The organism is Bacillus sp. JJ1533, from assembly GCF_036965045.1.
GTDB lineage: Bacteria > Bacillota > Bacilli > Bacillales > Bacillaceae_L > Ferdinandcohnia.
In genome coordinates this window covers 1-57,671 of the sequence record NZ_JBALOV010000018.1, presented here as the reverse complement: position 1 = coordinate 57,671, position 57,671 = coordinate 1, and the positions used below count along the sequence as shown (strand labels likewise).

General features: G+C 35.9%; 59 protein-coding genes, 1 tRNA gene, 3 pseudogenes and 1 riboswitch (1 of these 64 running past the window's edge). Of the genes and pseudogenes, 28 read left to right on the top strand and 35 right to left on the bottom strand.

Annotated elements, in window-relative coordinates:
- Positions 1-445, top strand: partial view of an NAD-dependent epimerase/dehydratase family protein gene (locus V7138_RS09130; RefSeq protein WP_335396435.1) — the 3' portion only. It extends 377 nt beyond the left edge of the window; 445 of the gene's 822 nt are visible here — the last part of the coding sequence; its start codon lies off the left edge, out of view; its stop codon occupies positions 443-445.
- 160 nt (positions 446-605) lie between these two features.
- Here V7138_RS09130 and V7138_RS09125 read toward each other — a convergent pair whose 3' ends face one another.
- From V7138_RS09125 to V7138_RS09115, 3 genes are read right to left on the bottom strand one after another with little or no spacing between them, the layout of a single operon-like run.
- Entirely contained in the window at positions 606-1,688 is a 1,083-nt protein-coding gene (locus V7138_RS09125; protein ID WP_335396263.1) for a hypothetical protein, read from the bottom strand.
- Positions 1,685-2,791 carry a glycosyltransferase gene (locus tag V7138_RS09120; RefSeq protein ID WP_335396261.1) on the bottom strand — a complete coding sequence of 369 codons (1,107 nt, stop codon included), beginning with the start codon at positions 2,789-2,791 and terminating at the stop codon, positions 1,685-1,687. Before V7138_RS09120 ends, V7138_RS09125 begins: the two co-directional genes overlap by 4 nt.
- Positions 2,785-3,012 (bottom strand): hypothetical protein, encoded by a 228-nt coding sequence (locus tag V7138_RS09115; protein WP_335396260.1) that lies wholly within the window; start codon positions 3,010-3,012, stop codon positions 2,785-2,787. The genes V7138_RS09120 and V7138_RS09115 overlap by 7 nt, the downstream gene beginning before the upstream one ends.
- Positions 3,013-3,224: 212 nt before the next feature.
- Between V7138_RS09115 and V7138_RS09110 the strand changes: the two genes are divergently transcribed.
- A complete protein-coding gene (locus tag V7138_RS09110) occupies positions 3,225-3,731 on the top strand; it encodes an AAA family ATPase (RefSeq protein WP_335396258.1) in 507 nt (168 codons plus the stop codon).
- A 30-nt stretch (positions 3,732-3,761) separates the two neighbouring features.
- Here V7138_RS09110 and V7138_RS09105 read toward each other — a convergent pair whose 3' ends face one another.
- The 3 genes from V7138_RS09105 to V7138_RS09095 all read right to left on the bottom strand — a co-directional run bounded on the left by V7138_RS09105 (position 3,762) and on the right by V7138_RS09095 (position 7,102).
- Positions 3,762-4,349, bottom strand: coding sequence for an RIO1 family regulatory kinase/ATPase domain-containing protein (locus V7138_RS09105; RefSeq protein WP_335396256.1), 588 nt, complete (start codon positions 4,347-4,349; stop codon positions 3,762-3,764).
- A 35-nt stretch (positions 4,350-4,384) separates the two neighbouring features.
- A complete protein-coding gene (locus V7138_RS09100; protein ID WP_335396255.1) occupies positions 4,385-4,984 on the bottom strand; it encodes a hypothetical protein in 600 nt (199 codons plus the stop codon).
- Positions 4,985-5,890: 906 nt separating this feature from the next.
- Positions 5,891-7,102 carry an AarF/UbiB family protein gene (locus V7138_RS09095; protein WP_335396254.1) on the bottom strand — a complete coding sequence of 404 codons (1,212 nt, stop codon included), beginning with the start codon at positions 7,100-7,102 and terminating at the stop codon, positions 5,891-5,893.
- Between the two features lie 37 nt (positions 7,103-7,139).
- Between V7138_RS09095 and V7138_RS09090 the strand changes: the two genes are divergently transcribed.
- The 3 genes from V7138_RS09090 (at position 7,140) to V7138_RS09080 (ending at position 9,472) form a co-directional block, all read left to right on the top strand.
- On the top strand, positions 7,140-7,817 hold the full coding sequence (locus V7138_RS09090) for a 5' nucleotidase, NT5C type (protein WP_335396253.1): 678 nt from the start codon (positions 7,140-7,142) through the stop codon (positions 7,815-7,817).
- A gap of 386 nt (positions 7,818-8,203) precedes the next feature.
- A complete protein-coding gene (locus V7138_RS09085; RefSeq protein WP_335396251.1) occupies positions 8,204-8,824 on the top strand; it encodes a kinase in 621 nt (206 codons plus the stop codon).
- 180 nt (positions 8,825-9,004) lie between these two features.
- Positions 9,005-9,472 carry an NUDIX hydrolase gene (locus V7138_RS09080; RefSeq protein ID WP_335396250.1) on the top strand — a complete coding sequence of 156 codons (468 nt, stop codon included), beginning with the start codon at positions 9,005-9,007 and terminating at the stop codon, positions 9,470-9,472.
- Between the two features lie 671 nt (positions 9,473-10,143).
- Here the strand turns inward: V7138_RS09080 and V7138_RS09075 are convergent.
- The 3 genes from V7138_RS09075 to proV are packed head-to-tail and all read right to left on the bottom strand — an operon-like array spanning position 10,144 to position 13,126.
- A complete protein-coding gene (locus tag V7138_RS09075; protein ID WP_335396249.1) occupies positions 10,144-11,034 on the bottom strand; it encodes a glycine betaine ABC transporter substrate-binding protein in 891 nt (296 codons plus the stop codon).
- Positions 11,034-11,882, bottom strand: coding sequence for an ABC transporter permease (locus V7138_RS09070; protein WP_335396247.1), 849 nt, complete (start codon positions 11,880-11,882; stop codon positions 11,034-11,036). Before V7138_RS09070 ends, V7138_RS09075 begins: the two co-directional genes overlap by 1 nt.
- Positions 11,882-13,126 (bottom strand): glycine betaine/L-proline ABC transporter ATP-binding protein ProV, encoded by a 1,245-nt coding sequence (gene proV / locus V7138_RS09065; protein WP_335396245.1) that lies wholly within the window; start codon positions 13,124-13,126, stop codon positions 11,882-11,884. Before proV ends, V7138_RS09070 begins: the two co-directional genes overlap by 1 nt.
- Before the next feature lie 322 nt (positions 13,127-13,448).
- Between proV and cudC the strand changes: the two genes are divergently transcribed.
- Together cudC and V7138_RS09055 are read left to right on the top strand one after the other, a co-directional pair.
- Positions 13,449-13,979 carry a choline uptake/conversion transcriptional regulator CudC gene (gene cudC, locus V7138_RS09060; protein ID WP_335396243.1) on the top strand — a complete coding sequence of 177 codons (531 nt, stop codon included), beginning with the start codon at positions 13,449-13,451 and terminating at the stop codon, positions 13,977-13,979.
- Between the two features lie 105 nt (positions 13,980-14,084).
- On the top strand, positions 14,085-14,249 hold the full coding sequence (locus V7138_RS09055; RefSeq protein WP_335396241.1) for a hypothetical protein: 165 nt from the start codon (positions 14,085-14,087) through the stop codon (positions 14,247-14,249).
- A gap of 193 nt (positions 14,250-14,442) precedes the next feature.
- Here the strand turns inward: V7138_RS09055 and V7138_RS09050 are convergent, their stop codons facing one another.
- Both V7138_RS09050 and V7138_RS09045 read right to left on the bottom strand, forming a co-directional pair.
- Positions 14,443-15,699 carry a helix-turn-helix transcriptional regulator gene (locus V7138_RS09050; RefSeq protein WP_335396239.1) on the bottom strand — a complete coding sequence of 419 codons (1,257 nt, stop codon included), beginning with the start codon at positions 15,697-15,699 and terminating at the stop codon, positions 14,443-14,445.
- A 216-nt stretch (positions 15,700-15,915) separates the two neighbouring features.
- Positions 15,916-16,413: a PTS sugar transporter subunit IIA gene (locus V7138_RS09045; RefSeq protein WP_335396238.1), complete on the bottom strand. Its 498-nt coding sequence runs from the start codon at positions 16,411-16,413 to the stop codon at positions 15,916-15,918.
- Positions 16,414-16,617: 204 nt separating this feature from the next.
- Between V7138_RS09045 and V7138_RS09040 the strand changes: the two genes are divergently transcribed.
- Together V7138_RS09040 and V7138_RS09035 are read left to right on the top strand one after the other, a co-directional pair.
- A complete protein-coding gene (locus V7138_RS09040) occupies positions 16,618-17,883 on the top strand; it encodes an ATP-binding protein (RefSeq protein WP_335396237.1) in 1,266 nt (421 codons plus the stop codon).
- 19 nt (positions 17,884-17,902) lie between these two features.
- A complete protein-coding gene (locus V7138_RS09035) occupies positions 17,903-18,580 on the top strand; it encodes an SOS response-associated peptidase (RefSeq protein ID WP_335396236.1) in 678 nt (225 codons plus the stop codon).
- 130 nt (positions 18,581-18,710) lie between these two features.
- On the opposite strand, the gene V7138_RS09030 is transcribed toward V7138_RS09035, so the two are convergent.
- The gene (locus V7138_RS09030; RefSeq protein WP_335396235.1) at positions 18,711-19,079 is read right to left on the bottom strand and encodes a hypothetical protein; all 369 of its coding nucleotides are present in this window, start codon (positions 19,077-19,079) and stop codon (positions 18,711-18,713) included.
- A 135-nt stretch (positions 19,080-19,214) separates the two neighbouring features.
- On the bottom strand, positions 19,215-20,279 hold the full coding sequence (locus V7138_RS09025; RefSeq protein ID WP_335396233.1) for a glycosyltransferase family 4 protein: 1,065 nt from the start codon (positions 20,277-20,279) through the stop codon (positions 19,215-19,217).
- Between the two features lie 183 nt (positions 20,280-20,462).
- Between V7138_RS09025 and V7138_RS09020 the strand changes: the two genes are divergently transcribed.
- Genes V7138_RS09020 through V7138_RS09010 form a run of 3 tightly spaced genes read left to right on the top strand, consistent with a single transcriptional unit; the run spans position 20,463 to position 23,666 of the window.
- The gene (locus V7138_RS09020; protein ID WP_335396232.1) at positions 20,463-21,773 is read left to right on the top strand and encodes a nucleotide sugar dehydrogenase; all 1,311 of its coding nucleotides are present in this window, start codon (positions 20,463-20,465) and stop codon (positions 21,771-21,773) included.
- Positions 21,770-22,750, top strand: coding sequence for an NAD-dependent epimerase/dehydratase family protein (locus V7138_RS09015; RefSeq protein WP_335396230.1), 981 nt, complete (start codon positions 21,770-21,772; stop codon positions 22,748-22,750). The genes V7138_RS09020 and V7138_RS09015 overlap by 4 nt, the downstream gene beginning before the upstream one ends.
- Position 22,751: 1 nt before the next feature.
- Positions 22,752-23,666: an NAD-dependent epimerase/dehydratase family protein gene (locus tag V7138_RS09010; protein WP_335396228.1), complete on the top strand. Its 915-nt coding sequence runs from the start codon at positions 22,752-22,754 to the stop codon at positions 23,664-23,666.
- A gap of 107 nt (positions 23,667-23,773) precedes the next feature.
- Here the strand turns inward: V7138_RS09010 and V7138_RS09005 are convergent, their stop codons facing one another.
- From V7138_RS09005 to V7138_RS08990, 4 genes are read right to left on the bottom strand one after another with little or no spacing between them, the layout of a single operon-like run.
- On the bottom strand, positions 23,774-24,556 hold the full coding sequence (locus V7138_RS09005; RefSeq protein WP_335396227.1) for a sulfotransferase domain-containing protein: 783 nt from the start codon (positions 24,554-24,556) through the stop codon (positions 23,774-23,776).
- Positions 24,549-26,000, bottom strand: coding sequence for a glycosyltransferase family 4 protein (locus V7138_RS09000; RefSeq protein ID WP_335396226.1), 1,452 nt, complete (start codon positions 25,998-26,000; stop codon positions 24,549-24,551). Before V7138_RS09000 ends, V7138_RS09005 begins: the two co-directional genes overlap by 8 nt.
- A 51-nt stretch (positions 26,001-26,051) precedes the next feature.
- A complete protein-coding gene (locus V7138_RS08995; RefSeq protein ID WP_335396224.1) occupies positions 26,052-26,318 on the bottom strand; it encodes a hypothetical protein in 267 nt (88 codons plus the stop codon).
- A complete protein-coding gene (locus tag V7138_RS08990; protein WP_335396223.1) occupies positions 26,302-27,549 on the bottom strand; it encodes a glycosyltransferase family 4 protein in 1,248 nt (415 codons plus the stop codon). The genes V7138_RS08995 and V7138_RS08990 overlap by 17 nt, the downstream gene beginning before the upstream one ends.
- A gap of 262 nt (positions 27,550-27,811) precedes the next feature.
- Here V7138_RS08990 and sstT point away from each other — a divergent pair, with 262 nt between their 5' ends.
- The gene (gene sstT, locus V7138_RS08985) at positions 27,812-29,047 is read left to right on the top strand and encodes a serine/threonine transporter SstT (RefSeq protein WP_335396222.1); all 1,236 of its coding nucleotides are present in this window, start codon (positions 27,812-27,814) and stop codon (positions 29,045-29,047) included.
- A 100-nt stretch (positions 29,048-29,147) separates the two neighbouring features.
- Here sstT and V7138_RS08980 read toward each other — a convergent pair whose 3' ends face one another.
- The 3 genes from V7138_RS08980 to V7138_RS08970 form a co-directional block, all read right to left on the bottom strand.
- Complete coding sequence (locus V7138_RS08980) at positions 29,148-29,420, bottom strand: hypothetical protein (protein WP_335396432.1); 273 nt, start codon at positions 29,418-29,420, stop codon at positions 29,148-29,150.
- 187 nt (positions 29,421-29,607) lie between these two features.
- A complete protein-coding gene (locus tag V7138_RS08975) occupies positions 29,608-31,104 on the bottom strand; it encodes a pyruvate kinase (protein WP_335396220.1) in 1,497 nt (498 codons plus the stop codon).
- 207 nt (positions 31,105-31,311) lie between these two features.
- Positions 31,312-31,384: transfer RNA gene (locus tag V7138_RS08970), tRNA-Val, on the bottom strand.
- 172 nt (positions 31,385-31,556) lie between these two features.
- Positions 31,557-31,710, top strand: a riboswitch (cyclic di-AMP (ydaO/yuaA leader).
- A 135-nt stretch (positions 31,711-31,845) separates the two neighbouring features.
- On the opposite strand from V7138_RS08970, the gene V7138_RS08965 reads away from it, so the two are divergent.
- The 5 genes from V7138_RS08965 to V7138_RS08945 all read left to right on the top strand — a co-directional run bounded on the left by V7138_RS08965 (position 31,846) and on the right by V7138_RS08945 (position 35,717).
- A complete protein-coding gene (locus V7138_RS08965; protein ID WP_335396218.1) occupies positions 31,846-33,075 on the top strand; it encodes a dicarboxylate/amino acid:cation symporter in 1,230 nt (409 codons plus the stop codon).
- Between the two features lie 95 nt (positions 33,076-33,170).
- Positions 33,171-33,893, top strand: coding sequence for an alpha/beta hydrolase (locus tag V7138_RS08960; protein WP_335396217.1), 723 nt, complete (start codon positions 33,171-33,173; stop codon positions 33,891-33,893).
- Between the two features lie 114 nt (positions 33,894-34,007).
- Positions 34,008-34,523: a YjcG family protein gene (locus tag V7138_RS08955; RefSeq protein ID WP_335396215.1), complete on the top strand. Its 516-nt coding sequence runs from the start codon at positions 34,008-34,010 to the stop codon at positions 34,521-34,523.
- 7 nt (positions 34,524-34,530) lie between these two features.
- Positions 34,531-34,953 (top strand): GNAT family N-acetyltransferase, encoded by a 423-nt coding sequence (locus V7138_RS08950; RefSeq protein ID WP_335396213.1) that lies wholly within the window; start codon positions 34,531-34,533, stop codon positions 34,951-34,953.
- 86 nt (positions 34,954-35,039) lie between these two features.
- On the top strand, positions 35,040-35,717 hold the full coding sequence (locus V7138_RS08945; RefSeq protein ID WP_335396211.1) for a DUF421 domain-containing protein: 678 nt from the start codon (positions 35,040-35,042) through the stop codon (positions 35,715-35,717).
- A 12-nt stretch (positions 35,718-35,729) separates the two neighbouring features.
- Here V7138_RS08945 and V7138_RS08940 read toward each other — a convergent pair whose 3' ends face one another.
- The 5 genes from V7138_RS08940 to V7138_RS08920 all read right to left on the bottom strand — a co-directional run bounded on the left by V7138_RS08940 (position 35,730) and on the right by V7138_RS08920 (position 39,133).
- Complete coding sequence (locus tag V7138_RS08940; RefSeq protein ID WP_335396210.1) at positions 35,730-35,972, bottom strand: hypothetical protein; 243 nt, start codon at positions 35,970-35,972, stop codon at positions 35,730-35,732.
- A gap of 142 nt (positions 35,973-36,114) precedes the next feature.
- A complete protein-coding gene (locus V7138_RS08935; RefSeq protein ID WP_335396209.1) occupies positions 36,115-36,369 on the bottom strand; it encodes a stage VI sporulation protein F in 255 nt (84 codons plus the stop codon).
- A 136-nt stretch (positions 36,370-36,505) separates the two neighbouring features.
- Positions 36,506-36,637: a YjcZ family sporulation protein gene (locus tag V7138_RS08930; RefSeq protein WP_335396208.1), complete on the bottom strand. Its 132-nt coding sequence runs from the start codon at positions 36,635-36,637 to the stop codon at positions 36,506-36,508.
- Positions 36,638-37,131: 494 nt separating this feature from the next.
- Positions 37,132-38,463, bottom strand: coding sequence for a S8 family peptidase (locus V7138_RS08925; RefSeq protein ID WP_335396206.1), 1,332 nt, complete (start codon positions 38,461-38,463; stop codon positions 37,132-37,134).
- A 328-nt stretch (positions 38,464-38,791) separates the two neighbouring features.
- The gene (locus V7138_RS08920) at positions 38,792-39,133 is read right to left on the bottom strand and encodes a hypothetical protein (RefSeq protein WP_335396205.1); all 342 of its coding nucleotides are present in this window, start codon (positions 39,131-39,133) and stop codon (positions 38,792-38,794) included.
- 168 nt (positions 39,134-39,301) lie between these two features.
- Between V7138_RS08920 and V7138_RS08915 the strand changes: the two genes are divergently transcribed.
- Together V7138_RS08915 and V7138_RS08910 are read left to right on the top strand one after the other, a co-directional pair.
- The gene (locus tag V7138_RS08915; RefSeq protein ID WP_335396204.1) at positions 39,302-40,009 is read left to right on the top strand and encodes a hypothetical protein; all 708 of its coding nucleotides are present in this window, start codon (positions 39,302-39,304) and stop codon (positions 40,007-40,009) included.
- A gap of 112 nt (positions 40,010-40,121) precedes the next feature.
- Positions 40,122-40,949: a hypothetical protein gene (locus V7138_RS08910; protein ID WP_335396202.1), complete on the top strand. Its 828-nt coding sequence runs from the start codon at positions 40,122-40,124 to the stop codon at positions 40,947-40,949.
- A gap of 53 nt (positions 40,950-41,002) precedes the next feature.
- Here the strand turns inward: V7138_RS08910 and V7138_RS08905 are convergent, their stop codons facing one another.
- On the bottom strand, positions 41,003-41,320 hold the full coding sequence (locus tag V7138_RS08905; RefSeq protein ID WP_335396200.1) for a hypothetical protein: 318 nt from the start codon (positions 41,318-41,320) through the stop codon (positions 41,003-41,005).
- Between the two features lie 317 nt (positions 41,321-41,637).
- Here V7138_RS08905 and V7138_RS08900 point away from each other — a divergent pair, with 317 nt between their 5' ends.
- The 3 genes from V7138_RS08900 (at position 41,638) to V7138_RS08890 (ending at position 44,253) form a co-directional block, all read left to right on the top strand.
- The gene (locus V7138_RS08900; RefSeq protein ID WP_335396198.1) at positions 41,638-41,925 is read left to right on the top strand and encodes a hypothetical protein; all 288 of its coding nucleotides are present in this window, start codon (positions 41,638-41,640) and stop codon (positions 41,923-41,925) included.
- A gap of 223 nt (positions 41,926-42,148) precedes the next feature.
- Complete coding sequence (locus V7138_RS08895) at positions 42,149-43,108, top strand: NAD-dependent epimerase/dehydratase family protein (protein WP_335396197.1); 960 nt, start codon at positions 42,149-42,151, stop codon at positions 43,106-43,108.
- A complete protein-coding gene (locus V7138_RS08890) occupies positions 43,105-44,253 on the top strand; it encodes a glycosyltransferase family 4 protein (RefSeq protein ID WP_335396195.1) in 1,149 nt (382 codons plus the stop codon). Before V7138_RS08895 ends, V7138_RS08890 begins: the two co-directional genes overlap by 4 nt.
- Positions 44,254-44,281: 28 nt before the next feature.
- Here the strand turns inward: V7138_RS08890 and V7138_RS08885 are convergent, their stop codons facing one another.
- Genes V7138_RS08885 through V7138_RS08875 form a run of 3 tightly spaced genes read right to left on the bottom strand, consistent with a single transcriptional unit; the run spans position 44,282 to position 47,034 of the window.
- Positions 44,282-44,812 carry a hypothetical protein gene (locus V7138_RS08885; RefSeq protein ID WP_335396194.1) on the bottom strand — a complete coding sequence of 177 codons (531 nt, stop codon included), beginning with the start codon at positions 44,810-44,812 and terminating at the stop codon, positions 44,282-44,284.
- Positions 44,805-45,872: a CotS family spore coat protein gene (locus tag V7138_RS08880; protein WP_335396192.1), complete on the bottom strand. Its 1,068-nt coding sequence runs from the start codon at positions 45,870-45,872 to the stop codon at positions 44,805-44,807. The genes V7138_RS08885 and V7138_RS08880 overlap by 8 nt, the downstream gene beginning before the upstream one ends.
- Positions 45,873-45,891: 19 nt before the next feature.
- Entirely contained in the window at positions 45,892-47,034 is a 1,143-nt protein-coding gene (locus V7138_RS08875) for a glycosyltransferase family 4 protein (RefSeq protein WP_335396190.1), read from the bottom strand.
- 216 nt (positions 47,035-47,250) lie between these two features.
- Between V7138_RS08875 and V7138_RS08870 the strand changes: the two genes are divergently transcribed.
- The gene (locus V7138_RS08870) at positions 47,251-48,330 is read left to right on the top strand and encodes a CotS family spore coat protein (protein ID WP_335396188.1); all 1,080 of its coding nucleotides are present in this window, start codon (positions 47,251-47,253) and stop codon (positions 48,328-48,330) included.
- Positions 48,331-48,480: 150 nt separating this feature from the next.
- Here the strand turns inward: V7138_RS08870 and V7138_RS08865 are convergent, their stop codons facing one another.
- A complete protein-coding gene (locus V7138_RS08865) occupies positions 48,481-48,828 on the bottom strand; it encodes a DUF1360 domain-containing protein (RefSeq protein WP_335396186.1) in 348 nt (115 codons plus the stop codon).
- Between the two features lie 155 nt (positions 48,829-48,983).
- Positions 48,984-50,261, bottom strand: coding sequence for a UDP-glucose dehydrogenase family protein (locus V7138_RS08860; RefSeq protein ID WP_335396184.1), 1,278 nt, complete (start codon positions 50,259-50,261; stop codon positions 48,984-48,986).
- A gap of 705 nt (positions 50,262-50,966) precedes the next feature.
- Here V7138_RS08860 and sat point away from each other — a divergent pair.
- The 4 genes and pseudogenes from sat to V7138_RS08840 all read left to right on the top strand — a co-directional run bounded on the left by sat (position 50,967) and on the right by V7138_RS08840 (position 54,356).
- A complete protein-coding gene (gene sat / locus V7138_RS08855; protein WP_335396182.1) occupies positions 50,967-52,151 on the top strand; it encodes a sulfate adenylyltransferase in 1,185 nt (394 codons plus the stop codon).
- Positions 52,151-52,375 (top strand): annotated as a pseudogene (locus V7138_RS08850) (PHP domain-containing protein); the annotation flags it as partial. The gene sat and the pseudogene V7138_RS08850, both read left to right, overlap by 1 nt.
- Before the next feature lie 552 nt (positions 52,376-52,927).
- Positions 52,928-53,614, top strand: a complete 687-nt coding sequence (gene cysC / locus V7138_RS08845) for an adenylyl-sulfate kinase (RefSeq protein ID WP_335396430.1) — start codon at positions 52,928-52,930, stop codon at positions 53,612-53,614.
- Complete coding sequence (locus V7138_RS08840) at positions 53,592-54,356, top strand: sulfite exporter TauE/SafE family protein (protein WP_335396181.1); 765 nt, start codon at positions 53,592-53,594, stop codon at positions 54,354-54,356. The genes cysC and V7138_RS08840 overlap by 23 nt, the downstream gene beginning before the upstream one ends.
- Before the next feature lie 126 nt (positions 54,357-54,482).
- Here V7138_RS08840 and V7138_RS08835 read toward each other — a convergent pair.
- The 4 genes and pseudogenes from V7138_RS08835 to V7138_RS08820 form a co-directional block, all read right to left on the bottom strand.
- Positions 54,483-55,267, bottom strand: a pseudogene (locus V7138_RS08835) (UTP--glucose-1-phosphate uridylyltransferase).
- A gap of 179 nt (positions 55,268-55,446) precedes the next feature.
- Entirely contained in the window at positions 55,447-56,172 is a 726-nt protein-coding gene (locus V7138_RS08830) for a sulfotransferase family 2 domain-containing protein (protein WP_335396180.1), read from the bottom strand.
- A 32-nt stretch (positions 56,173-56,204) separates the two neighbouring features.
- Positions 56,205-57,173 carry a phosphotransferase gene (locus V7138_RS08825; protein WP_335396178.1) on the bottom strand — a complete coding sequence of 323 codons (969 nt, stop codon included), beginning with the start codon at positions 57,171-57,173 and terminating at the stop codon, positions 56,205-56,207.
- A gap of 48 nt (positions 57,174-57,221) precedes the next feature.
- A pseudogene (locus V7138_RS08820) lies at positions 57,222-57,671 on the bottom strand (glycosyltransferase family 1 protein); the annotation flags it as partial.

Sequence of the window (57,671 nt, the reverse complement as noted above, 5' to 3'; positions counted from 1 at the left end):
GGTCAATGCGGAAGACCCTTATCGGCCGGACAGCTTTTACGGGCTCAGTAAATGCTATATTGAGCTGCTCGGACGGTATTACGCCGATAAATACGGCATCTCCTCGATTAATATTCGGATAGGTAACTTTTCTGGAGATGACCTCCCTCTTACTGAGCGAGCGTCCCGCATCTGGATTTCCAGCCGGGATATGGTCCAGCTGACAGTTTGCTGCATCGAGGCTGATCCGTCTATCGATTTTCTCTGCCTGTATGGAACCTCGGCGAACACATCCAACTACTACGATATCGGCTATCTGGAGGATCTGATCGGTTATAAACCCGAGGACAACGCAGAAGCTTTGTTGGAAGAAGAGTTACGTCTCGGTACACTGCCTCAAAACAATATACCTTTTCAAGGCGGAACGCATGCAATAACAAGCCGCGCCGAAGATGGAAGGAAGTAAGGGAGAAGTAAGCTTTTTTTTTCTTATGTATGTACAAAAGTTCATAATTTACTTTTCAACAGAAAATTTCATAGAACTATACACAAAAAATGGGTGCCCCTAAAAGTTTTACTTTTGGGACACCCTCTTCTTGCTGGCTTCAAAGAATAAATTCAGCATATCAGCCCTTATTTCCATAGGAGCTAAACGGAGTCAAGTGCAGGAGTTCCTCACGTCTTTTCGGCAATTCCGACAGCGGGATCCGATATGCCGTTTCAATAATTTTACTTGCTACTTCAGCTCCATTGGTAGGAATTTTACTGAATTTTTCTTGAAATACACTTTTCTTTGCTAAAGCTTGTTCAATCTTAGTTACTATTTCTTCAGGTTCTTTAATCGTTCCCATGTCACTATTTAATATTTTTCTAAGCATCCTTATTTTTTGTTCGCGTTCCGCATCATCAGCAGGGAGAAAAAGCAATGGGGTTCCCGTAGATATACAGTCTCCTAAAATACCCATGCCCGGTTTGCTTATGACCAAACTAGCCGCATTTACAAGATTTTTACCGTTCGGAAAAATGGGGGCTTTTATGATCCTTTTATCAAATTGGAAATCTTCTTCCTTTAATTGCCCTGCAACAACAAATCGAAAGCGGCCTGCAAGAGGATTTATTTGTTCATACCACTTCGCTATCTGTCGATAACGGCTCGGACCAGTTCCACCTCCCATTTGAACTAAAATAAACGAATCGTCAGCCTGAAGCTTTAGTTTGTACTTAACTTCCTCAGGTGACATGCTAATATCTCTAGTGATTAATGGAACAGGAATATAGATGCAGTTCAATCTCGGGTTCCGCTTAGGCGGGAAAAGATTCATGTGCAAAAAGATATCGGAATGATTGGCAGTTTTCTGGATCTTTTGTTTATATTCCCGCATCTCAGTTGAATCAAATCTATGCAAGAAAAAGTCACTGTGATAGAGCGTAACAATTTTTGTGTTTAAATCGACTTTTCCCTCATTGCGAAATGTGCTCACTTCGGAGCGCCAATCATGTATTAATAATTCTGTTTGTTTTCCATCCACAAATTTTCGGGGGCGATAGGGGTTCAAAGGGATATGGTTCTGCAGATTGTCAAATAAATAACCATGTGATTCCTGAAAGGCAAACACTTGTATCGGCAGATTCCGTTGATGTAATTTTTCCGAAATACTAATGCATCTGCCTAGATGCCCCATATTTCTTCCAACTACAAAAGAGATCATATTTTATCATCCTTTTGTGGGGTATCGATAAGATTTGTAAATAGCTGTTCCAACTTTTGGATTTGTTTGTGGATGTCATGTTCCTGTTCAACCTTCCTACGTCCATTCTCGGCCAGTTGGCTCCATTCACTCTGATGTTCAATCGCATGGATAAGCATATCGGATAGCGCGACGACATCTTTTTCCGGAACCAAATATCCCGTTTCACCGTGGATAACCAACTCTGGGATTCCCGCGTGTTCGGTGCTTACAACAACCCTGCCCAAAGCCATGGCTTCCATAATCACGTTTGGTATCCCTTCTAAGTCTCCATCCGACCCCGTATGGGAAGCGATACAGAACAAATCGCAGTCCATTAAATGTTTCTTTACTTCAGGATGGCTCCTTTTTCCTAATAACTCTACCCTATCATGTAATTGATTTTTTTTGATTAATGTCTCAAGTTTTTTCCTTTCTTGGCCTTCCCCAACAATCGTCAGCTTTGAATTCGGATATTTTTCCGCAATTTGGGCAAACGCTTTAATGAGGATGTTCATTCCCTTCTTTTCAGTTAAACGGCCGACACTTAAGAGGCGAATCTCATCTTTATTAGCGGATATTTTTGGTTGGAAGGGGAATTTGCCCAGCTCGATTCCCGATTTGAGCACCGTAATTTTATGAGAGGGGCAGCCGAGGGTGATTAACCTGGTTCTCATGTGCTCACTAACTACTGTAAACATATCGCCTTTCTGGAAGAGTTCTGGCAAACTGTCGGCGTAACCTTTCCTTTTTACTAACTGTTTGGACACATCGGCACCGTGGAACGAGGTAACCATTGGGAGATTCGTCTCTTGTTTCAATGGGAGCATTTGTACCCCGCCCCTGCCGAACCTCGCATAAATCAATCTGATGTCATGATTATGGAAATGCTCAATCGTTGTTTTAAGATCCTGATATGGATAAAGATTTGAAAACGGGAACAAAGTAGACTCATCTAAGAGTTTACGATAAAAAACATGCGGGCAATATTGGGCCATATTACGAATTTGCTCATAAATAAACGTTTCACTTATGGGCAAATAACTTTCGCGGTACATAAATATATTTTTAACAGGTGTTAGCATTGAAAATCGTCCTTCCAAATAAGATTGCGATCAATCTTTTTTACCTGTTCCAATAACGACGATAATAAGCCCAACTTTATTAGATTCGCCAAGAGCAACTGAGGTATTTCATACTTTTTTGTAAAATGGCTCACAAGGTCTACCATTTTAAGGTCACCTTGCTTGGTTACTTTATTCCCTTTCCGAAGAGAAGCAACTTTAATAGAATTAAAATTCTCCACTTTTCTTCAACTCCTTGAATGTAAGTTTATTGCCTTTTTGGGAGTGTGTTCATTACTTTATATTATTATATGAAGAAGGATTGAAAATGCTCTAGTCGTATACCCGATTCCCTATCGGTCTCAGAATAATGCGGTAGAGGGGACACATACATATACCTCAAGGGACTTTAATTCATATCATATTAATATCTGATAAATAAAGGAGAATTGCTATGACTAAAGTGCCCTTATATATCGTTACAGGTGCGAAAGGTACGGGAAAAACAACCGTTACTGAGGAACTGCGGAAACTAATGCCGGAATATGTAGTTTTTGATTATGATGATGTTATTACGTTTATAAAAGACGACCTTGGTAAATTCGACAAACACCAATTGCAGAATATTTGGCTTCGCGTCGCACGAAATATCGCTGAAAGCGGCCGAAAAACCATCATTTGCGGAATCATTAGGCCGCAGGATATCGAAAGATGTATCGACTTCAATTATTTTAAGCACGTTTACTACCTAGCTTTACATTGTGATGATAAAACCCGAGAGAGACGATTGCAAAAAAGGAAAAGGATGACAGAAGAAAAGCTTCTAAGGAATAATGACTTTGCAAAATGGCTTATTGAAATTGCTGATAAATATAACCCGCCAATTCCGATTATTGATACTTCTAAAACCGATACAATAAAGGTAGCTCAACAAATATGTGAATGGATACATGGACACTAAAAAAACAAAAACTCCCTGTGAGCAGGGAGTTTATTTTCTTTTCGAATCCCTCCATTCCAGATAGGATTGAGGATCGAATATTTTTACATGTTCCAAAAACTGTGATAATAAACCTAATTTTTTCAAGCATTTCAAGAGCCTCACGGGCCGGCTTGACTGTTTTTCCAATGAAAATGAGTTCACATGATCTATTACTTTAAGTTCACCTTGCTTAGTTACGATGAGGTGGTCAAACCTCACGTCTAACCGAGTAAATTTTAATCGCTTCATTTCTTGTAGTAAGGATAAGATTTTTCGTGTGAAATCTTCTGTTAAATTGCCTTTTGATTCAAGATATTCCTTTATAGAAGAACCCTCAATGTATTCCATAATAATATAGTTTTCCCCAACCTCATAAAGGTTTGGGACAATCCCCGATTCCTGTGCAGCCTTTAAAACTTCGCTCTCTTTCAAGACGTTCACTTGATTTGCGTAAACTTTTACGCATTGATCCGAAGATAGTTTAAAAACGGCGCCTTGCTTCCCCTTTCCAATTAGCGGGAATGATGTTGGATTATGAACTATTTCTACCTCATTATCCCCTTTTCTGAGAACACGAATGGATTTAAAATTCTCCACTTTTTTCAACTCCTTGGTTCAAAGGTTTGGCTACTCTACCAATCTTTCTTTTTTAAAGAATTGAAATCCTTCCATTGCTGATAGGATTGCGGATCGAACTTTTTTACTTGTTCCAAAAACGACGATAATAAGCCCAACTTTTTTAGATTCGCCAAGAGCAACTGAGGTATTTCGTACTTTTTTGTAAAATGGCTCACAAGGTCTACCATTTTAAGGTCACCTTGCTTGGTTACGATAATCTCCTTTAATCTTGAATCCAACCGGGTAAATTTTATCCGCTTCATTTCTTCTATCAAGAATAGTATTTTTTTTGTAACATCTTCTGTAATTTTTCCTTTTGATTTAAGATATTCCTGTAAAGAAGGACCCTCAATATACTCCATAATGATATAGTTGTCTCCTACCTCATAAAGCTTTGCAGCAATGGGCGATCCTTGTGCTGCTTTTAAAGCTTCGCTTTCGCTCTCAGCGTGCATGGGATTAGGGAAAATTTTTACGCATTGATCGGAGGAAATTTTAAAAACTGCGCCTTGATTTCCCCTGCCTATTAACGGATATGAGGTCGGATTATGAATAATTTCAACTTTATCCCCTTTCCGAAGAGAAGCAACTTTAATAGATTTAAAATTCTCCACTTTTCTTCAACTCCTTGAATGTAAGTTTATTTCCTTTTTGGGAGTGTGTTATATATTATATGAAGAAGGGTTGAAAATGCTCTAGTTGTATACCCGATTCCCTATCGGTCCAGAATAATACGGTAGAGGGGACACATACATATACCTTAAGGGCTTTTATTCATATCATATTAATATCTGATAAACAAAGGAGATTTGCTATAACTATAGTTTCCTCATATGTCGTTACAGGTGCGAAAGGTACGGGAAAAACAACCGTTATTGAGGAACTGCGGAAACTAATGCCGGAATATGTAGTTTTTGATTATGATGATGTTTTTAACTTTATGAAAGACGACCTTGGGAATTCGACAAACACCAATTGCAGAATATTCGGCTGCGCGTCGCACGAAATATCGCTGAAAGCGGCCGAAAAACCATCATTTGCGGAATCATTTGGCCGCAGGATATCGAAAGATGCATCGACTTCAAATATTTTAAGCACGTTTACTACCTAGCTTTACATTGTGATGATAAAACCCGAGAGATACGATTGCAAAAAAGGAAAAGGACGACAGAAGAAAAGCTTTTAAGGAATAATGACTTTGCAAAATGGCTTATTGAGATTGCTGATAAATATAACCCGCTAATTCCGATTATTGATACTTCTAAAACCGATACAATAAAGGTAGCCCAACAAATATGTGAATGGATACATGGGACACTAAAAAACAAAAACTCCCTGTGAGCAGGGAGTTTATTTGTTACCTGTCCCAAAAACTGCGATAATAAACCTAATTTTTTCAAGCATTTCAAGCGCTTCACGGGCCGGCTTGACTGTTTTCCAATTAAAATGAGTTCACATGACACGAATGGATTTAAAATTCTCCACTTTTTTCAAATCCTAGGTTCAAAGGTTTGGCTACTTTACCCATCTTTCTTTTTTAAAGAATTGAACTTCTTCCATTGCTGATAGGATTGCGGATCGAACTTTTTGACCTGTTTCAAAAATGACGATAATAAACCTAATTGGTTTAGACCTCTCATAAGCGACTCAGGCATGTTGGCTCGATCGTCCTTTTTAAAAGAGTGCACATTATCTATTTTTTTTAGTACCTCATCCTTAGTTATGATGATATTACTTAAATTTGTATCTAACCGGGTAAATTTTAATCGCTTCATTTCTTGCAGTAAGGATAGGATTTTTTGGGTGATATCTTCTGTTATGTTATCTTTTGATTTAAGATATTCCTTTAAAGTAAGACCCTCAATGTACTCCAAAACAATATAGTTTTCTCCAACCTCATAGAGTTTTGGAATAATTGGTGATCCCTGAGCAACTTTATAAGCTTCACTCTCTTTGCAGACGTTGTTTGGTTTTGCATAAATTTTTACACATCGATCAGAAGAAATTTTAAAAACAGCCCCTTGCTTCCCCGATCCGATTAGCGGATACGAGGTTGGATTATGGACTACTTCTACTTTATTGTCGCCTTCCTTGGAAACACGAATAGATTTATAATCCTCCACTTTTCTTCCACTTCTTTTTTTTTCGATAGGATTGAAATCTTTCCATTGCTTATAGGATTGCGGATCCAACTTTTTTACCTGTTCCAAAAACGACGATAATAAACCTAATTTCTTTAGACCTTTCATGAGTGTCTCAGGCCGGTTAGGCCGTTCTTTTATTTTAAATGAGTTCGCATGATCTATTACTTTAAATTCCCCGTCCTTAGTTATGAAAATGTGGCTTAACTTCGCATCCACCCGGATAAATTTTAATCGCCTCATTTCTTCCAGTAAAGACAGGATTTTTTTTGTAATATCTTCTGTTACTGTCCCTTTTGTTTCAAGAAATTGTTCTAAATCAGGACCGTCAATATACTCTAAAACGATATATTTATTTCCAACCTCATAAAGTTTTGGAATAATTGGCGATCCCTGTGTATCTTTATAAGCTTTGCTCTCTTTCAAGGTTTTCTCTGGATCTGCATAAATTTTAACGCATTTATCCGAAGAAATTTTAAAAACAGCCCCTTGCTTCCCCCTTCCAAGTAGAGGAAATGAGGTAGGATTATGAACAACTTCTACTTTATTGTCGCCTTCCGTGATAACACGAATAGATTTAAAATCGTTCACTTTGCTTCAACTCCTTGAATTATTGTTGTTTGACTTTATGAACCGTGGTCAACAGATCTATATATTTTATGTAAAGTATTTGAACTTGCTCTGGTTATTCGCCGTTTCTTTATATTCCTTATCCCCATATCATAACCGTAACTATAAACAATGGAGGTCGATTGCTCTGAAACGGATTGCAATTGATATGGACGAAGTAATCGCAGATTTTCTTTTTAAACATCTGAATTTATATAATGAAAATTTTAACGAGGCTTTGTCCATCGCAGATTTGCAGGGAACAAGGCTATGGAACTTTCGCCCACATTTCGCAAAAGAAATTTTGGCCTATTTGGATGATCCAACATTTTTCCGTGATTTAAGGGTTATTGATGATAGCCAGGATGTCATCCGGGAATTGGATAAGCATTACGAAATCTTCATCGCAACTGCGGCTATGAAACACCCTGCGTCATTTACGGCGAAATATGAATGGCTTAGAGAGCACTTTCCGTTTCTGTCGGATACTCATTTTGTATTTTGCGGCAATAAGAGCATCATCCGTGCAGATTATCTCATTGACGACAGCCCAAAGAATCTGAAACGATTTATTGGGCAGGGAATTTTGTTTACCTCTCCGCATAATATCCATGAAACCGGATATGTGAGGGTTAATAATTGGAAGGAAGTAAGGGCATATTTTTTGAATGAAAAAGAGGGTGTCCCAAAAGTATAACTTTTGGGTCACCCTTTTTTGTATGGTTCTATGTTTTAATGCTTCACTCTCCCTCAAGACATTTTTGGTTTTTGTGTAAATTTTTTCGCACTGATCCGAAGAAATTTTAAAAACAGCCCTGTATTTCACCTTTTTAGTATATTTAAAAGTAAATACTCTAGACTGCTATCCGTTTAAAGCCCGGTTAATAGAGGTCATTTAATCCTTTTTAATGTACATTCTTTATATTGTTCAGATTGAATTATGGCTTTAGCTAACGACTTTGTGTATTTTATGAAAAGGATTTGAACTAACTCTGGTTATACGCCGTTTCTAACTTCCCTTGTCTTCATATAATGAATCATCTTAAATTGCAGAACACTCTTATAGAAAAGGAGAAAAACATCATGAGCGATTTCGACTTTATTACGGTTACCCGCAATGAACAAAAAGAACTGGTAATCCATAATCCGACTTCGTACCCTTTTATAGGAAAAGGGCGCCAAGGGGCAGTATTCAAGCTGTCAGAAGACAGATGCGTAAAAATTTTTTTAAAACCTGAGGTCGCAAAACAGGAAAAAGAAGCGATGTTAAAAGGGCAAGGATTACCTTTCATGCCGAAGCTTTTCCTATCCGGCCACAACTATATCATCATGGAATATATCGATGGTCCATCATTACGGGATTATCTTCAGCAACATGGTACGATAACAGAATCGATTACCAGGCAGATTGTTTTTATGAAAAGAGAAATGAAACGATTGGGTTTTACTAATTTAGATATCTGTGTCATTCGCCACATTTTTGTTGAAAAACAGCAGATTTTGAAAACCGTCGATCATGCAAATGTATATAAATGGAAACCCATACCGGTAAGGTTGTTAAATACATTATCCGAACTTGGACTAATTGACCTCTTTTTGCAGCAGGTCAAAGACATAGACAAGGAATTCTATTCCGAATGGAAAAACTATGTCCATACCGACGGAGCCAAAATGAAGGCTAAACGAAGAAAAAAGGCTACTTAATTTCACGTTGTTTATTTCTCATAGTGCTGCTATTTGGACTGGCACACACCTAACAATTCGAAAATACAGTAAAATATATGTTTATGTCCCTTTCAAATCCATACCATTGTGATATTAGTATAAAAGGGGAATATCCATTTAATGTTCCTTAGAAAGAATGATTATGAAAGGAGAAATGAAATGGGATACATCGAAGATTTACGTGCTCTCGTTGGAACAAGACCTTTGATACTTACCGGGGTCACTGTTTTGGTTATAGACCAGCACTTCCGCTTTCTAATGGTACAGTCTGATAATAAGTGGAAATTGCCAGGCGGTTTCATTGAAATAGGAGAAACGGCTGAAGAGACCTGCAGACGCGAATTGTTGGAAGAAACGGGAATTACTATCGGTACCCTTCAACTAATTGGAGTTTTTTCAGGTAAGGACTATTATACCAAGCTACCCAATGGTGATGAATATTATCCTATTAATTTAGCCTTCGTTACCGAAGACATACTCAGCGGAGATTTAAAACCTGATGATATAGAAATACAAAAGGCTCAATTTTTAGAATGGTCCGCTTTTCCGAAAGATTTAAGTCTCAGAGATCGACAAATATTCCAGAGCTTTATTGAAAATTTAATATCAGCAAGAAAGAATAGATAAAAAAATAAAGACGATTGCCTTTTTCATGAGAGACCCGATAAAAATAAATCAAGCATTCAAGTCCAATCAGATCGTAATGCTGGATCAATATCGACCAATAGTCATTGGTCCTTTTCCAAACAGTAACAATGTTTTGTTTTAGTCTGAACATAATATATTATGAATTATATTGTAAACCTTGGATCTTTTTTAAGGAGCATGATCACCACGAGTTCAAGCCTATCTTCTTTCAAAGGAGCTCTCATTGTAAGCATTATCCCAACAAAGGATAATGCTTGCAACGAAGGATACGCCTTGGTGCTCCATAGCTAGATTAAAGGTAATGACTTGGACATGGCCAAAAATCAAAAACAACTTTACATAGATTTAAAGGGTTTGGCCAATTTCATAAGGATACGGTTGTATTTGTGCTGCAGCCCGATTATAAAACCTACAATTGCATTGGTGCATTGCCCGCCAACAAATGCCCGAGAATTCAAACAGTAAAAAATTGAATAAAACTTTCTGATATAAAAAGCTTTTTGTGTACGGATTCAGTTTCATGATTCAGTACCTCATTTCGGAAAAAATACAATATAATTGACATTATACCCATTTTTTTACTGTATAGAAAAAACTGTACACTCATCGATAGAGTATACAGTTTCTGTTAAAAGAACCTTTTCGAATGGTTATTCTTTTAAATCTTCGATTGAGTCTATGTCCATGTAAGCTGGTACGACTAAGCCGATTTTAGTACCTTCTAGATTTGATCCAAGGTCTTCAAATTTACCATCATATTTTTCTACATAGTCTGCATGTGTAACAGGTAACCAACCAGAGACGTGTGCATCAACAGACCCGTCCGCTACACCAGTCCACATTGGGCCTGCTTCCACTTGACTCATCTTTACCTCATAGCCTAAATCAGTTAAAACTTTAGCCACAACATTTGTACTTGCGATTTCACTATCCCATGCGACATACGCTAATTTGACTTCTTCACCATTACCTTCGTCTACACCCTCAGTCCATTCAGCCACTTTGTCAGCATTGGCTTCTACCCATTTTGCAGCTGCTTCTTCAGGTTTTGTTCCTTCATTAATATCTACCATGACACTACCCATATCATCTGCAGTCCAATTGAATTGGTCTAACAACTTATGAACGTCTGGTAGATCGTCTTTTAATCCAAGGCGTGCAATGCTATGAATGTTCTCTTCCCCGCCATAAACACCTTTTGGATCTTCAAGATACTTTAAATCAAAAGCAGTGAACTTCCAATGTGGAGTCCAGCCTGTAATGATAATTGGTTCTTCCTTGTTGTACGCTTTTTTAAGTGTTGCTGTCATCGCTGCACCAGAACCTTCAACCAATGTCCAATCATCAAGACCATATTCTTCAAGTGCTGAACCTGTAGCTTTCATGATCCCTGCACCTGGGTCGATTCCAATAATCTCATAATCTACACTTTCGCCTACTGAATCTGATGTTGAACCAGCTTTTTCTGAATCTCCGCCACATGCTGCAAGTCCTAATGTTATTCCAATCGTTAATGTTGCTGTTAATGCTTTTTTAAACATTATACTGTTCCCCCTTGTTTCTTTTTCCCAATATTTTGTGTAATCCGGTCTAGGATGATTGCAACTATGACAATCGCTAAACCAGCTTCAAAACCAGTTCCTGTTTGTAGCTGTGTAACTGCTCGATATACATCTGCACCCAATCCTGGTGCACCAACCATTGATGCAATAACTACCATAGATAGAGCAAGCATAATACTTTGGTTAATTCCCGCCATAATCGTAGGCATAGCTAATGGAATTTGTACTTTGACTAGTCGTTGTTTTGTTGTAGATCCGAAAGCTTCTGTTGCTTCAATTAAATCCTTTGGCACTTGGGTAATCCCTAGTATCGTTAAGCGTATCGTTGGCGGCATTGCGAAAATGACAGATGCCACTACCCCTGGGACAACACCGATATTAAAGAAAAAGATTGCTGGTAGTAAGTAAACGAAAGCAGGCATTGTTTGCATAAAGTCGAGAATTGGTATGACAATATTGCCGACTGTTTTACTTTGTGATGCCCATATTCCTAGAGGTATACCAAGAATGACCGATATTCCTACAGAGGTTAACACTAAGGCAATTGTTTCAAGCATATTTTCCCAGTATCCCAAATTATCAATTAAAAATAGTCCAATTAACGTAAATAAAGCAATTTTCCAATTACAAATCTTCCAAGCTACTGCACCTACAATAAGTGCCAATAAAATTGAAGGAATAAATCCTAATCCCCCAACGATACCTTCTACAAACCCTTCTAGTCCAGCTGCAATACCTTCAAATAAGAATTCAAAATTTGTTACTAACCAATCGATAAAACTGTCAATCCAATCAGCCAATGGCAGCTTAGGTAATAAACCTTCCATTATAGTGCCTCCCTTTCATCACTTGCAGGGAGTTGCTCAGCCCCAAAGTCATTTATATATGTGTCATTACCTGCTAATGCGCCAATCACCGCACCGCGTATCACGATTCCCTTTAGACGATTGTCTTCATCAACAACTGCAACCGGGATTTGAGCTTGTGATACATCGTCAAATAAATCTACAAGTAATGTACTCGTATCAACGGTTTTTAGATTTGTTACCATCACATCTGCTAATGGCAGGCTTTGTTCGACTGCCTTTGAAGCTTCTACAGCGCTAACAGCACCAACAAGCTTATTCTGCTTGTCAACAACGTAAACAGTTGATAAACCGTTATCTTTCATAATTTTAAGAGCAAGTCTAGCACCTTTATCAACCTGAACCGTCTCAGCACGTTTGACGATATGTCCAGCTGTTAGCACCTTGGATAAATCAACATCCTCTACAAATCTTTCTACATATTCATTAGATGGATTCATAAGAATTTCCTCGGGGGTTCCAATTTGGACGATGTTTCCGTCTTTCATTAAGGCAATACGGTCTCCAATTCGCAATGCTTCATCAAGGTCATGTGTGATAAAGACGATTGTCTTTTCCATTCGCCCTTGTAATTCAATGAGTTCATCCTGCATGTCCTTACGAATTAGTGGATCCAATGCGCTGAAGGCTTCGTCCATTAATAAAATATCCGGGTCATTCGCGAGGGCTCTTGCTAATCCTACACGTTGCTGCATCCCACCACTAAGCTGGTCAGGATATTGATTTTCATAGCCTTCAAGGCCAACTAGTTTAAGAGATTCCATTGCTTTTTGCGAACGTTCTTGTTTGTCGACACCTTGAATTTCTAGGCCATACTCCGTGTTTTGAAGGACTGTTTTATGAGGGAATAATGCAAAGCGTTGGAACACCATGCTCATTTTTTTCCTACGAACTTCACGAATTTCTTCTTTGTTCATGGAGACTACTTCTTTTCCATCGATATACACTTGACCAGCAGTTGGTTCTATTAATCTATTTAACAGACGAACCAAAGTCGATTTTCCACTTCCGGACAATCCCATAATGACAAAGATTTCTCCGGGATAGACTTCAAAGCTCGCTTGGTTCACACCGACTGTTGATCCCGTGCTTTTTAAAATTTCCTGTTTAGTTTTTCCTTCTTTTAAAAGTTGAATCGCTTTTTTAGACGAGCGTCCAAAAATCTTCGTTACATTTGAAACCTTTATTTTTGCTTCATTTTCCATTCTGTCACCTCAATTTTTCTTGATGATAAAACCCGAATCATTATTTGATATTCCTTCAAATCAAATTAAATACCGATGTAGAAAGCATTTAGTAACTATGACCTACTAATTGTAGTAATGATTTCCAGATTTCACAAAGCGGATATTAAGGGATATACCTCCGTAAAGTTTGTAAAGTTAAAACTGTACGTACTTTACATTCTTCATTCTTAAAATTCCTCCAATATCCTCGATAATCCTTTTAGCAGCTCCCCTTTACTTTCAATGTACAAATATGTAGGCTATATATATTAAAGACATTTGTTGTAGGATGTGAATCTATTTGCAAGGTGTAGACAAACTAGAAAAAGCTCGAGAGCGTGTAATTGATGCAATTGCGCAAAATATGAATTTATATGGGGTTACTCCTTCAGTAGGACGACTTTGGGGGCTCATGTATTTTCATGACGAGCCAATGACACTTGATGAAATGAAACAAGAGTTAGGGATGAGCAAAACAAGCATGAGTACTTCTGTCCGCAACCTAGTGGAATTAAAGATGGTTGATAAAGTGTGGAAAAAAGGGATACGAAAGGATCTTTATGAAGTGGAAGAAGATTGGTATCAAACCTTTATCGATTTTTTTACGATAAAATGGCGAAACGGTATCTCAATGAATGTCAGCGCTATTCAAAAATCGTTAACTGAACTTAATGAACTACTAATGGATGAGCAAGTTAACGATGATATTAAAGAAGAAGCAGAAAGCGATATTGTAAAGTTAAACAATGCGTTAGAATATTATTTCTGGCTCGACCGGCTAGTAGATAGCTTCGAATCACATGAAATTTTTACATTTATTCCAAAAAAGTAACGTTTATGAACGTTGCTTTTTTTTATTTAAAGTTAAATGATGATTCACTCGTACACTTCATCGAATTTGTCCGGCATACATAAGCTACAATATGGGGGTGAAAATATGCCGTTATGGGGCTGGCTGTTAGTCTTTTTTGGAGGGTTACTTCTCGTAGGTTTTGTCGCTGACCGAATCTCAAAAAGAAATCACTCTACCGACTCCCGCAAAATCCAAAAACAAGTCGATGAAGTAAGGAACAACCACACTGATTATCATCACTTTTTATAGAATAAAAACAAGCAGCCCGTAATTGAAATTGGGCTGCTTGTCATATTATACCTGTTCTTCTTGTGATTCTGGGTAGTCATTTTCTACCCATGCAGTACCTTCTGTTAATTGATACCCTGAAATTGTTACTAATCCCAGCATGAATAACAGCATTAATTTTTTCATGTTCCCATCTCCTTTTTATCATATTGTTTTAATTTAGATGACTATGCTTTTTCAAAGATGATATTGCCTTTGAAAAATAATAGCTTGCTAACTTATATTTGTGATTTTCTTGATAGATTTTCCCGAGTTCCTCCGCATAATAAGCTACATGGAGATGACGACCAATGCCTTCAAAATAAGGCAATGCATCCTTTTCAATAAATTTGGAAAGATGATTAGACTGCTGCAGTAAATAATCATAATAGATGAAATGAATATTGAATTCAGGAAGATCGCGATGCTTCTCAACAATGGAGAATCCTTCCTTAAGCCAATTTCGGCATTCCTCATAATCCTCAATTTTGTAATATTCTTCGATTAAACCATGGATTGAGCGCAGCCTGCCAGTGACCATATGGTCTTCCTTATGTTCAAGGCTTTTCTTAAAGTGATCGATGGCTTCATTGGATTTCCCAAGCTTCGAATAAAGGACACCTTGATTATGATAAATCAATCCTAAAAGGGACGGATCATTTATTCCCTCAGCTACCTTTGTAGCGAGTAAGTAGTTCTCCTCTGCCATTTCAAATTCATTAATCTTTTCATAGCAAATACCCAGTAGAATTTGACATTCGGCACTTCGTTTTAAATCATAAAGAGATTGATAGATAGCGAGCGCCTTCTGTATATAAATAATACTTAAGGCTAATTTACCCATTCGATTATTATTAAGCCCTTTATAGTAATACAGATCAGCCGTTTCCCAGCTTTCAAAGTGGACGCTACTTGTTAATATCTCTTCGGCTATTTTAAAATGCTCCATTGCAACAGAAAATTGGCTTTTAAAATAATAAAATTGACCGACAATTTTTTCATAAAAATAATTCATACGGATATCAAATATATCTTTATATAGATCAATTTTCTTAATTTGTTCTTCAGCTTTATCTAATTGTTTAATTAAAATAAAATATCTTAACTCAAAGAGAACGAAGAAAATGGCAACCCTTGAATCATTGGTATTCTTACATTCATAAGATTCGTAAAAACGAGTAGCTGGTTCCAGTTTTCTGGCAACCATTAGGTGGTACCAATCATAAAGCTCTTTTAGCTGTTCATATTCTTCACTTTCAATTAGCTTGATTCCTAATCGGTCACATAATAATTCCAGAACCTCAATACTTGCGGAGGTTTGGTTATTTTCGATTTTTGAAAGATAAGAAATTGAGATAATTTCCTGTGCTAGCTCTTCTTGTGTCATATTATTTTGTATTCGAAAGAAACGTATTCTGCTTCCTATCTCCATATCTCATTCCCTCTCATAGACTGACTGGTTATATACTCTTTCTATAAAAGTGGTAAAAATCCTTTTTTTATCCTTAGTATAAAAGGCCTATTTTTACACATTTATACAGTCAATCCATTAAAATCCTATGCTCTACACTTACTACATATGTAAAAACACGGCTAAATAAACAATTAGTACTATACAAAAAACGGTCCCATAACCGGGACCGCACTCTTATTTTTTCTTTACTTTTGCAAGTTCAGTTGAACCAGCTGTTACCTGGCCGCTTCCAATCTTCTCAAATGTTTCAACTGCATCAAAATTAGTAATAACGATTGGTGTTATCGTACTTGCTGCATTCTCTTTTACTAATGCTAAATCAAATGTAACAAGCTCAGTTCCTACCTCGACCTTGTCTCCTTCTTTAACATGAGCAGTAAACCCTTCACCTTTCATGTTCACTGTTTCAAGGCCGATATGTATGAGTAGTTCCAAGCCAATTTCAGTTTTAATTCCAATGGCATGTTTCGTTGGAAAAACTTGAATAATTTCTCCCTGAACAGGCGAAACAATTTTTCCTTCAGACGGCTCAATTGCCAGACCATCACCCATCATTTTTTGAGAAAATACTGGGTCTGGCACCTCTTCTAGAGCTAGAATCTTACCCGTCGCTGGGGCAATTAGTGTTTCCTCAACTTTTTTATCTTTACTACCAAATAATTTTTTAAACATAATAAACCTCCAAAATGTAAGATATGTTTAGTTGTATCATACCCAGAACTAGAAAAAAAGAATTATGAATCGAATAAAATGCTTTTACATTTTTCCGAAATATTAATCAATATGTCTGTAGCAAGATGAAGGATTATTGTAGAATATGTCGAACTTAAAGAAGTAGTAATCGGATGTTTTAGTCTAAGGGGGGTATCACGGAAATTGGTTGAGCATATCGGGCATATTCTCTATCATGTTCTCATCGTTATTTTTCCTATTCTTCTATATTATTTACTCGTTATTCAAGACAATGGCTCTACATCCAAGCTCCACACAAATAAGTTACTCGGAATGATGATCATTATCCTTCTATTAACCATGTCATTTCCTGTATCCTACGCGAATGGATTCTCGTATGATTTTCGGATTATCCCTGTTATTGTCACCTTTCTCTATCTTGGTTTCTTTCAGGGAATTGCTGTTATTTTGGTGATGATGATTTATTTACAAGTGCTTGGGAATACAGATTTTTTCATTAACCTTATGAATTATGCAGTTATTACTGTTATTTTTTATTTTCTAATAAAAAAGTTCCATTCGCTTCTGTTAAATAAGAAGCTGATATTCCTATCGACAATTTACTGTCTTATTGTCATAACAAGAACGATTTCGCTCGTAAAAAATAACCTAACAGAACAAATTATCGAGATGTTCATTTTTTCATGTGTAACATTGATTACTCTCCTATTGGTTGTTCTGCTGATTGAAAACTTAAACCAACAAATTCGAATCCAAAAGGAACTGAGACGTTCAGAAAAAATGAATGTGATTAGCCAGTTGGCAGCATCGGTTGCCCATGAAGTTCGCAATCCATTAACAACAGTAAATGGTTTTTTACAGTTAATCAGTCGGGATGACAATATTACTGAAAAACAGCGAAACTATATTGATATTACCCTTTCTGAATTAAATCGCGCACAATCTATTATTAATGATTATTTATCACTGGCAAAGCCTAATAATAGTAGTACACAATTAATAAATATTAGCGAAGAACTAACAAAGACCGTGGAGCTTATGACTTCCTATACAAATATCCAAAATATTGAGGTCGAAACTTCGATTGAGAACCAGTTGTTTATTAACGGTAATAAGGATGAGATTAAGCAGGTTCTTATTAACATTATTAAAAACGCGATTGAAGCGATAGGGAATGATGGATTACTAAAGATTGGCGCCTTATCCAATGAGCATGACATTATCATTAAAATAACGGATAATGGTCCAGGTATGACGAAGGAACAGCTTTCAAAAATTGGAACTCCCTTTTATTCAACAAAAGACAAAGGAACCGGTGTAGGACTCACGATTTGTTTCCAAATCATTGAACAATTAAAAGGCTCTATTGAGGTTGAAAGTTCCGTTGGCAAAGGCACATCCTTTATTATAAAGTTACCTACTTATCAGCCACCAAACACATCAGACTAATAAATGAGGTGAGACATCAATGTGTGGACGATTTACTCTATTTGCAGAGTTCGATGATATTCTTAACCGATTTGATATTGAAGCTGCGATCGAGCGGGATTTATATATTCCATGCTTTAATATCGCTCCTTCCCATTCAGTGCTATCTGTAATCAATGATGGTAAACGTAATCGGCTAGGATTTTTACGTTGGGGCTTTGTTCCATCATGGGCAAAGGATGAAAAGATTGGTTATAAAATGATCAATGCCCGATCCGAAACGTTAGGTGAAAAAACAAGCTTTCGTCAAGCCTTTAAATCTAGACGTTGCCTCGTTATTGCGGATAGCTTTTATGAATGGAAAAAAGGTCCAGACAAATCTAAAACCCCAATGAGGATTAAATTAAAATCAGATGAACTCTTTGGCATGGCCGGAATCTGGGAGCGTTGGAAATCCCCCGATGGGAACACATTGTTTTCCTGCTCCATCATCACTACAACTCCAAATGAACTGATGAATGATATCCATGACAGAATGCCTGTTATTTTGCAAAAGAAAGACGAAAAGATATGGCTTGATCCTTCAATGGATGATGTTTCAAAAGTATCACATCTACTCAAACCTCTAGCTGCTGATGAGATGGAAGCTTATGAGGTTTCAACTTTAGTGAACTCGCCTCGAAATAACTCGCCCAATTTAATTCAACACATATGTTAATGAAAAACGACTGAGGTCTTGAAGAGACCTCAGTCGTTTTTGCGTGGAAGTTCTTGATTTTAAGATAAATAAAGTAATTTCTCAAAAGTAGAATGTGAAGTTACACTTTTTTATACTAATGTATTCAAATCTAACAATTATTTCTTAGATTTATTAATGGTAACATATAATTTACTGATCCACCCTCATCTTTTCCAGTCACTGAAAAAAGTACTTGCGACCTACCTTTTTGTTTACCACTAATCTCGATTATAAATCTATCAAGACCTGCCGTATTAAGGTCAACCGACATGCTTTCTTGAGGTCCTAATGCTCTTGTCTCACTGGTAAATTCAGTTTTTGCATCTGTTAATTGGTATAGTGTAATCGTAAACTTAGCTTTTTTCTTTCGACTGTTATTCACAGCGAGTACACTTGCATTGTAATGAAATGATTCATTAGCATACATAGTTCCGCTTACATTCTCAATAGGAGCTGTTGAATATCTAAATTTGCTCATTCATACGCCCTCCTTTTTATATAAATTTGATGTACCATGAAGCTTACTTAAAGAATAAGCTTTTCTATATTGGTATATGCTTAAACAAATTTGTTGTTTAGACGGATGGACTAGTCCATATTCATCAATTTTACCTTAAACAATATCTAAGTTCTCGAGCAGATCCATGAAATGTTCCCCGTATAGTTTTGGACTAAATGAAGTCTGAATTAGTTTGTTTGCACTCGTGATAATCTTTTCTCTCAGATCAAGATTATTAATAAGTTCTTTCGCTTCATTCAGAAATTCCAAAATATTACCTTGATGGTAAAGTTTCCCTGTCACATTGTGTATCACAAAGCTCTCAACTCCACCAGATCTTGTAGTTAAGACAGGGCAATGACAGCTCATCGCCTCGATCACTGAATAGCCAAACCCCTCAAGTTTAGAAGTTGAACACACAAATCCGCCTGATTTGGCAATCATTGAATAGTACTCGGCCATATTTTCACGTTGGATATTTTCATAGACTATTAGGTCTTCATTCAGGTGAAACTTTTGTACCCATGCGGAAAATTTTATTTGCTCCTTCCTTGATATTACGGTTGGATCATGAAAAAACCATAGTTGAATATTGGAAAACATTTCTCGCAGGGAAGCACCTATTTTTAAGAACTCTATCCAATTTTTATTTTGATCTAATCGTCCAACCCACCCAACTATTAGTTTTTTTGGTAAGGGAACGTCTACATAGGTAAAGAGACTCGTATCGATACAGTTATTGAAGCTATATTTATTTGTCTGAGGAAAATGTTTTTTCATTAACTCATTCAGATAATACGTATTTGGATAGAGAATAGCATTCGCGTATTGCGTTACAAATGACTCTGCTTTTTCTAACCATCTAGCTGTTGCTTGATAATTTCCTAAACCCTGAATTTCGTAAATGACTTTACCAGAATAGCCGATTCTATTGAGCCTTTCCAAAAACAAGTAATCAGTACACACAATAATTGCTTTATATTTGTTTTCTTTAATTAATTTTTCAATTTCTTCATCAGTTCTCAAAATATAGTTGTGGGAATCACAATCAAGGTTCAAACCTTTCCTAAAATATAAAAAGTGGCATTCTATCCCTATTCTACTTAATGCCAAATTCCTCTCATGATTAAGTGTTACCATCCCGCCACTGGCAGTTGAAAAGACAAATAATAATTTCATCTAATCCCTCTTTATAAATTTCAGGCTTTTTTTATTTTATGACATGAATCCTTTATTTGTTTGAATAATTTTAAGCTATTCATTTTTTATTAAATAAGTGCCTTTACAGTACAGGTATCTATACGTTTTTTTGAAGTGTTCATAAGATAATAACGTAACAAATAAATAAAGGAGAGGTTTGAATTGGTAAATCAAGATAATAGTGACGCGAAACAAAGTTCCATAGTAACAGTAGGTATAGTAGGACTTGGATTTGTGGGTTTACCTCTGTCACTTCTCTTTGCTGATAACGGCTTTAAGGTCATAGGTATAGATAGTGATGAATCAAAAATTGAAAAATTAAATAATGGAATAAGTTATCTGCCGGATATTAAGGATCAAGAACTTCAAGAAGTAATAAAAGGAGGTAAATTAACGGGAACTGTCGATTATGATATCGTAAAATCACTTGATGTAATTATTGTCTGTGTCCCGACACCATTAACCAGCTATAAAACTCCTAATTTAAGCTACCTCAAAACGGTCGCAAGAGAATTAGCACCAAGGATAAGAAAAGGACAGCTTATCATATTAGAAAGTTCGACCTTTCCAGGCACCACGAAGGAGGTATTTCAGCCGCTTCTTGAGAAAGACGGCTTAAAGGCTGGTGAGGATTTTTTTCTTGCTTATTCACCTGAACGAATTGATCCTGGAAACAAGAAGTATAAAGTCAGTGAGATTCCAAAAATTGTGAGTGGAGTTAGCAGCAATTGTCTTAAAAAAATTTGTAATCTATATAAAAAAATTTTTCAAAATATTGTCCCTGTTTCTTCTACTGAAATAGCTGAATTAACAAAAGTTTTAGAAAATGCTTATAGATTTATCAATATTTCATTTATAAATGAACTTGCTATCTTAAGTGATACTATGAAAATCGATTTATGGGAAGCAATCGATGCTGCAAGCACTAAACCATATGGCTTCACTCCTTTCTACCCTGGGCCAGGTATAGGGGGACATTGTATACCAGTAGACCCCTTATATCTTGCTTGGAAATCCAGTCAGTACGGTTTTTATAATAAAATGATTGGATTATCAGATGAAATTAATGATTTAATGATTAACTACATGGTTCAACAAATCCAAAAGTTATTGTTTGATAAAAATAAAAAGAGGGTTTTGATCTATGGGGTTGCTTATAAAAAAGATATTAATGATATTAGAGAATCTCCTGCAATTAAAATTATTCAATCACTGCAGCAATTAGGATTTGAGGTTTCTTATCATGATCCTTATGTTCCTGAAATTAACATAAAAGAGTACAAATATACTAGTACGCCCCTAACAGAAAACACACTCCAACAGAGTGATTGTGTAGTTATTTTAACGGATCACTCTAATATGCCGCTTCAAATAATACTCAATCATGCAAGCCTTGTTTACGATGTTAGAAATGTAACAAGCGGATTAAGGAGCAAAGCAAAAATCATACGATTCGGAGGAGGAGAAGGATGAAAGTATTAGTAACAGGGGGTGCAGGCTTTATTGGCTCACATCTTGTTGAGAGACTAATAGAGAATGGCCATGATGTCATCTGTTTAGATGATTTATCGACAGGAAAGGAATCATTTCTTAATAACGTTATGAATCATCCAAAATTTACATTTATGAATGGCTCTGGTTTAGATCGTAGTTTGTTAAACGAGCTAATAGAAAATTGTGAGGTAGTTTTCCATTTAGCTGCAGTATTAGGAGTAAAGAATACTGTAGAAAATCCTTTAAAAGTAATTGAAGGTAATATTGATGTCACACGCAACATATTAGAATTAGCGTTCCCAAGAAAGGTAAAAGTTATATTTTCATCAACATCTGAAGTGTACGGAAAGAATCATATGCTTCCATTCTGCGAAGAATCTAATAGGGTACTGGGGCCAACAACCACACATCGCTGGTGCTATGCAACCGCTAAGGCATTAGATGAACATATGTGCTTCGCATACGCAGAAAAAGGGTTACCTGTAACTGTTTTACGCTATTTTAACACTTATGGTCCACGTGCAACTTCTACACAATATGGTGGAGTAGTTCCCAAATTTATAAGGGCTGCATTAAAAGGAGAACCAATTACAGTTTACGGCGATGGAAAACAAACAAGATGCTTTACCTTTGTAGATGATACTGTAAAAGGAACTCTTCTAAGCATGGATGCAAAATGTAACAATGAAGCATTTAATATTGGTTCCAATCAGTTAATTTCTATTAATGAATTAGCCGAAAAAGTGAAGGAACTAACTCACTCCAACTCCCCAATCGTCCATATTCCGTATGATCTAGCTTATGGAACGGGTTATGAGGATACTCTAAATCGAACACCTGATTTAACAAAGTCCAAAAAGATATTAAAATATGAACATACTGTTTTATTAGATGAGGGATTGAAAACAACAATTGAATGGTTCAAAAGAGAATTACAAATGGGGGAACAGAATTAATATGAAAGTGCTTGTAACGGGCGGAGCAGGCTTTATAGGATCTCATATAGTAGACCTATTAGTAGAGCAAAGCTATGACGTCATTGTTGTTGATAATTTAAGTACTGGTTATATCACTAATTTACCTCCAAACGTCACATTTTACGAGGCTGATATTCGTACAAACAAAATAGGTGATATATTCAAACAAGAAAAACCGGATTACGTTATACACCAAGCTGCGCAAGTGGATGTAAGTAAATCTGTCCTCGATCCATTAACAGATGCTGAAAATAATGTACTAGGTACTGTTCGATTGTTATCATGTTGTATCAAACATAGTGTAAAAAAGATTATTTATGCCTCCTCATGTGCCGTATATGGGGAAACAAATGATTGCAGTATAAATGAGTCATTCCCCATCAAACCGTTATCGTATTATGGCCTCTCCAAATATATCCCGGAAGTATATATAAAGCTTTTTCACGACCTGCATGGTCTTCCGTATACAATTTTGAGATACGCAAATGTTTATGGACCGAGACAATCACCAAAAGGAGAAGGTGGAGTGGTATCGATTTTTTTCAATAAATTAATATCGGGTGAATCTCCAACCATCTACGGAAACGGAGAGCAGACACGGGATTTTGTGTTTGTAAAGGATGTAGCAAGGGCTAATGTCCTTTCACTGCATAACGGCTCGAATGAAATTTTGAATATCAGCAGAAATGAGAAAATCAGTATTAATCAACTTTACAGGATTATATCTTCCATTGCAAGAAATTCTCCTACTCCTACTTATCGCGATCAGCGAAAAGGGGAAATTCTTTACAGCAGATTGGATAACTCTAAAGCAAAGAATGTTTTAGGTTGGAATCCCTCATTTGATTTATTTAAAGGATTAACGGAAAGTTATGATTTTTATTTAACGAATTAGAAAATGCCCCAATAAAATTTAGGCTGTTGATAATATCAACAGCCTTTAATATTTTTACTACAGAAAAAAGCATAAAGCATCACTATTGCACAATTACAATCTATAAGCTATTTTTCCCATTGTAAATCTCTTCCTAAAAACCGGTAAAGCCTCTCGTTATACGGTTTAAAATAAGAAATCAATTCCTGTTTTGTAGTTTCATTTAGTTTTGGATATTTGTCTCTAAATTTATTAATAAATTCGAATTTGTTCGGTTCCCAGACTGGTACATTTAAAAAAGCAAGTACTTCCTTATAGACTTTGTAAGGATCATGATAAAATTCTTCACTTTTGATAATCATCATCTGTTCTTGAGGAAAAACCTTAATCCACTTTTCTATTTTATTTATATAGATCCCCCTTTCTAAAAACCGATAATGCTCTAAATATATTTTTCTATCCAAATTTTCATAATAATTTTCCGGTAAATTCATCTCTTTTTCAATGAATTCCTCGAAAGATGGTAGACGGCCGTTAATAATACAAGAACCATTTCTTGCACCCATTTGATATTGAGAGTATGCTCGATCCACTGGGTTTCGCAAAAGTATAATCAATTTGACATTCGGCATACATTGAAACACTCTTTGAGGAGCTAAAGGATCATCAATATAATTTGGGGTGGCTTCTCCAGTTATGGTGTTGGCAGTTTCTAAGACTAATGAAGGAAATTGATTGCGATACCAATCCAACCCTTTTTCATAATGATTATTGAAAAAATACAATTCTTTTTGTTCAGCTGCGGCGATATTGGGGTGCCTAACCAAGTTAACATATAATGCACTCGTTCCGCACTTTTGTTGGCCGATAATTATAAAGTCAGGCATTTTTAATTGTTTGCTGCTATCCATTTACTTCTCCTTTCAATGTTATCTCAACAATTTTATTCAACATTTTTAGATCTGGCAGACAATAAGTGTCGGGAATTCGCTCCATAATTTTCGAACATATCGCTTCATCATAAGAACCTAATGTATCAAATAGAAATATATCTTTAAAAGTCTGAATCTGATATTTGCTCTTTATTGAAATCCGATACTTTTCTAATAGTGGGTAGTCAACCATTACGTTTGGCTTTAATGACTCTTCAATTTGCAATTCATCATAAACATTCTTTAACCGCTGATATAAAAGTTCAGGAGCCCATTGTTTTAAAGCCATTTGTTGTGTGTTAGTTTCTAATGTTTTACGAATTTTCTCATTCTGTATCAGCATCAACAATTGTTCTGATAATTGTTTAGAATTATTTTTCTGGAATAGAAACCCATTATGACCCGAATCAATCATCTCTGGTATACCACCGGTTTCTGTAGCGCAAATGGCTTTTCCTGCTATTTGAGCTTCTATAATGGAAAAAGGCATATTATCTTGCAAAGTTGGCAGGACGACGATGTCCATTTTTTTGAGGAGAGAGGGGACGTCATTGCGTGAACCCAAAAATTTTATAAAATTCGTCAATCCTTTCTTTTCCGAATATTTCTGAAAATAATCTTTATCCGGACCATCTCCAATTATCCAGCATTCGAAATCTTTTCTCCGCTTTTTCAATTTTTTTAGGGCATCAATTAGAATAGGGTGTCCTTTATAGGAAACAAGACGAGAAATACAGCCAATGATTGTTTTATTTTTTGTGATTGGTACAGGCGGATCCGGTTCTGTCTCTAATTTTTCTAAAAAGCTGGGAATATTCCTTGCACAATAAGGGATGACATAGATGTCTGATGGAATGTCAAAGTTTTTTTTGATTTCCCGTTTCATCCATTCGGTTGGTACGATTATTTTGTCTGCAGAAAGTAAACCATTTAACTCTTCTGCCATTTGGTAATGCCATCGATCTGTACCTTCGCATTTAATTATTCCTAAATTCATCAATTCATTGGTCATTTGCCCGTGAATAGTACAAACGAGTGGTATATGTTTGGGTTTTATTCTCTGAAAAATGATTGTTGATATCACATCTTGTGTATGAATGACGTCATACTGTGACAAATCAAATAATGAGGCAATTAATTCAAACCGATATCGGCCCAATTCTTTCTGAAAAATCCAGGAATCTAAATGAGGGAAATTGGTTTTGTAATACTCACTTATACTTCGTGAGAGCATCGGATATATGATTGATTTTGAAATGGATTGGCCGGAATTTGTGATATAAACTTCCTTTAAGTCAGGTGATTGTCCGAGTACATCAACATCATGTCCGTTTCGTACCAACTCTTGTTTTACTGATTCTATATATGTTCCAACACCGCCAGTCTGGGGAAGAAAGAAATAAGTTGCAATTAAAACTCTCACAAGATAGATTCCTCCTTTACTTGGATAATCATATATAACTAACTGACTACTCTATCTTGTTTTGTAAAATAATTTTAGTTCCTTATAAATATCAGGATCAGGTATTTCATAGTGTTCAGGTAAGGCTTCACGTATTTTTTGCCATTCATTGGAGTTATCCCCAATTGATTGTTTCGTAATAAACGTATTTTTAATTTTTGGTGAATCAAAATTTTTTTTATCAAGAGTTCCCTCTTGTAAATTTGTTGGCTTTTTTGTGTATTTTCCTGTCTTTGAGGATTGCTTATTATTGAATTTTTTTTTAGGCTTTTTTCCCATGTTGGGGGTCCTCCGTTAATCGTCGATAAATTTCAAGCGTCCTGTTTATCATCCTATCAATGGGCCAATTATTCATGGCCTGTTCTTTTGCCGCAGCAGAAAGCCTGTTACTAAGTTTCTTATTTTCAATTACTCTTTTTATATTTTGATATAAAATATCGCTTTCCCCCTTTGGGGAAATCAATCCTGTCTTATAATGGGTAACCATTTCCGGAATTCCACCTGCATCAGTCGTAACAATCGGTTTTCCAGCAATTTGAGCCTCCATAAGAGCAAATGGATGATTATCCTGTAAACTTGGCAAAACAATCAAGTCTAATTGTTTTAATAATGCGGGCACATCATTTCTAGTTCCTAAAAAGGCGATATGTTCTTCAATCCCCCAATATTTTGCCGTAGTTTTTAATTCCTTGAGTAAACTGCCATTTCCAATGAACCAGCAAATCCAGTCATTTCGGTGATGCTTTAGTTTCGCTAAGGCTTCTAGTAAAAATTTATGTCCTTTTACTCTATCCAATCTTGCAGGACACCCTATGATAAAATTGGCTTTGGGTGGAGATGGCTCCGATTGCTCCTCCATTTTTTTCATAAAATGCTTAATATCAATTCCGTACGGAACAACATTCACTTGTTTATCAGGAATATTAAATTCAGTTGTAAGCAAGTTTTTTAACCATAACGTCGGCACAATTGTTACATCACTTGATACAGCGCCATAGTGTTCCTTCGTAGCTAAATACCGTGATATAATTGTTTGTTTCCATTTTTGCAATTCTGATTCGGTTACAGCTTTTTTAACATGACGAATGTACTCAAATGTATAGCATCCATGAAGAGTTGAGATTAGAGGCGTCTCTTTAGGTTTTACTCGTGAAAGTGCTCTTGTAGAAATAACATCCTGGGTATGAATTAAATCGTATTTGTTCAAACCAAAATAGGCTGCTGCTGCTTCAAAACCGTATCTTTCAGTTTCATGTCTGGTTATTAAATGCATATCAGGATGACTGGAATTGAAAAATGGCTGTATAATTTTCTGAACGGAATTTGTAATTATGGCTTTATTTATGGATCGCCCGTCATTTATGATATAATATTTTTTCTCAATCGGATGCTGACTTAAAATGTCAACTTCATAATCCAAATTAATGAGAGCTTGATAGAGTCCTTGAACATAACTCCATACCCCTCCTACTTGAGGAAGAGGCCAAAATGTAGCTAATAAGATCTTCATTTTCACCACCCTTAAGTTTTCGTTATGCCACCTTATAAGATATGCAGCCTTATCATATACTGTTAAATTTGAATTTGGAAAAACCCTGTATAAAATGATATTATACAAGTAAATTTTTATATATACTATATTGCAGGATTGTTTGTTTTCCTAATAAAGGAATTCCACCCTTTTAAAATTAATTCACAATTACTAATTTTCGTGTTAAACTTACAAAATATTAAATTAACAGCAAATGCTATTTTCAACAGGGGGCAAGAATATGAAAGATATGTTTCACAAATGGAACCAAATTAGTCTTGTTAAACGAATACTGTTTGGAATTCTTCTTGGTATTCTTTTAGCGTTAGTCATTCCCGAGGGAGCAAAATGGGTCACCATCTTCGGTTCTTTATTTGTAGGTGCTTTAAAAGCAGTGGCACCGGTATTGGTCTTATTTTTAGTTATTGACGCTATCTCTAAACACCGAAATGGAACTCAAACGAATATCAAATCGATTATTGGATTATATGCGATTGGAACATTCGTAGCAGGATTGGTAGCGGTAATCGCAAGCTTTTTCTTCCCAATTAAATTAACACTTGTTACAGGTGCAGAAGACGTCACTCCTCCAAGTGGGATTTTAGAGGTGCTTCAAACATTACTTTTTAATGTGGTGGACAACCCTATTCATGCGCTAATGAATGCAAACTATATCGGAATTCTTGCTTGGGCGATCATTCTTGGTATCGCATTAAAAAATGCAAACGAAACTACTAAGACTCTATTATCCAATGTATCTGAGGCAATCACAACTGTTGTAAAATGGATTATTAGCCTAGCTCCAATCGGAATCATGGGTTTAGTGTTCGACGCATTGGTTACAAACGGTCTTTCAGCATTAATGGAATATGGTAGAATCCTAGCCCTTCTACTTGGCTGTATGTTCTTTATCGCACTAGTTGTGAATCCATTGATTGTTTATTTGTACATTCGCCAAAATCCGTATCCGCTTGTCTTTAAGTGTTTAAGAGAAAGCGGAATTACAGCATTCTTTACACGTAGCTCTGCTGCGAATATCCCTGTTAACATGAGTCTATGTGAAAGACTTGGATTAGATAAGGATACTTATTCGGTATCCATCCCTTTAGGGGGGACTGTTAATATGGCAGGTGCTGCAGTAACAATTTCTGTCCTAACACTTGCGGCCGTTCACACTCTGGGCATTGAAGTCGATTTTGCAACGGCGCTTATTCTTAGTGTTCTATCGGCGATTTCAGCTGCAGGTGCTTCAGGTGTTGCGGGAGGATCCCTTTTACTAATACCATTAGCAGCAAGCTTATTCGGCATTCCAAACGATGTTGCCATGCAAGTAGTCGGTGTTGGTTTCATTATTGGAGTCCTTCAAGACTCTTGTGAAACCGCCCTTAACTCATCATCTGATGTCCTTTTCACAGCAACAGCTGAGTACGCGAAAAAGCGAAAAGAAAGAAAAGAGGCTGTGAGTAAGTCAGCTTAAATATACTTATTGAATAATTGATACCACTCATTAATTTGGGTGGTTTTTTTTAAAAAAGGAAATCGGTTACCAAATATAGGTAACCGACTAGCATTACATATTAATAAAATGGATATCCAAATCCATAACCTGGATATCCAAAACCATAACCATATGGATATCCATAGCCCCATGGAGCAGCTAAGGTACTTCCTAGTAATCCCCCTAATAACGCGCCTCCTAAGAATGGGGCACCAAATCCAAAGCCAAAAGGTCTTCCAAATCCCCAGCCAAAAGGTCTCCCAAATCCCCAGCCAAAAGGTCTTCCAAACCCAAATGGCCTTCCAAATCCAAATGGTCTTCCAAAAATCCTACTATCATTTGAATCAATCATTGGTCCTTGTGGACTTCCTACAAAATGCTGATCATACACATTCATACTAAGTTATCCCTCCTCATATTTTCATTACAATATATTCCGCGAATGTAATAATTCTTGGGCATTTATCTAAAATGGGCTGTTTTCTAACAACTTTTTTAGTACAAATGAGGGAGATTCACGACCATTATCACTCCAAAAATCAAAAATCATATTGGACGAATGACACCATTGAATTTCTCAAATGAAATTGTGGGTCTTGGTTAATTTCGTTCAGCTTTTGTAAAAATTCAATTGAATGTGGAACATAAGGACCTTTATTAAACATGATACAATCTGCTCTTAAACCTGCATGCGCATCTGTTAATTCAGGGATTGATGGGATATTTTTTTTATTCATATTTTCTAAGACCCCTGTTGCCCAAATAACAGGTATATGGGCAGCATGACAGATTTCTAGAATTCCTTCTTGAGCACTTAAAAACTGCTCCAAGCCAATTTCAATTACTAAATCCCCTCTTGCAATCATGACTCCAAACAAACCGTAATTTAATCCTTCCATAATTATTTTTGATAATGATAATAAGGCATTTTTGGTTTCTATTTTTGCAATAATCCCTTTTTTATCTTCAGTCAACATTTCTAACTGGTGCTTTACAATTTGAATATCTTTTGGGTGATTAATATAGGAAATTCCAACTAAATCAATGTCTTTATACATGGATTTCAAAATCGTTAAATCTGATTCAGAAACGGTCGGTACATTTAAATGGACAAGGGAGTCAGGAAAATTTATACCATTTTCCGGATAGATCGTCTCTTCTTTCTTTCTTGTTAAAAGGATTTTAGTCTCGATGCACTCCTCTGTATTCGATAAAACCTTCGCAAATATTTTTCCATCATCGATATACACTCTGTCACCGATTCGCACATTTCGTAAAGCTTTAGGTAATGTAACTCCAACCGACGCTGGCCCATTATCCGTTTTAGGAATCCCAATATATTTATCATTTTTATAAATTCGCAAAATATCATTTTTCTTTATTTTTATAAAGCTATCTGTTATTCCTTTTTTATTTTTACTAGGTATAATTTGCCCAATTCGAATTTTAGGTCCTGGGAGATCAATGAAAATTTTACATTTCGAAGTATTTCTAACACATCTTGCATGATACGTTTCTTCTGCCATTCTTAAAGAATGAATCATCTTTTTCCATACCGTTAATTCATCATGTGCACAGTTTATTCTTGCTATTGTCATACCGGCTTGCAGTAAATCGTAAAAAATTTCAGGGGTAATAAGCATTTTACGGTCAAGAGTAACCATTATATGTTTGTTATTTATTGCTTTTCCAAACAAGTGATCCTTACGATCTTCTTTTAATGATTTGGCAGTGTTTACTTCAATATATTCCTGATTTAAGTTAGGGGCAGAATCTTCCTTGGAAAGGTGATGGATGATTTTATTTAAGGTATCCATGATATGGGGGCTACTGTTTGAAAGTGGCAAAAATCCTTTTTCACGTAAAATATTGTTCAAATTGGGATGAGCCATTCTATGCAATGCAAAAAAAGCTCTTAAATTGATTTTACTTAGAGTTGTAGTGTCAGAGACATTGTTTTTGGTGTACTGTAAAATCGCTGCTTGAGCATCTTCCCTTAGTTTAATCAAATATTTTTTTAGTTTAATTTGATCCATTGCCACCACATTCCTTTCAAGGATTCAGAAAAAACATTTCTGATGTAGGGAAATTCAATATGTAATTAGATTGTATTCAAAAGGGCTGTATCAAAACTTTGGATTAATTCTTTTACATTATTCATTTATATTCAATCTTTTTAATATGTTGAAAAGATAAAAAAACTCCACCCCCTTAAATATAAGGAAGGTGGAGCTTTTAAATGATGATTCCGATTGGGTTCGAACCAACGACCTCTACCCTGTCAAGGTAGCGCTCTCCCAGCTGAGCTACGGAATCACTATATATGAATAATTTATAATATACATCTGTTTGGATAGATTGTCAATTGGTTTTAGTAATTTTAAAGATTTTAGGCCCAAGAAATATTAAAACTGTTAAAACCATACTAAAGTAGTATTTACAAAATATCAGAATATGAGATATAAATATAATATTAAGATAAATTACAACTTAATAATCGCTTAATTCCCAAAATTGGGAAACGGGGGAACCATCACGTGCAAAAGGAAATGCACTCGGGGTGAATCCTTTTTATAAAGGTAGGATATAACTCTTCATCCGAATCCGACAGCTAACCTCGTAAGCATCAGGAGAGAGATTGTGCGCAAATCAACTTTAAGGCCACGAGCCATACTCTCGTGGCTTTTTTGTATCTCCTAAAATAGGATTTCATCCCAATTCACATTTCCCTTTTGCCACTAACACAATATTTAACTACATCTTTGAGGAGGTTGTTTATGTCATTAACTAAAAAGATTTTATTAGGGTTAGGTTTAGGTGCTATTGTTGGTCTTATTTTAAATTTAACCTCACCACAGATTTTTGAATACGCTAACACCTGGGTTTTTGTTCCACTTGGCCAAATTTTCTTGAATTTAATTAAAATGCTTGTTGTTCCAATTGTCTTAGTATCTATTACTCTAGGAGTTGCGGGACTGGGTGATCCTAAGAAACTTGGAAGAATTGGAGCAAAAACGATTACTTATTTTTTAGCAACAACTACACTTGCTATTACAATCGCAATCGCCCTTGCCTCCATTTTTAAGCCAGGTGCTGGCGGAGGTTTTGATACAGAAGGAGTTACTTACGATGGGGCAACTGAAGCTCCTCCGGTTATGGAGACATTGATAAATATTATCCCAACGAATCCTTTTACGGCAATGAATAATGCCGACATGTTGCAAATTATTGCATTTGCTATTTTCATAGGGTTAGCGTTAACCGTTTTAGGTGAAAAGACGAAAGGTATCCTAAATCTATTTGAACAAGCAAATGAAATTATGATGTACCTTGTAAATCTTGTTATGAAAACGGCACCATATGGAACATTTGGATTAATTGCAACTGCGATTGGAAGTCAAGGATATGCTGCAATTAAATCAATGCTCGCTTATTTCCTAATTGTACTCGCTGCCTTACTTATCCATTCGGTTGTAACATATGGTGGCACAATTGCATTCTTGGCAAAACGAAGTCCAATCGAATTTTTTAAAGGATTCGCACCTGCCATGACAGTTGCCTTTAGTACATCAAGTAGTAATGCTACACTCCCAGTTTCAATGGAAACTGCACAAAGAAATCTGAAGGTTCCTGAACAAATTAGTAGCTTTGTTCAACCATTAGGAGCAACAATCAATATGGATGGAACAGCAATTATGCAAGGTGTTGCTACCATTTTCATTGCACAGGTATACGGTGTTGACCTTACATTCACTCAAATTTTGGTGGTTATCTTAACTGCGGTACTAGCCAGTGTGGGTACAGCTGGTGTTCCTGGTGTTGGGTTAATCATGCTAGCAATGGTACTAACAGCCGTTGGTCTACCAGCTGAAGGTATTGGTTTAATTATCGGTATTGATCGATTACTTGATATGACGCGTACTGCAGTAAATATCACAGGTGATGCTGCATGTGCCGTATATGTTGCAGAATCTGAAAAGAAACATATGGATCAAACAACTGCTTAATAAGTACAGATTTGCGACAGGGATTTCTCCTGTCGCTTTCCTTTTCTAAACGGTATAATTAAGGTGTAAATTGAGTGTATGGAGGATTTAAAATCATGGTTAATAAAGGCACCGTTAGGGAAATGACTATACATAGTAAGATTTTAAATGAAGAACTTGAGCTGATTGTTTATTTACCAGCATCATACTCTCCCCTTTATAAATACAATATTCTTATCGCCCAAGATGGACGTGACTATTTTAATCTTGGCAGGATTGCAAGGGTTGCCGATAAGCTATTGGAAACAGGCGAAATTAGCAACACCATTATTATTGGGGTTCCTTATAAAAGTGTTTCAGACCGACGTAGGAAGTACCATCCAGATGGTGAGCAGCATGATTTATACAAGCGCTTTTTAGGAGAAGAACTGGTTCCATTTCTCGATCGAGAGTTTCCAACGTATCAAATGGGGCAAGGACGCGCACTGATTGGGGATTCACTGGCAGCGACTATATCATTATTAACAGCACTCGAATACCCCCATACTTTTGGAAAAGTGATGCTGCAATCACCTCTTGTGAATGAACACGTCCTTCAAAAGGTTGAAAGTTTTGAAGAGCCACACCTCCTCGATTTGTATCATGTGATAGGAACAGGTGAAACCGAAGTGAAAACAACAAGGGGGGATATTGAAGATTTTCTAACCCCAAATCGTGAATTGCATGACATCATTGTGAATAAGGGTTATCCCTATTTTTATGAAGAATTTAATGGTAACCATACCTGGAAGTATTGGCAGCCTGATTTACCAAGAGCCCTTTCAAAAATGTTAAAATAACCTATTTGGTATACTATCATTTTCAGATATTTGATATAATTGTGTTATTATTTTTCGTAAATCTACACCAAGTACTTTGTTTTGATTTATTAATCCATAAGGAGGGCAATACAAATGAAATATGGCATTGTTATCTTCCCATCCAAAAAACTTCAAGACACGGCTAATTCGTATCGTAAACGGTATGACCCACATTATGCATTAATTCCACCACATCTCACGGTTAAAAATGCATTTGAAGCATCCGATGAAGAAATTAAAGATATTACAAGGGAATTAGAAGCTGTTTCTAAACAGGTTGAACCATTTACATTAAAGGTCTTAAAGATTAGCTCCTTTTCTCCTGTAAATAATGTCATTTACTTGAAAGTAGATCCGAATGAAGAATTACAAAAACTACATAATGCCCTTCACTCTGGTTATTTTGCAGGAGAACCCGAGTATGCTTTTGTTCCCCATATTACAATTGGGCAAAAGCTATCAAGAGATGAGCATTCAGATGTGTATGGTCAATTACGCATGTTAAAAATGGACCACGAAGAGCAAATTGACCGCATTCATCTTCTTTATCAGCTAGATAACGGTTCTTGGACCGTATATGAAACATTTCGTTTAGGAAAGGAAAATTAAACACAGCATGGAAGCACGAATCGTAACTAACAACAAAGAACAAGACGATGCCTATACAATTCGTAAGGTGGTCTTCGTCGATGAACAAAATGTACCTCTTGAAGAAGAAATTGATCAATTTGAAGATGAGGCTACACATATTGTCCTGTATGATCAAAATGAACCTGTGGGAGCTGGGCGTTTCCGTGAGCTAGACGGATACGGTAAAGTAGAACGTATTTGTGTCCTTGCTTCACACCGTAAAAAAGGGGCAGGGAATTTGATTATGCAAAAGATGGAGGATATTGCGAAAGAGCGAGGTATATCAAAATTAAAGCTTAATGCTCAAACACACGCGGAAAACTTCTATAAAAAACTAGGATATGAGACGGTATCAGGACTTTTTATGGATGCTGGAATCCCCCACGTTACAATGATTAAAGAACTATAAATTTTTGAAAGGATGTCAAAGGAGACATCCTTTTTTTGATGGATAAAAATAGTGAAACCTGCTCATTCTACCATTGAGAGGTGAGCATGTTGGAATATTTTAGAATTGCATTTGATTTATCGGTTGGTCTTCTAGGGTTACTTATTATTACTAAAATACTAGGAAAAACACAAATAACCCAAATCACTGCTTTTGATTTTATCTCTGCATTAGTACTTGGTGAATTGGTTGGAAATGCCACTTTCGACCAAAATGTTGGGATCCTTCAAATTCTTTTTGCCATACTGGTTTTGGGGATTTTAATTTATGTGATTGAGATAATTACACAGAAGGTTCGTAAAACAAGGCCATTTCTTGAGGGAAAGCCTTCAATTATTATTCACAAAGGGAAAATTATTCGAGAGCATTTAAAGAAAAACAAGCTGGATATTAACCAATTACAGCATCTTCTTCGTTCGAAGGGTGTCTTTTCAATTAGAGAGGCTGAGTATGCCATTTTAGAAACAGATGGCTCAATAAGCGTTCTAAAAAAATCTCCATATGAACCACCAACCCGTCAGGATTACAAGATGGCAGATCAAAAGGTGCGGCTCCCGATTACATTGGTAAGTGATGGTGTGCTCATTGAAGAAAATTTAAAGGAAAGCGGTTTTTCGGAAAGTTGGTTACAATCGGAATTGAAAAGCCAAGGAGTAGCTACCTATAAAGATTTACTATTTGCAGAATGGCGTGAAGAGGAAGGCTTGTACGTACAAGAGTTCTAGCCTTCCCTGTGTTTAAATGGACTTATTAATTAGTAAACCCTCGCCAGTATATTGGGCACGGATGTTCTCAATATATTGGCTTTGCTTTTTTGTCATTGCTTTGCGTTCAATTTGATGAAAATCATAGGAACGCTGACTAAAGTTCAATGAAGCTGGTTTTACCTCTTGAAGTTTCATTTGATTTGTTTTATAGTTCGTAGTACGGTGCACATATTGATTATATTGATCATTGTTGATTGGTAAAATATAACCCATTGTTTTCCCTCCATCCCCACTATTTATTTGATATGTATCGTTTTAAATTATGTTTTATTATAAATAAAAATTCGTTATAAGCCTTGCATTTGTTGGGGTCAAGATAAAAACAGGCCTGACATTTTTGCCAGACCCTAAACTCTTATTTTTTATTAATCATTTTTGAAATGGTGTTGAAATCCATTTTTTGGTCGCCATTTACAATGCTATTAACAATTTTGTCTTCAAGCTGTTTGTTTACTGGCTTATTGGCAATTTGAGAAACCTTTCTAATCACAGAACGAACTGTATTGGCATCTTTAAAGTTTGCATTTTGCAAAGAGTTTGCTAGCTGAAATACATCCTGCATATTTACTCCTGTTTTCTTTTCGATATTCTTAAAAAAATTATTATCCATTTGGAAACCTCCTTACATTGTGATATATCATATGACCCTCGCCTAAAAGTGGTGCAAAAAACTATATCCCTCTTCTTAAATAGATAAAAGTACGAGCCGAATGACTCGTACTTCTTGTTTTTTGAAAATGTTGTGATTAGCCGTAGAAAGAAGTACCTACAATAATTAATAGGATGAACAATACGACGATTAATACAAAAGTTGATCCGCCGTAGAATCCACCGTATCCGTAGCCTCCATAGCCGCAACCACCAAATCCGTAGCCCATATTTCGCACCTCCTCTTAAAAGAGTACATTATAAACTATGTTTTTCAGTTGAATTTGGTGATGGACAGGTGCACAGGGCACTGCGGAAATTAAGAAAAAATTAATCCCCCATTTGTTTTTCTAACTCTCCTTGTTTTTTCGAAAACCATTGATCTAGTTTTTCCATTTTGGGCTCAAGTTCTTTTTCGAACCCTTGAGCCTGTGTATCCAACTGATTTAATCCTTTCTCGTGTTCTAAAACTCTTTTATCAAGCTTTCCCATCATTGCTTCAAGTTCTTTTTCAAATCCGCTAGCTTGTTTATCCAGCTGGTTTAACCCCTTTTCATTTTCTAAGGCCCATTTGTCTAGCTTTCCTTTTGCTTCATCATGGTCTTTATAATAGTCAGTTACAAAGCGTTCAATTTCAATCTCAAATTTTTTGCTCAGATGCTTACACCCCCAATTATTCTATAAAATGATAAAAACAGGCCATTTGAGCCTGTTTTTACGTAAATTACTTAATTGAATTTCGTGCATTAATATATCCTGCACCATACGTGTTGTAATCAAGGTCTTTCCATTTTACTGTTCCATTTAATAGATCGGTTTTTATTGTATCTGGGGTATATGGCTTATTACTTTTTATTTTATTTTCAATCATTAAAGCAACAACACCCGCGCAAAAAGGAGTAGCCATTGAAGTACCAGATAATATAAAGTAATTTTCTTCAACACGGTTTGCTTTTTGGAATTTATCGAGGTATGAATTTGGAGAGCGTAATGAGGTAATATTGACACCCGGTGCTACAATATCTGGCTTTGGAACGTTATAGATTGTCGGTCCTCTACTTGAAAATTCAGCAATTGTGTCATCCATACGACCATCAAGCGTATTTTTATCATCAAGTGCACCGACGGTAATTACTTTATCACTAATACCTGGGCTCGCAATCGTACTTGGATCGTCCCCTTCATTTCCCGCAGCTGCACAAACGACAATTCCACTATCCCATGCTTTCTCAACTACTTGAACCATTGGATCTGCATCCTCATTGCTTAACTTTTGGGCTGTTGCACCAAGAGACATGGAGATAATATCAATTCTTGGTTTGGACGAATCCTGGTTGTTAAGAATACACCATTCTACGCCTTTCATCACATTATCTAATGAACCTGAACCTAGTTTGTCTAAAACTTTTACACCAACGACATTTGCTTTTGGTGCAGGGGCTTTATATTTCCCTCCTGAAGCCATTCCATTGCCAACCGCATCACCTGCACAATGGGTACCATGTCCATTATCATCATAAGGTTCAATATTACCATTTACGAGATCTTCAAAACCTATTATTCTACCTTCTAAATCTTGATGAGGATAAATCCCAGTATCGATAACCGCGATTGTTACACCTTCGCCTGTAAGCTCTGTACCATTTCGAACAACTCGATCTGCTTTACCAGCTGGAGTAGCAACATTTAGCAAGGCTTTAACTTCGGAATTCAGATAAACTCGTTTTACATTTGTACATGTTTGTAAAAGTTCCTCTAATCCCGCTGCTGTAACTGTTGCTGAACAACTTGGAATGGTTTTAAATTCATATTTAAGCTTGCAACGCATATGACGATTTAATACTTCTCTAACATTATCTGCATTTGTTTTTCCATCTGTATATTCAATAATAACCTCAAATTTTCTAGTCTTTTTTATTATCCCCTCTAGGCCTTTGTGTAAAAAACAAGGTGTCCATTTAAAAGGGCGATATAAATTCACCAGATTTTTTCTAAGGTTTTTATCCATTTTAGAACCATAATTCCTTGTGAATTTAACCATTGAAAATCCAAACATCTCTCTCACCTCCTATTTATTTCTTATATAATATGATAAATAGAAGGTGATTGAAGCGGTATTTGTCCAATAAAGTTCAATTAATGCATTTTTCTTAATAAAGTTAAAAATCACCATCATACATTTAAAGATGGTGATTACTACTCATTACTTTTTTACAATTTTTTTGCCTCCACATCCACATCCGCTAGACTTTTTACGAGGCTTAACGTTGTAAGATGAAGAAAACACTTTTAATTTTTGATTTTTATTGTTCATGTATACTCCTCCATATTTTAATTAGTATACGATTAGTATATGTGCGTTCTGAAAGAATGCTTTCAAGTTTTTACCTATTTTTAACTGCATTCTGGTTTCTGAGACTGTTTAAAAACCAGTTTTCTGAATAATTACTTTCTGTATCTCTTGCATTTACCTGATTTTCCTGATTATTACGTCTTTTACTATTGGAATTTCTGTCTCGAAATTCTTCTAGTTGGGATTGTAGGTTCTTTATTTGTTCATTCAGACTTTTCTTTTCATCAAGTATTTGATTTATTTCATATTTTAATTGCTGATTTTCACTTACTATTGCACCCAAATTTGAAACTGATTTATATTTTGCTAGTTCGGATTGAAGATGAATAATTTTCTGTTGAAGAAATACTGGATTGTTAGATTGCTTTTTCACTCTATAAATCCTCCTATACATTAATTTGATTCTTTCGTTTTGATTTATTTCCATTCATATCATATGTATAAAATTCCGCTAATGTCACAGCACATTTGTCTATAAAAAACATAATATACAGTAGCCCTAATACCCAAAGGGTTATTAATATAAAAAGGAGGAACACAAGTGGGTCGACATAACACAGAAAAAGTATGTATTAGAACACGTAAAGTTTACGACTGGGTAACTCGCCAAATTGATGTCCCGTTAATTTCACTTACAGATGATACTCTTAAAACAAAATTCAAATGCCATGGCAATAAGAAAGATATAGATGAACTTTGTACTTTCTTAGAAAATCAAGGTGATGTTTCTGTCAATTGTTTCTTAAGTGATTCAGACGGTAATCCAATTGATCCTACCATGGAAAATGAAGACTTTATTATCCGTGAGATAATGCAACCAAATGGTCGGCATCCAGTTCATGTAACCTTACCTACAGGAGACGAAGTAATGCTTCAGAAGGTGAAAGTTATCGTAAAAGGGTTCATTACTGTAGAAATATTAGACGCCCAAGGAATGAGACTTTGTGTAACAAAAAAGCCTATCCCATTTGCAACAGCACAAACATTTATTCTATGCGCTCCTGAAGGTACAATGATCGATGCTCATGTCAATTTCTTTGAGTGTGATGCAACTCTAATCTGTGAGCCACATGACTTACAGCAATTAGATATCTCCATTACTCTTTGCTTGGAAGTACAAGTGGAAGCGGACGTGAAATTGGAGGTAGAAGGAAGATTCTGTAAACCTCGTGAAGAAATTCTTGAAGCGGCATTATGCCCAACAGAAAAATTCCCACCACAATGTCCAGAAGTTTTTCCAGCTCACTAATAAGGACTGATTAAAACTAGGCTGTTTATATGAACAGCCTAGTTTATTTTTATGAATAACACAGATTTATTGATTTTTACATACCTTGTAGTGGAAGAGGAGGAAAAATATTATGAAATCAAAAAAACGACAAATGGATATACCTGAAGATACAATACAGCTTAAACAACGTATCATCCATTACCATTCCGAAATTGCTTCTTATGAAAATAAATTAATGTCACTCAAGCAACTTTTGGAAAAAGAGAAGATTCGCACTCAATTCTTACACGAAAGGTTATTTAAAGTAGAGGAGGAACAGATAGAACCCTTTCAAAGGGAAATCATATCTTTAAAAGAAAAACTCTTGAAATATGAAGTAGCTCTTGAAGAAGAAAAAAAGCGAGCAAACCTACTCCAACAAAAAGTAATAAGTTCTAAACATACGAAAGATGAAACAATTGACAGCACAATAAATCAAAAGTCTTCACCACAAATCCAGGCATATTTTGCCTATTCCATGTTGATACCAGATCAACATGAAGAACAAAAAGAAGTCGTGATTATCGGGGATTTTATTTTAAAAAACATCGGTAATGAGATATTAAGAGACATAATTCTTTGTATAAAGCTGTCTCCCATTGATGCAGGGACTTTGAGCGGCAAAATTTCTTTAAAGTCCCCAAAAAATGATTCTTCCATATTTGCGAATAGTTCCGATAACAATTGGGAGTTCCTACATGATAATTGGAGGGAAAAAATAAAAACAAATGGTGAGTACTGGATCAAATATACTGATTCTGAACCTTTAAAGCCTGAAGAAAGCATACATTTCTCACAATTTGACATAAGACTCCCAATCAACGAAACAAGTAAATCGGTTATTGTGGATGGTTATGTCTATTGTAAAGAAATTCCTGAAGGTGCATTCTCATTAAACAAGATTATCATTAATTTTTAACGGAGTTGTTCACAGTGAACAACTCCGTTAATAATTGAGTGGAAAAATTCATCTTAAAAGCCATTCGTTTCTCTTCCGTTTGATGTATATTTTATGGTACCGGTAATTTGTGAAGGAGTTCCATCATCTCCTGCATTTGTAATTTCTGAACCCATATCATCAGCTACAGTCCAAAAATCATTTACTTTTACTTTATTCGCATCATCACTTACTTCAACCTCTTCATTCTCAATAACTGCTTCACTTTGGGTAGCATTTAATTCTGGAATGACCTCAATATTGATAACGATTTTTTTTACCGTACTATTTAATTTCATTTTTAATGAATAGTTAAATTCATTTTGTTCTATATTTTTTTTCTTTTTGCCCAACGCCTTCTCCTCCTTTTCCCAATACTATATATTTATTAAGTTATCATAGGAATGATAGGGTATTTGTCCTAAAAAACTTTGATTTTATTAAAAAGAGGGAAGGATTTTTCATAAAGACTTTAACAAATTAGTAATTAGGGTCTTATAAGCTCCGTTTTAATTGCACTATATTAAACAAATTATGAAATGTGTAGAAGGATTGCATTCACCCTTTATCAATTAATGAATAATATTTTATAAAAAGTTTTTTAATTTCTCTATTGAAGATTTATCAATGGCGAGTAACAATTAATAGGGTTAAGTTCTGGAGGGATAAAATGTATAATGTCGTTTTCATCCGTAATAAAAGGAAGGAGTTTTGTGAACAATTACAGAAATTAAAAAAAGGTTCTGAGGTAAATTTACATGTAGGCGATAACACGTATTATAACGCAATATTTGAAAAGGCTTCCCCACGTACTAAAAATGCGACTTTTGTAATTGATAAATTTTATAAAGAAGGAGGTAGATTAATTACAATAAAATGTAAAGAAATTACCTCAATTGACTTCCCATTATCATCGCCTTTTTATAAAGAAAACAAAGAGCATGATATTGGATATTGAATAGACATACTTGCTAATTTATTTGAAATAAACTAGTGCGTAAAAAGCCCTATTGTCAATTATATATTTGTCAATGGGGCTTCTGCTATTAATTTGTATGTGTTGTCATCAAAATTAGGCAATCCTACTTAACTTTGGGTGATAAATAAGGAACAATGCATACTTGTCTATTAATATGTTATACAATATAGAGCATTTATCTCGTGAAAGGAGCTTGAAGAATATGAAGATTTTGGTGACTGGTGCCGCAGGTTTTATAGGCTCTCATCTGTGCGAGCGACTACTTAAGATCGAAAACACCGACATAATTGGAATCGATTCATTTATTGGCCCTACTCCAGCATTTCTTAAAGGGAAAAACATTGAAAATTTGCTTGATAATCCTAGATTTACTCTAATAAACAAGGATATCCTTTCTACAGATTTAACTAACCTTTTTAAAGATATAGATATTGTTTATCATTTAGCTGGTATGCCAGGAGTTCGCTCAAGCTGGGGAAACGATTTTGATTTATATGTCACAAATAATATCTTAGTTACACAAAAATTACTTGAGGCGGCCAAAAACCATAAATCGATAAAAAAGTTCATCTTTGCTTCAACCTCATCCGTCTACGGTGAAAAAAATGGTAGAGTCTCGGAAAATATGAGCCTAACACCTTTATCCCCCTATGGTATAACTAAACTAACTGGTGAACACTTATGTAAAGTATATGAAAAAAACTTTGGTATACCGATTATCATTCTGCGTTATTTTACGGTTTATGGTCCACGGCAACGTTCAGATATGGCATTTCATCGATTCATTAAGCAAATTTTAACTGATGAACCAATCACAATTTATGGTGATGGTTCACAGTCTAGAGATTTTACGTATATTGACGATTGTATTGATGGAACAGTAGCTTTGCTAGATAACGATACAGTACTAGGCCAAACAATAAATATTGGTGGAAAAGAACGATCATCGATTATAGACATCATTACACAAATTGAGAAACTTATGAAAAAAAAGGCAACCCTTCATTTCTTACCAAAGGTATCCGGGGAACCAATGCATACGTGGGCAGATATTTCATTAGCTGAAAAGCTATTAGGCTATTCACCTAAAGTGACATTAAAACAAGGGTTAGAAAAAGAATTGAACCTATTTCGTTCAATTTATGGAGAAAAAAAAGGATGAACATAGCATTTATATGCACTGAGAAGCTCCCTTCCCCAGCTATAAAAGGAGGGGCAATTCAAACAATGATTGATGGAATTGCTCCATTTCTCATTTTAAATCATAACCTCACTATATATTCGATCACTGATCCTTGTTTACCAGAAACTGAGATAATAGATGGAGTTAATTATATTCGTTTTCCTTTAGATTTGTATGAATATAAGGTTGCAACCGAATTAAAAAAGAAACGTTTTGATGTAATTCATGTCTTTAATCGCCCTATTTACATCCCAATGTATAAAAATGCCGCTCCAAACAGTAAGTTTATTCTTAGTCTTCATAATGATATGTTTTCTGAACTAAAAATTACACCAAACCGTGCGGAAATGGCTATTGAGCTTGTAGATAAAATAACCACTGTAAGTGAGTATATTAAACGAGCCGTAGTGGAACGTTATCCAACGGCAAACGATAAGGTACATGTAGTCTATTCAGGTATTGATCTTAAGAAATTTCATACACAATGGTCAAAGGAAGGTAAACTAATCCGACAACAAATACGTAGAAATTTAGATATTGATAATAAGAAGGTCATACTATTCATTGGTCGATTAAGCAAGGCAAAAGGACCGCATATTCTCATTAAAGCCATGAATAATGTCCTATCTTATTTTGACGATGCTGTACTTTTAATTGTAGGTGGAAAATGGTTTAGTGAAAACGGCACAAACACATATATCCAAGAGCTACAAGCTCTTTCAAAGCAATTTAAAAATAATATTAAATTCACGAATTACCTTCCTTCAGAACAAATTCCCGAAATGTTAGTAGCCGCTGATGTTTTTGTTTGCAGCTCCCAATGGCATGAACCACTAGCTAGAGTTCATTATGAAGCAATGGCTGCCGGTATACCAATTATAACCACTAATCGTGGTGGAAACCCAGAAGTCATAACCCATGAAGAAAATGGGTTAATTGTATCTGATTTTCGTAATCCTGCAGCTTTTTCTTCAGCAATCGTTCAAATCTTGTCTGATCATAAGCTTGCCAACAGTTTATCAAAAAAAGGAAGAGCCATTGTTGAAAAGCAATTTCAATTTCAACATGTAGCTGAGCGGTATGAAACAGTTTACCTTCAATCTTTTCCCGAGTATGTTAAATAGAAATATCCATCAAATAGGCAGACGTTATCTAGCGTCTGCCTCGTTTATTATTGTAATTTTGTCTGAATATTACATTAGTTCGATAACACCTATTTTTTCTTGGCATACTTCTTCTTGATCTACCATAGATAACTAAGCCCTTCTGTTTAGAGACAACTGCATTCTCATTTATTTTTTCCGTTTTTCCTTGAATGATTGTTTCTGTATTGCCTGAAAATAGATTCGCTGTTTCCGTATTATTAGCCTCAGTTTTTATATCTGTTATGGGAGACACTAAATCCACATCACTACTTTTATGATTTTTTTCTCCTTGGTAGTATTTAGTATGTTTTTCCAAAGTATTTTCTGTACCATTGAGCGGATACTCAATTAGTGGAAGATTTCTTAAATAATCCAAGTGATTTTGATCGTTTGAAAATGTGGGAACAAGTAAATCAGGATTATCAAGAGTCATTTCATATTCAGAATAACTCCACCCCATTGGACCCGGAGGGGTGAAGTCAAATTTATTCAAATCAAGCTTCGGTATTGTAGATTCCTTTTCATTACGTTTAGTCAATCTTTTCCCCTCCATTCCTTACCTTTATTATGTTATAAATCTCATCGAAATTTTTCAGAAATTTTTCTTTTGAATTTTCAACGGATATTATATTTTGTAACGCCCATATATATTTTTGATCTGACCAGGAACGCTTTTGAGCCAAATAATATTTGTGCGCAATCGAACAGAAAAGATATGGGAAGGCAATATCATCCCATAGGATTTTATATTGTTCTTTAGAAAGTGGGTTTATAGAATCATAGGCACGTAACAATTCAATACAAAGATCTTCATCCCATAACGCCAGCTTTTTCATTACTTTGTTTAATAAAATCCGTATATCCCTTGTTGGTAAGTCATATGTTATTGAATGAAGTTCTTTCATAAAGGCGAGTTGATCTACTTGAATTAACCGAGCTAGAGTAAAGTCCTGCTGACAAAAAACACCTTCAGTATTCATTTGTTCTGCCCATCGTTTATAACTTGAGTTATCTAGATTTTGAAGGGCCTCGTTTCCACGTTCAAGCATTTTATCCACATTTTCTAAAAAAAGAACCGAAAATGGATCGTTTGGATAATTTAATGCAATTTGTTTATTACCCTCAAGTTCTTGTAGCTTCCACCTAAATAATTTGTGCCATTTTCCAATCCTGCTGCGTTTTTTAGCCTCATCATTTGGTGAATATCCTTTTGAAAAATGATGAAACTTCCCAATAAACTCCATTATATTTATTAATTGTTCTTTGTCATAATAGATCATTTCTTTACCTTCGACTTTATCATATAATACAAAGGAATAACCATTAGCAGCTATACATAAACCTCCTTTCTTGGTTTTATGAATATTCGCTATTGGTAAACCTTTCTCAAGAAGATGTGAATGAGCTTCTGCAATAAAAAGCATTCTTCTAGGGTCCATATGAGCTTGTTTTAATAGCTTAATTCCATGGTCCGTTTCTACTTCCCAGATCGTTCTCCCACTCCTACTAGATATCATTTTTACTTTTTTTACTTCAAATGGATAAAGAGTTAAAATGGAATGTAAGAAATGCTCTTCATTCGTTTGTTTCTCTTCCAACTATATCACCCTTTCTCGCTTAAGGAGTTTGCAGAGCCTCTTCATATACATTGATTAAATTAGTGGAAACATTCACCCATCCAAATTCCTTTTCAACCTTCGCTCTTCCATACTCCCCTAACAATTTACAATTTCGTTTGTCAGCTAATAATAAATTTATTTTTTCTGCATAAGCATCAGGATTTTCAAATTCCGAAATCACATATCCATTTTTACCTTCTTCAATTACCTCTGGGTTACCACCACGTTTACTTGTAATAATCGGTAAACCTGCTGCCATTGCCTCGTAATGGACACGAGCAAGTGGCTCCTGCCATTGGGAAGAGCAAACAAACAAATCAGACATCGAATATAAATCGGGAATATCACGCGGCTTAACAAATTTAATAAATGTAACATGTTCCTTAAACATCGCGCCTAGTGTATAAAGGTGCTTAACATAATTGTTCACATTGTCATCTCCAAACCATTTCGAACCGATAAATACCATCATAATATCCGGGTGTTTTTCAATAATTTTCGGCAGTGCTTGGAGCAAAATATGTGGTCCTTTTACTTTACTAAGTCTACCAACAAATAAGACAACTTTTTTTCCTTCGATCCCTAGTTCATTCCGTACTCGTTCTCTAGCTTTGCTACCTTGAATCGTCCAATTAGGTTGATATTTTTCTAGGTCAACTCCCGAATATACTGTTTTAGTTTTATGTTGGGCATTCGGGAATCTTGAAGTAATGGTGGTACCGATAAAATCACTAACTGTAATAATCTTTGTTACGGAAGAAATACATCTATTTCCTTCATCCTCACTCATTTTACTGTAATCAAACATTTCGTTATGAACACTCAACACAAATTTAGTATTTGGTGCAGCTTCTTTTAAAAACTCAATCCACTTTGGGCGATTACAAAGATGAACAAGGTCAAAGTTTTCAGATTTTAAGTACTCTGCAATCTTTGAGATATAGTGTTCTTCTTCGAATCTGATATATTTTATACCATTTTTCTGTTCACTATTAGGTAACTCTGAATCCGTTATTGAAATAACAGTGATGTCATATTTTTTCGCAATTAAAGGAGCAACAGAATCTAGATATATTTGAATTGCCCCACCTCGAATTGCTGGTACAGGAAGTTTTTCGGTAGCAATCAATGCGAGTTTCATTTGTGACCTCCATTCTGTAAAGGGATGTTATTTTCCCTTCAAATTTATAATACGAGTAGACAAATCACATGGTGCCTTCTATCTAATAAAAAAGGCTTTTACACTAGAAGAATAGTGTAAAGGTTTACTATTTTTCTAAAACAGAGACAAACAACTAAAACATATATAGACATTTCACATAACCTATATAGATACTGCTTTAGGATGGTGAAAGAAATGTTAAAACAAAATCAAGGGAAAATCATAAATGATAAGCATAATGAGGGATATTTTCTTACTACAGAAGAGGAACAAAAAAAATTAGTAAGACTTGCAGAAACAGTCTTATTAAATTGGGATATAAAAATAACAAACATTGAAGTCGTTCAAGGTGGGCAAATGGCACTCGTCTGGAAATTAACAACTGATGATGGACCTTTCTGTCTAAAAAGAATACATCGTCCTGAAAAGAAAGCATTATTTTCTATCCATGCGCAAGATTATCTTTCCTCAAATGGGGTGCGTGTTCCTAGAATTATTCCGAATAAATTTGACCAGCTCTACACGAAACATGAGCCCTTTTTATTTGTTGTCTATGATTGGATTGAAGGTAGACCGTTTGATTTAACAGTACAAAAGGATTTAGAACTTATTATGAAGGGATTGGCCGAATTTCATAATGCTTCTGTTGGCTATACACCACCAGAAGGAGTTCCGATTTTTACCAAGCTTGGTAACTGGCCAAATCATTATATCAAGCGATGTCAGCAGATGGAAACATGGAAAAAAATCGCATCCACCATGCCGGAAGACCCCTTTTCCCAGCTGTATCTTGCAGAAATAGACTATTTTATTAATGTAGGAAGAAAGACGTTAAAAAAACTAGTTACCTCGGAATATCACCCTTGGGTGAATAGACTTAAAAAGCGCCCTAGTCTTTGCCACCAAGATTATGGCACTGGAAATTCACTTTTAGGTAATGATAATAAAATTTGGGTAATTGACTTAGATACTGTTTCTTTTGACCTACCAATACGTGATTTGCGCAAAATGATTATACCGTTACTTGACACAACAGGGAGTTGGAATGATGAGCAATTTAACATTATGATTCAGGCGTATGAATCGATTTCACCATTAACGTCAGAACAGAAGGAAATCATGTTTATTGACATGTTATTCCCTTATGAGCTTTATGATCTTATTCGAGAAAGATATGTCCGAAAAACTCCATTACCAGCTGAAAAGTTATCGAGAGCCATGGAATATGAACGAATAAAAGTAGATTCACTTAATAGATTAATTTTAAAAATATAAACGGTAATTTATGGGGACCTTTCCCTTTCAAGTAATGTGATAACATATACCCGGGAAGGCAGAAAGCTAGCAAAGTAATAACAGAGTAAAAGCTAAAGGGAAAATGTACCCATTAGCTTTTTCTTTTACATCCTAAAGATGTGAAGTTATTCAATTTAGTAATTTTGCCACATATGTTTCAATTATTGCTGCCCCACCGGCTATTGCAAGAATAAGAACCAATGATTCAGATAAAGCAAAGTTTAATTCATACACGATATAAACAAACGCCGAACACCAGATCCCTGTGCACCAATAGCATGTTAATAATTCTCCAAGCCACCTCCTAAGCCCAGTACCTTTAATTTGGATATAATATTCAACAGTACCATTAGGTAACTCCTCTTCAAATTCTTCATGAAAAGGACGACGAATAAATTTAGTTATTTTATCATAAACCAATAATCTAGTTAATCGAAAGCTTGCTAGCGCAATAATAAAGAAATCAAACCAACTCATCTTGATGCTCCTCTACAAACTGATATTGTTCGAAGTATATTATATTCATCTAAAAATTAGAAATGAATAATAGCCCAACAGTGATATGGAAACTCCATCATTCACATATCCAAAAAATGATCACCATTATTTTAATGGTGACCTTATAAAACTTCTTATTTTCCTACCCCTTCATAAATAAACCCGATAGTCTCCAATTCTTCTTTATTTAAAAAATTCCTTCCATCAAATATATATGGTTGTTTGATTTCCTTTCTAATCGAATCCCAATCCAATAATCGATATTCATCCCAATCCGTACAAATTAAGACAGCATCTGCTCCCTTAACTGCGTCTATAACATGTGTAAATTGTTCAACCTCTTGCAGTGAAATCGTAACAATTGGATCATGAACCCTTACATTACATTGGGCATTCACAAGATACTCAATGATTCGTAAGCTTGGTGATTCTCTCGTATCATCTGTACCTGGCTTAAAGGCTATTCCTAATACAGCAATTGTTTTATTTTTTAATTCACCTAAAATTCTTGCAACCTTATCGATAAAATAAAGTGGTTGTGAATCATTTACAGAGACTACCTGTTCCAAGATGGATAAATTTACACCATAATCCTTTGATGTTGTTAATAAAGCATTTACATCTTTCGGGAAGCAAGAGCCCCCATAACCAATGCCAGCTTTCAAAAAATAAGGCCCAATCCGGTGATCTAATCCCATACCCAGAGAAATTTCATCTATATCTATTTTCATGGAATCACAAAGTTTTGAAAGTTCATTAGTAAATGATACTTTAAGAGCAAGAAAGGAATTTGATGCATACTTTATTAATTCAGAAGTTTCTGGGGATGTTACAATGATTGGGGCTGTCACATTTGTATAAAGCTCACTCACCATTTTTGCTGCTTCCATATTTGAGCTTCCTATTACGATTCGATCAGGATTTATTGCATCAGATAATGCATTCCCTTCCCTTAAAAATTCTGGATTAGATACTACATCAAATGGGATATTATCTCTATTGTTTTCCATAATGATATTTGATACCATTTTAGCTGTTCCAACAGGGACAGTACTTTTGTTCACAATAATTTTATAATTATTGATGTATTTACCAATCATCATTGCTACGTCTCTAACAAATTTTAAATCTGCTTTGCCATCCTCTTTCTCAGGAGTACCTACACATATATAAATGATATCGCTATTCTGAATGGCATCCATTGGTTCTGTTGTAAACGATATATTCCCCCTATTTAAATGAGTAATTAACAACTCATCCAAGCCTTTTTCATAAAAATATAACTTTCCCTCATTCAAGGAGTTTATTTTATTTTCATCAATGTCTAAACCGATAACCTTGTGACCATTTTCACATAAAACTAACCCGGTAGTGGTCCCAACATAACCTGTTCCGATAACTAGTACATTCACCCTTATCCCCCTCCGTGGTTTGTTTAATAACACTTCAATTCATTTATTTATTACTAACTTATTCATTATTATTTCCATAGTGTGTTGTCCACCATAAAATAGGCATTGTGCGTTACTATACTAGTGCATAGATATATTTAAGTCTATTTGTTATCTGGTATTGGTACGAAACATAAAACATAGCGATTACATCAATCTTCCATTAACCTATGTTTTATCAACTCCTAAACAAACTGATACTGTAGTGGAAAAAGCCGTTATGCTTAATGTAAACCCGTGGCCAAAAATGGGTGACCGAGGTATATCCCATTTCGAGTCCTCACTATTTAAGAGGACCAAGTAAAAATTTTCCCGTTACGAAAGCCCCATTTCTCCCCAATATGATAAGGAAAAACTGCAGAACGACCTTCCCGCAAAAGTCGTAAGTAGTCAGGAGAAAATCCTATATCAATTGTAAAAGGCAGAATGTCAGTAGGAATTTGCTCATAATTAATATTTATTTGCTTTCATCCCTTTAGAGCATTTCTACACCTCCACTTCAAGTTATCCTATTTTATGAGGTGAGTATGGAATTGCTATAGGCTAGTATAACGACTTTTTTATTTTGGGTTTATAGCTGAAATAAAATTGGATACTCGTTTAACACCATTGAGATTCTATTTGCATTTACTAATAGGAGATTAAATTAAAAGGAAGTGATTTCTAGTGACTCAACTCATTCCTCCACATGGTCACAACCTAGTAAACCTAGAAATATCTAGCCAAGAAGGTGCGAAATTTGAGAGACGCATCTCTCAAAAAAATCGCATTATTATAGACAGCAGCGTACAGTCTGATTTACTACTTCTTGCCACAGGTGTTTATAGCCCTTTGAAAGGTTTTATGAAGCATGCTGATTATCTCTCCGTATTAAACAATATGAGTCTATGTAACGGCATCATTTGGAGCATACCGATTACTTTACCTGTTGATCAGGAAACAGCCGATAGGCTCGAGATAGGTGATGAAATAGGGTTGATGGATGAGAGCAACAGGTTGCTTGCTGTTTTATTTTTAGAGGAAAAATATTCTTATGATAAGATGTTGGAAGCAAAACTAGTCTATCAAACCACGGATGAGAAGCATCCTGGTGTAGCTAAACTATTGCGTCAGGGCGGGGTACTATTAGGAGGAGAAATTCGCTTGATTGAACGTCCTGTAGTCCCGTTTGCAAAATATAATTATGACCCAGTAGATATGCGAAAAATCATTTTAGAAAAGGGATGGAAATCCGTTGTCGCTTTCCAAACCCGTAATCCAATTCACAGAGCTCATGAATATATTCAAAAATGTGCACTTGAGCTGGTTGACGGATTACTTATTCATCCGTTAGTAGGACAAACAAAGGAAGATGATATCCCGGCAGATATACGTATTAAAAGTTATGAGACTCTCCTACGAGAATACTATCCTGCTAGTAGAACTATGCTTGCCGTCTTTCCCGCTGCCATGCGTTACGCAGGACCACGAGAGGCAGTATTCCACGCCATTTGTCGTAAAAATTATGGATGTACCCATATGATTATAGGAAGAGATCATGCTGGTGTAGGAGATTATTACGGGACATATGATGCCCAGAAACTCATCACTTTTCTATCAGCTAAAGGACTTGGCATTATACCAATTTGCTTCGAGCATACTTTTTATTGCAAGGCCTGCGGTGGTATGGCATCTAACAAAACCTGTCCACATAATACTGACGAACGACTCATTCTAAGCGGTACTAAGGTCCGTCAGATGTTACGTAGCGGTCAGGAATTGCCAGTCGAGTTCACACGCAGGGAAGTTGCCGAAATCCTCAGGGAAGCTTATAGTAACAAAGCTGATTCTGTTGAAGGGAATGATATCTAATGACAGAAAAAGGCTTATTAAACGTATTAAAGGAAGGACACTTTGATCTTCATCTCCATTCAACTGCTTCTGATGGTATTTATTCACCAAGGGAACTTGTACAAAAGGCGCATGTCGCTGGGCTCCGAACGATTGCCATTACGGATCACGACACCCTCGAAGGAATCGAGGAGGCATGTCAGGCAGGAATTGATTATGGAGTTAACGTCATTGCAGGGATTGAAATAAGCACGAAATATAATGGTCGTAGCATAGACATTCTTGGTTACCATATTAAAGCGAACAGTGAATTAACCGGGATTTTATCTCGCATGCGTGAAGGTCGGGAGGAGAGAGCGCTAAGAATCATCCAGAAATTCACGGAATTAGGAATGCCCATAACGATTGACGATGTGAAAGAATTCAGTAAAGGGAATATAATTGCCAGGCCCCATATTGCTAGGGCAATTGTTAAGAAAGGGTATGTATCTGATTACCAAACGGTGTTCGATCATTTTTTAGCGGATGGGAAGCCTTGTTCTCTAGACAAGGTGATTCTTTCCCCTGAGGAAGGAATTGCTCTTATTCACCGGGCTGGAGGCAAAGCTGTCTTGGCACACCCATTGTTGATTGGCGACGACAAGATCGTACGTGAATTGATGCAATTTTCCTTCGATGGAATCGAGGTATGGCATCGAAAACAAAACAAAGATGATAATGCACGTTATCAGCAGCTTGCAAATGAATTTCAAGTAATGATGACAGGTGGCTCAGACTTTCATAATGATGAACATTCAATAGGACAATTTGGATTAACATGGGAAGTACAAAACAAGTTAGAAACAAAAGATGTCCACATTGTATGGCAAAATACAAAAGTGACAATGAAGGACCGAAATCAACTTAACGGTCATAAAAGTTTCATACTATGGTTTACCGGGTTGTCCGGGGCAGGAAAATCGACACTTGCTGTAGAGGTTGAGAAAGAATTATTTCGCCGTGGTATACGGTGCTTCTTGCTTGATGCGGATAATATCCGTTATGGATTAAATAATAATTTACGCTTCAGTCCAGAGGATCGGACAGAGAATATTAGGCGCATAGGAGAAGTGTCCAAGTTATTTGTTGAGGCGGGTATGATTCCAATTGTAGCCTGCATATCCCCTTACAATGCCGATCGGGCAATGGTCAGGTCACTTGTCCCAAAAGGAGATTTTATTGAGATTTACGTAAAGTGTTCAATCGAAGAGTGTGAGCGAAGAGATCCGAAAGGTCTATATAAAAAAACAAGGGCTGGTGAAATACAAAACTTCACAGGTATAACCGCCCCTTATGAGGTCCCTGTTAATCCGGAAATTACGGTTGAAACTGATAAACTATCCATTAGTGATGCATTAAATACTATTTTACAATTTTTGCAGGATAATGGATATCTATCCGATATGGGGTTGGTTGATATGCATGGATATATGGATTGCGATTAGTGGCTTGATAGTTGGATTGATCATCGGAGCAACGGGTATGGGTGGGGGCATTATTATGACTCCACTCCTCCTCTTCGGATTCGGTGTATCCCCTGCTGTTGTGATTGGCACGGACCTAATTTTTGCGTCCGTGACTAAGTCATTTGGGGCTTATCAGCATTGGCGGCAAAGGACGATTGACTTCAACTTGCTACTTCGTGTTGCCGTGGGTAGCGTTCCGGGAACATTAACTGGATTACTATTGCTTTATTTTGTAAAACAGGAAGACCAAGCAGGTTTAAATTTGTTTATTACTAAAGGCATTTCAGTTGCATTTATACTTATTTCAATCGTCATGCTACTGAAATTGTTTGTTTGGAAAAAGTCCTTATTTGATGGTTCAAAACAGGTTAACATTACTGTACTGATATTGATAGGATTTTTAACAGGGTTCCTAGTTGCGATCACCTCGGTGGGAAGTGGAACCTTATTTATTGCTTTATTATTATGGCTATACCCATTTAAATCTTCCGCTCTGGTCGGTACAGATATCCTACATGGCGTGTTGATAACTGGTTTGGCGGGGTTAGCCCATTCATTCTTAGGAACAATTGATTATGTGCTCGTTCTTCAATTATTATCAGGCTCAATTCCTGGTGTACTTATCGGTAGTAGGATAACTGTCAAATTACCGGACCTGTATATTCGCATTTTGTTAATCACCATGATGCTCGTTACTTCATTCATCCTATTATTCCGCTGAATAGATTTTATTAAGATTATGTACTGTAGATCATTTTAGAATATAAGAAAAAAGCTAAAGGTAAGCTCACCTTTAGCTTTTTCTCTGCATTTACTCCTCCTTTCCCCCTTGTAATGTGTATATTTTTTACACAAGCCTTACATAATGAGCTTCCTTTGCAATATCAAAGCGCTCACTGGCAACCTCGCCCATATGCTGACTCTAATTGAAGCATCATCTTGATTGCATCTGTTAACTGCACCTCAGAACCAACTTCAGGTTTTGTCTGCTCTAAGCATGAAAAAATGTCTGGCTTCAAAATATATCTTCCTGTAACAGCAAGGTTTGAGGGTGGATTCGTTTTTGGTTTTTCAACAATATCAGAAATTTTATATAAACCATCTTTTTCCTTTTTTCGATTTGCATGACTCCATAGCTTTTCAAATATACTTCATCTACCTGTTGTAAGGCTATGACATTTTTACCATATTCATTATAAGAGTCTATTAACTCCTCTAATGGATTCTGATTAGTAGAAAGGTAAATTTCATCTGGTAGCAAGATCGCAAATGGATCGTTTCCAGCTAATTCCTTCGCTAATGAGACGGCAGGCCCTAACCCCTTCGGATAGAACTGCCTCATATAATAAATTTTCACTTTCGGAAGCTCCGATGTATTGAGGAGATGTTTTTTATTTTGTTGTTCTAAAAAATGTTCTAATTCAGGGATCTGTCATAATAATCGACAATTAAGTTTTTCATACGTGAGACGATCATTAGGATGTGCTCAATACCCGCCATCACAGCTTCCTCGACAATGGAAGCAATAGCCGGGCGACCTCCAATAGGAAGCATTTCTTTAGGGAGTACTTTCGTCATTGGTAGTCCCCGTGTTCCAAACCCTGCTGCTGGAATAATAGCCTTTTTAATCATTTAGATGTCTCCCCCCCTTCTGTTATTATCAATTTATTCACGGGTGCCTTTAGAGGGAGTTGTCCACCTTAGAAAGGGCGAGTAATGAGGAAAACGCATATATACGTTTCCTGTCAATCACTTTACTCACCACTTTCTACTTATTTATCCGCAAGGATTTTCGGCTGATTTTCGACCTTTTACGACGGTAAATGTTTTGCAATCAAGTTGCTTAATTCTTGTCTCGATGTTAGGTCTAAAGCTCGAATTTTCTTCTGTAGAAGCCCTTTGGCATACTGATATAATTCTATATCCAATTTATTGTTATCTTCTATAATTTTGAGTACATCTTTCGATAACTGATCTTTTAGAGGGCGATTTTTCGTTACATTTTGCCTTTCGTAAGAAATATTATTCCATCCTAATTCTTTCATCATCAGAAATACAGATTCGTCAAACATCTCTGTAATTCCAACAACCGAAAAATGTTTAGCAAGATTTTCCTTGGCCCTTCCCAAATCAGGAGGATTTTCCCCTGAGGCATATCGAGTTTGTCGATTTGAGGTTCGCAATCTAAATTCCTCTGAGTTATTCGTAATAAATTCTTCAAAACTCATATTTTTGATCACATTATGCATGCTATTTTTTGGCTTGCGAAGGATATAATAGTAGGTAGAAATCACATGCTCTATGGGGTCGCGAAGCATGGTGATATAGGTATATGATTTTGATTTTAGCAACTTCTGATGTATTCCAAAAGGTTTATGCCCATAGAAACATCTAATTGTTTCAAGCGAATTCTCATTTTCGATATACCTTAAATTGCAGACTTCGTTTTCGGAATATTGCTGTTTAATGATACTTCGCATTGTCGTTCCCGCTGATTTGGGTATATGCATAAAAATTAAGACTTCTTCTTTGTTCATGATAATCACCTTTCTTCTATCTTATTTTCTATTTAAAGCCAATGTTTAATAAGTTCGTTCTTTTTTAGTTCTATGGAATGAATGTCGATGAGCTCATCTGCTGCTAGATTTATATCACCCAACTTTTTAACAGTCCGTTCAGCAATTTTTAAAAAAAAATGAGGGAATTGGCATACTTTTAAGTAGATTAGTTTATATTTTCGAGAATTTGGGTAAACAGTAAAATACAATTCCAGAAGCTGGTATAGATTTTCTACTTTAGCCCCCATTTTAAGGAGGGTTGGCAATAGAAGATGAAAATCACACACTTGCGGTGAAATGTGTGCCCGGTCCAAGTCTATAATGATCGGCTTTTGCTCTGTTGAAATTAAAATATTGGCGTTATTGAAATCGAGATGAACGACCGTCCCCAGATGTTGTGCTTCCTCTATATAATGATCTAAATTCATCGCTTCCATCGTTTTGATCATTTCTTCCCCTATTTGAATGACATCCACAAACGATTTTTCCAACTTTTCATTCTTAACCCCTGCTTTCAAAGCATACAATTTGTTGGACATTTCACGGTAAATATTCAACCAATCGTCCTTTGTCTTGATAAGAATTCGAGGCTTAACATTACTTTGAAAACGTTGGGGGAATTGAGCCTCACGATGAAAATTAGCAACTGCTTTCACATATTCGATCGGATCTTTGATTTGCTTTTCCCCTTTTTCCGTTTTTATCCATTCTGTGACGAAAACGTACTTGCCGTTTTCCTTGACAAACAAAGCCCCATCCCTAGTTTTCACAACCTTTGGCATTAAATCTTTTTTTCCTAATTCATAATTTAAAACAACGGGAAACCCAGTCTTAATCGAAATCAGCTTTAACATATATTCTTTATTTGCTTCCTTTACTTTCCACACACCACGATTATTATTCAGCAAAATATTAGTGATCTTTGGTGATGCAAACAAATAGTGTTCTTTTAAAAGTCTTGCCATGCCTTTATTCTTCATTACTTCACCTCCTTATTATGCTAGCCGGGATTCCTCTAATATAGGTTCTTAGATTTTCATTTGACTTTCCAGTATAGACCAGAAATCTTCTACTGCAACTTCCCCTACAAACTGCCTTCCTATGTTTTTTGAAAGGTCGCTCATTTCTCGATAAAAATTCGGTTCCATAAGCCGTAAATAACAGCGAACGATATCCTGGGCATCATCGACAAAAAGAGGATAGTTATGGCCAAGTAAATGTACGTTTCCTGCGGTTTTCGTTGTTATAACGGGCACACCCAGAGACAAATAATCCAAGATCCTCGTTAAATACGTATAATAGTGGTTTTGGCCAGGGGTATTATCATAAACCAAAGCTAATCCAATACCCGCAGTTAGAATCATTTTTTTCGTTTCACTTACCGACTTTTTACCGTGATCCATAATTGCCTTGTCTTTCATCAAGCCTAGCGCAGTCTTTTTATAATTTTTTTCAATTCTAGGGTAAACCAAATGGAG

Bases quoted from the DNA above. Each gene is read 5' to 3' on its own strand.
- V7138_RS08935 (WP_335396209.1), bottom strand. From the start codon at position 36,369: ATGGATAATAATTTTTTTAAGAATATCGAAAAGAAAACAGGAGTAAAT.
- V7138_RS08900 (WP_335396198.1), top strand. From the start codon at position 41,638: ATGTATAATGTCGTTTTCATCCGTAATAAAAGGAAGGAGTTTTGTGAA.
- V7138_RS08925 (WP_335396206.1), bottom strand. From the start codon at position 38,463: ATGTTTGGATTTTCAATGGTTAAATTCACAAGGAATTATGGTTCTAAA.
- V7138_RS08890 (WP_335396195.1), top strand. From the start codon at position 43,105: ATGAACATAGCATTTATATGCACTGAGAAGCTCCCTTCCCCAGCTATA.
- V7138_RS08840 (WP_335396181.1), top strand. From the start codon at position 53,592: ATGGATATATGGATTGCGATTAGTGGCTTGATAGTTGGATTGATCATC.
- V7138_RS08870 (WP_335396188.1), top strand. From the start codon at position 47,251: ATGTTAAAACAAAATCAAGGGAAAATCATAAATGATAAGCATAATGAG.
- V7138_RS09055 (WP_335396241.1), top strand. From the start codon at position 14,085: ATGCCGTTATGGGGCTGGCTGTTAGTCTTTTTTGGAGGGTTACTTCTC.
- V7138_RS09015 (WP_335396230.1), top strand. From the start codon at position 21,770: ATGAAAGTATTAGTAACAGGGGGTGCAGGCTTTATTGGCTCACATCTT.
- V7138_RS08830 (WP_335396180.1), bottom strand. From the start codon at position 56,172: ATGAACAAAGAAGAAGTCTTAATTTTTATGCATATACCCAAATCAGCG.
- sstT (WP_335396222.1), top strand. From the start codon at position 27,812: ATGAAAGATATGTTTCACAAATGGAACCAAATTAGTCTTGTTAAACGA.
- V7138_RS08825 (WP_335396178.1), bottom strand. From the start codon at position 57,173: ATGAAGAATAAAGGCATGGCAAGACTTTTAAAAGAACACTATTTGTTT.
- V7138_RS08940 (WP_335396210.1), bottom strand. From the start codon at position 35,972: ATGGGTTATATTTTACCAATCAACAATGATCAATATAATCAATATGTG.
- V7138_RS09120 (WP_335396261.1), bottom strand. From the start codon at position 2,791: ATGCTAACACCTGTTAAAAATATATTTATGTACCGCGAAAGTTATTTG.
- V7138_RS09080 (WP_335396250.1), top strand. From the start codon at position 9,005: ATGGGATACATCGAAGATTTACGTGCTCTCGTTGGAACAAGACCTTTG.
- V7138_RS08965 (WP_335396218.1), top strand. From the start codon at position 31,846: ATGTCATTAACTAAAAAGATTTTATTAGGGTTAGGTTTAGGTGCTATT.
- V7138_RS08895 (WP_335396197.1), top strand. From the start codon at position 42,149: ATGAAGATTTTGGTGACTGGTGCCGCAGGTTTTATAGGCTCTCATCTG.
- V7138_RS08990 (WP_335396223.1), bottom strand. From the start codon at position 27,549: ATGAAGATCTTATTAGCTACATTTTGGCCTCTTCCTCAAGTAGGAGGG.
- V7138_RS08865 (WP_335396186.1), bottom strand. From the start codon at position 48,828: ATGAGTTGGTTTGATTTCTTTATTATTGCGCTAGCAAGCTTTCGATTA.
- V7138_RS08955 (WP_335396215.1), top strand. From the start codon at position 34,008: ATGAAATATGGCATTGTTATCTTCCCATCCAAAAAACTTCAAGACACG.
- V7138_RS09030 (WP_335396235.1), bottom strand. From the start codon at position 19,079: ATGAGCAAATTTAGATATTCAACAGCTCCTATTGAGAATGTAAGCGGA.
- V7138_RS08960 (WP_335396217.1), top strand. From the start codon at position 33,171: ATGGTTAATAAAGGCACCGTTAGGGAAATGACTATACATAGTAAGATT.
- V7138_RS09075 (WP_335396249.1), bottom strand. From the start codon at position 11,034: ATGTTTAAAAAAGCATTAACAGCAACATTAACGATTGGAATAACATTA.
- V7138_RS08945 (WP_335396211.1), top strand. From the start codon at position 35,040: ATGTTGGAATATTTTAGAATTGCATTTGATTTATCGGTTGGTCTTCTA.
- V7138_RS08875 (WP_335396190.1), bottom strand. From the start codon at position 47,034: ATGAAACTCGCATTGATTGCTACCGAAAAACTTCCTGTACCAGCAATT.
- V7138_RS09025 (WP_335396233.1), bottom strand. From the start codon at position 20,279: ATGAAATTATTATTTGTCTTTTCAACTGCCAGTGGCGGGATGGTAACA.
- V7138_RS09035 (WP_335396236.1), top strand. From the start codon at position 17,903: ATGTGTGGACGATTTACTCTATTTGCAGAGTTCGATGATATTCTTAAC.
- V7138_RS08980 (WP_335396432.1), bottom strand. From the start codon at position 29,420: ATGATTGATTCAAATGATAGTAGGATTTTTGGAAGACCATTTGGATTT.
- V7138_RS09070 (WP_335396247.1), bottom strand. From the start codon at position 11,882: ATGGAAGGTTTATTACCTAAGCTGCCATTGGCTGATTGGATTGACAGT.
- V7138_RS08910 (WP_335396202.1), top strand. From the start codon at position 40,122: ATGAAATCAAAAAAACGACAAATGGATATACCTGAAGATACAATACAG.
- V7138_RS09005 (WP_335396227.1), bottom strand. From the start codon at position 24,556: ATGGATAGCAGCAAACAATTAAAAATGCCTGACTTTATAATTATCGGC.
- V7138_RS08975 (WP_335396220.1), bottom strand. From the start codon at position 31,104: ATGGATCAAATTAAACTAAAAAAATATTTGATTAAACTAAGGGAAGAT.
- proV (WP_335396245.1), bottom strand. From the start codon at position 13,126: ATGGAAAATGAAGCAAAAATAAAGGTTTCAAATGTAACGAAGATTTTT.
- V7138_RS08995 (WP_335396224.1), bottom strand. From the start codon at position 26,318: ATGGGAAAAAAGCCTAAAAAAAAATTCAATAATAAGCAATCCTCAAAG.
- V7138_RS09010 (WP_335396228.1), top strand. From the start codon at position 22,752: ATGAAAGTGCTTGTAACGGGCGGAGCAGGCTTTATAGGATCTCATATA.
- V7138_RS09090 (WP_335396253.1), top strand. From the start codon at position 7,140: ATGAACCGTGGTCAACAGATCTATATATTTTATGTAAAGTATTTGAAC.
- V7138_RS09085 (WP_335396251.1), top strand. From the start codon at position 8,204: ATGAGCGATTTCGACTTTATTACGGTTACCCGCAATGAACAAAAAGAA.
- V7138_RS09045 (WP_335396238.1), bottom strand. From the start codon at position 16,413: ATGTTTAAAAAATTATTTGGTAGTAAAGATAAAAAAGTTGAGGAAACA.
- V7138_RS08950 (WP_335396213.1), top strand. From the start codon at position 34,531: ATGGAAGCACGAATCGTAACTAACAACAAAGAACAAGACGATGCCTAT.
- V7138_RS09110 (WP_335396258.1), top strand. From the start codon at position 3,225: ATGACTAAAGTGCCCTTATATATCGTTACAGGTGCGAAAGGTACGGGA.
- V7138_RS09125 (WP_335396263.1), bottom strand. From the start codon at position 1,688: ATGATCTCTTTTGTAGTTGGAAGAAATATGGGGCATCTAGGCAGATGC.
- V7138_RS08930 (WP_335396208.1), bottom strand. From the start codon at position 36,637: ATGGGCTACGGATTTGGTGGTTGCGGCTATGGAGGCTACGGATACGGT.
- V7138_RS09050 (WP_335396239.1), bottom strand. From the start codon at position 15,699: ATGGAGATAGGAAGCAGAATACGTTTCTTTCGAATACAAAATAATATG.